56 protein-coding genes (1 of these 56 only partly in view) are annotated in these 56,730 nt (G+C 67.6%); 36 read left to right on the forward strand and 20 right to left on the reverse strand.

Features of this window, described 5'->3' with window-relative positions; genetic code table 11:
- Window positions 1-224 precede the first annotated feature (224 nt).
- Window positions 225-716, forward strand: coding sequence for a transglycosylase family protein (locus BST42_RS21290; RefSeq protein ID WP_083121318.1), 492 nt, complete (start codon window positions 225-227; stop codon window positions 714-716).
- Between the two features lie 26 nt (window positions 717-742).
- On the opposite strand, the gene BST42_RS21295 is transcribed toward BST42_RS21290, so the two are convergent.
- A complete protein-coding gene (locus tag BST42_RS21295; protein ID WP_083121319.1) occupies window positions 743-1,909 on the reverse strand; it encodes an FAD-dependent oxidoreductase in 1,167 nt (388 codons plus the stop codon).
- A gap of 36 nt (window positions 1,910-1,945) precedes the next feature.
- Between BST42_RS21295 and BST42_RS21300 the strand changes: the two genes are divergently transcribed.
- From BST42_RS21300 to proB, 12 genes are all read left to right on the forward strand, one after another.
- Window positions 1,946-3,928 (forward strand): S9 family peptidase, encoded by a 1,983-nt coding sequence (locus tag BST42_RS21300; protein WP_083121455.1) that lies wholly within the window; start codon window positions 1,946-1,948, stop codon window positions 3,926-3,928.
- Between the two features lie 24 nt (window positions 3,929-3,952).
- The gene (locus tag BST42_RS21305) at window positions 3,953-5,212 is read left to right on the forward strand and encodes a saccharopine dehydrogenase family protein (protein ID WP_083121320.1); all 1,260 of its coding nucleotides are present in this window, start codon (window positions 3,953-3,955) and stop codon (window positions 5,210-5,212) included.
- Between the two features lie 44 nt (window positions 5,213-5,256).
- Window positions 5,257-5,850, forward strand: coding sequence for a DUF937 domain-containing protein (locus BST42_RS21310; protein WP_083121456.1), 594 nt, complete (start codon window positions 5,257-5,259; stop codon window positions 5,848-5,850).
- Window positions 5,851-5,914: 64 nt separating this feature from the next.
- Window positions 5,915-8,566 carry a valine--tRNA ligase gene (locus tag BST42_RS21315; RefSeq protein ID WP_083121321.1) on the forward strand — a complete coding sequence of 884 codons (2,652 nt, stop codon included), beginning with the start codon at window positions 5,915-5,917 and terminating at the stop codon, window positions 8,564-8,566.
- Window positions 8,563-9,993, forward strand: a complete 1,431-nt coding sequence (gene folC / locus BST42_RS21320) for a bifunctional tetrahydrofolate synthase/dihydrofolate synthase (RefSeq protein ID WP_083121322.1) — start codon at window positions 8,563-8,565, stop codon at window positions 9,991-9,993. The genes BST42_RS21315 and folC overlap by 4 nt, the downstream gene beginning before the upstream one ends.
- Window positions 9,990-10,382: a DUF4233 domain-containing protein gene (locus BST42_RS21325; protein WP_083121323.1), complete on the forward strand. Its 393-nt coding sequence runs from the start codon at window positions 9,990-9,992 to the stop codon at window positions 10,380-10,382. Before folC ends, BST42_RS21325 begins: the two co-directional genes overlap by 4 nt.
- 17 nt (window positions 10,383-10,399) lie before the next feature.
- The gene (ndk, locus tag BST42_RS21330; protein ID WP_083121457.1) at window positions 10,400-10,810 is read left to right on the forward strand and encodes a nucleoside-diphosphate kinase; all 411 of its coding nucleotides are present in this window, start codon (window positions 10,400-10,402) and stop codon (window positions 10,808-10,810) included.
- 285 nt (window positions 10,811-11,095) lie between these two features.
- A complete protein-coding gene (rne, locus tag BST42_RS21335; RefSeq protein ID WP_083121324.1) occupies window positions 11,096-13,987 on the forward strand; it encodes a ribonuclease E in 2,892 nt (963 codons plus the stop codon).
- A gap of 158 nt (window positions 13,988-14,145) precedes the next feature.
- Window positions 14,146-14,457 carry a 50S ribosomal protein L21 gene (gene rplU / locus BST42_RS21340; RefSeq protein ID WP_083121325.1) on the forward strand — a complete coding sequence of 104 codons (312 nt, stop codon included), beginning with the start codon at window positions 14,146-14,148 and terminating at the stop codon, window positions 14,455-14,457.
- A gap of 9 nt (window positions 14,458-14,466) precedes the next feature.
- Entirely contained in the window at window positions 14,467-14,730 is a 264-nt protein-coding gene (gene rpmA / locus BST42_RS21345) for a 50S ribosomal protein L27 (protein WP_036344398.1), read from the forward strand.
- An 86-nt stretch (window positions 14,731-14,816) separates the two neighbouring features.
- Entirely contained in the window at window positions 14,817-16,265 is a 1,449-nt protein-coding gene (obgE, locus tag BST42_RS21350; protein WP_083121326.1) for a GTPase ObgE, read from the forward strand.
- Window positions 16,262-17,362: a glutamate 5-kinase gene (proB, locus tag BST42_RS21355; RefSeq protein WP_083121327.1), complete on the forward strand. Its 1,101-nt coding sequence runs from the start codon at window positions 16,262-16,264 to the stop codon at window positions 17,360-17,362. Before obgE ends, proB begins: the two co-directional genes overlap by 4 nt.
- On the opposite strand, the gene BST42_RS21360 is transcribed toward proB, so the two are convergent.
- The 4 genes from BST42_RS21360 to BST42_RS21375 form a co-directional block, all read right to left on the reverse strand.
- Window positions 17,359-18,195: an NAD-dependent protein deacetylase gene (locus tag BST42_RS21360; RefSeq protein ID WP_083121328.1), complete on the reverse strand. Its 837-nt coding sequence runs from the start codon at window positions 18,193-18,195 to the stop codon at window positions 17,359-17,361. The genes proB and BST42_RS21360 overlap by 4 nt on opposite strands.
- A 19-nt stretch (window positions 18,196-18,214) precedes the next feature.
- Entirely contained in the window at window positions 18,215-18,790 is a 576-nt protein-coding gene (locus BST42_RS21365) for a YdcF family protein (protein ID WP_083121329.1), read from the reverse strand.
- Window positions 18,791-18,866: 76 nt separating this feature from the next.
- Window positions 18,867-19,106 (reverse strand): hypothetical protein, encoded by a 240-nt coding sequence (locus BST42_RS21370; protein WP_083121330.1) that lies wholly within the window; start codon window positions 19,104-19,106, stop codon window positions 18,867-18,869.
- Window positions 19,107-19,244: 138 nt separating this feature from the next.
- Window positions 19,245-19,784, reverse strand: a complete 540-nt coding sequence (locus BST42_RS21375; protein ID WP_083121331.1) for a cysteine hydrolase family protein — start codon at window positions 19,782-19,784, stop codon at window positions 19,245-19,247.
- Window positions 19,785-19,882: 98 nt separating this feature from the next.
- Between BST42_RS21375 and BST42_RS21380 the strand changes: the two genes are divergently transcribed.
- Window positions 19,883-21,925: an NAD(+) synthase gene (locus tag BST42_RS21380; protein ID WP_083121332.1), complete on the forward strand. Its 2,043-nt coding sequence runs from the start codon at window positions 19,883-19,885 to the stop codon at window positions 21,923-21,925.
- Here BST42_RS21380 and BST42_RS21385 read toward each other — a convergent pair whose 3' ends face one another.
- From BST42_RS21385 to BST42_RS21405, 5 genes are all read right to left on the reverse strand, one after another.
- The gene (locus BST42_RS21385) at window positions 21,926-22,111 is read right to left on the reverse strand and encodes a hypothetical protein (RefSeq protein ID WP_083121333.1); all 186 of its coding nucleotides are present in this window, start codon (window positions 22,109-22,111) and stop codon (window positions 21,926-21,928) included. It abuts the gene before it with no gap.
- Window positions 22,112-22,314: 203 nt separating this feature from the next.
- Window positions 22,315-22,986 carry a cation efflux transmembrane domain-containing protein gene (locus tag BST42_RS21390; RefSeq protein WP_083121334.1) on the reverse strand — a complete coding sequence of 224 codons (672 nt, stop codon included), beginning with the start codon at window positions 22,984-22,986 and terminating at the stop codon, window positions 22,315-22,317.
- Window positions 22,986-23,315: an ArsR/SmtB family transcription factor gene (locus BST42_RS21395; RefSeq protein WP_083121335.1), complete on the reverse strand. Its 330-nt coding sequence runs from the start codon at window positions 23,313-23,315 to the stop codon at window positions 22,986-22,988. Before BST42_RS21395 ends, BST42_RS21390 begins: the two co-directional genes overlap by 1 nt.
- 42 nt (window positions 23,316-23,357) lie before the next feature.
- Window positions 23,358-24,179 (reverse strand): enoyl-CoA hydratase/isomerase family protein, encoded by an 822-nt coding sequence (locus tag BST42_RS21400; protein WP_083121336.1) that lies wholly within the window; start codon window positions 24,177-24,179, stop codon window positions 23,358-23,360.
- A 33-nt stretch (window positions 24,180-24,212) separates the two neighbouring features.
- Complete coding sequence (locus BST42_RS21405; RefSeq protein WP_083121337.1) at window positions 24,213-25,064, reverse strand: ribokinase; 852 nt, start codon at window positions 25,062-25,064, stop codon at window positions 24,213-24,215.
- A 55-nt stretch (window positions 25,065-25,119) separates the two neighbouring features.
- Here BST42_RS21405 and BST42_RS21410 point away from each other — a divergent pair, with 55 nt between their 5' ends.
- The 3 genes from BST42_RS21410 to BST42_RS21420 are packed head-to-tail and all read left to right on the forward strand — an operon-like array spanning window position 25,120 to window position 28,718.
- Window positions 25,120-26,370 (forward strand): glutamate-5-semialdehyde dehydrogenase, encoded by a 1,251-nt coding sequence (locus tag BST42_RS21410; RefSeq protein WP_083121338.1) that lies wholly within the window; start codon window positions 25,120-25,122, stop codon window positions 26,368-26,370.
- A gap of 19 nt (window positions 26,371-26,389) precedes the next feature.
- Window positions 26,390-27,268, forward strand: coding sequence for an AAA family ATPase (locus BST42_RS21415; protein WP_083121339.1), 879 nt, complete (start codon window positions 26,390-26,392; stop codon window positions 27,266-27,268).
- Between the two features lie 4 nt (window positions 27,269-27,272).
- Window positions 27,273-28,718 (forward strand): vWA domain-containing protein, encoded by a 1,446-nt coding sequence (locus BST42_RS21420; RefSeq protein WP_083121340.1) that lies wholly within the window; start codon window positions 27,273-27,275, stop codon window positions 28,716-28,718.
- Here BST42_RS21420 and BST42_RS21425 read toward each other — a convergent pair.
- Window positions 28,715-29,899 (reverse strand): PE-PPE domain-containing protein, encoded by a 1,185-nt coding sequence (locus BST42_RS21425; RefSeq protein ID WP_435406054.1) that lies wholly within the window; start codon window positions 29,897-29,899, stop codon window positions 28,715-28,717. The genes BST42_RS21420 and BST42_RS21425 overlap by 4 nt on opposite strands.
- Before the next feature lie 174 nt (window positions 29,900-30,073).
- Here BST42_RS21425 and nadD point away from each other — a divergent pair, with 174 nt between their 5' ends.
- The 5 genes from nadD to BST42_RS21450 are packed head-to-tail and all read left to right on the forward strand — an operon-like array spanning window position 30,074 to window position 33,384.
- Window positions 30,074-30,739, forward strand: coding sequence for a nicotinate-nucleotide adenylyltransferase (nadD, locus tag BST42_RS21430; RefSeq protein WP_264047883.1), 666 nt, complete (start codon window positions 30,074-30,076; stop codon window positions 30,737-30,739).
- Window positions 30,736-31,119: a ribosome silencing factor gene (gene rsfS, locus BST42_RS21435; protein ID WP_083121343.1), complete on the forward strand. Its 384-nt coding sequence runs from the start codon at window positions 30,736-30,738 to the stop codon at window positions 31,117-31,119. Before nadD ends, rsfS begins: the two co-directional genes overlap by 4 nt.
- The gene (gpgP, locus tag BST42_RS21440; RefSeq protein ID WP_083121344.1) at window positions 31,116-31,784 is read left to right on the forward strand and encodes a glucosyl-3-phosphoglycerate phosphatase; all 669 of its coding nucleotides are present in this window, start codon (window positions 31,116-31,118) and stop codon (window positions 31,782-31,784) included. Before rsfS ends, gpgP begins: the two co-directional genes overlap by 4 nt.
- Window positions 31,774-32,517 (forward strand): diglucosylglycerate octanoyltransferase, encoded by a 744-nt coding sequence (octT, locus tag BST42_RS21445; RefSeq protein WP_083121345.1) that lies wholly within the window; start codon window positions 31,774-31,776, stop codon window positions 32,515-32,517. Before gpgP ends, octT begins: the two co-directional genes overlap by 11 nt.
- Before the next feature lie 3 nt (window positions 32,518-32,520).
- Window positions 32,521-33,384, forward strand: coding sequence for a DegV family protein (locus BST42_RS21450; RefSeq protein ID WP_083121346.1), 864 nt, complete (start codon window positions 32,521-32,523; stop codon window positions 33,382-33,384).
- On the opposite strand, the gene BST42_RS21455 is transcribed toward BST42_RS21450, so the two are convergent.
- Both BST42_RS21455 and BST42_RS21460 read right to left on the reverse strand, forming a co-directional pair.
- The gene (locus BST42_RS21455) at window positions 33,371-33,919 is read right to left on the reverse strand and encodes a YceI family protein (RefSeq protein ID WP_083121347.1); all 549 of its coding nucleotides are present in this window, start codon (window positions 33,917-33,919) and stop codon (window positions 33,371-33,373) included. The two genes, BST42_RS21450 and BST42_RS21455, sit on opposite strands and share 14 nt — an antisense overlap.
- A 90-nt stretch (window positions 33,920-34,009) precedes the next feature.
- On the reverse strand, window positions 34,010-35,068 hold the full coding sequence (locus BST42_RS21460; protein ID WP_083121348.1) for an NAD(P)H-dependent amine dehydrogenase family protein: 1,059 nt from the start codon (window positions 35,066-35,068) through the stop codon (window positions 34,010-34,012).
- A gap of 120 nt (window positions 35,069-35,188) precedes the next feature.
- On the opposite strand from BST42_RS21460, the gene BST42_RS21465 reads away from it, so the two are divergent.
- The 3 genes from BST42_RS21465 to holA are packed head-to-tail and all read left to right on the forward strand — an operon-like array spanning window position 35,189 to window position 38,455.
- Window positions 35,189-35,992 carry a ComEA family DNA-binding protein gene (locus tag BST42_RS21465; RefSeq protein WP_083121349.1) on the forward strand — a complete coding sequence of 268 codons (804 nt, stop codon included), beginning with the start codon at window positions 35,189-35,191 and terminating at the stop codon, window positions 35,990-35,992.
- Window positions 35,989-37,521 carry a ComEC/Rec2 family competence protein gene (locus BST42_RS21470; RefSeq protein WP_083121350.1) on the forward strand — a complete coding sequence of 511 codons (1,533 nt, stop codon included), beginning with the start codon at window positions 35,989-35,991 and terminating at the stop codon, window positions 37,519-37,521. Before BST42_RS21465 ends, BST42_RS21470 begins: the two co-directional genes overlap by 4 nt.
- Window positions 37,481-38,455 (forward strand): DNA polymerase III subunit delta, encoded by a 975-nt coding sequence (holA, locus tag BST42_RS21475; RefSeq protein WP_083121351.1) that lies wholly within the window; start codon window positions 37,481-37,483, stop codon window positions 38,453-38,455. Before BST42_RS21470 ends, holA begins: the two co-directional genes overlap by 41 nt.
- 1 nt (window position 38,456) lies before the next feature.
- On the opposite strand, the gene rpsT is transcribed toward holA, so the two are convergent.
- On the reverse strand, window positions 38,457-38,717 hold the full coding sequence (gene rpsT / locus BST42_RS21480) for a 30S ribosomal protein S20 (protein WP_036344424.1): 261 nt from the start codon (window positions 38,715-38,717) through the stop codon (window positions 38,457-38,459).
- A 149-nt stretch (window positions 38,718-38,866) separates the two neighbouring features.
- On the opposite strand from rpsT, the gene BST42_RS21485 reads away from it, so the two are divergent.
- From BST42_RS21485 to BST42_RS21495, 3 genes are read left to right on the forward strand one after another with little or no spacing between them, the layout of a single operon-like run.
- On the forward strand, window positions 38,867-40,567 hold the full coding sequence (locus BST42_RS21485) for a circularly permuted type 2 ATP-grasp protein (RefSeq protein ID WP_207569549.1): 1,701 nt from the start codon (window positions 38,867-38,869) through the stop codon (window positions 40,565-40,567).
- On the forward strand, window positions 40,567-41,544 hold the full coding sequence (locus tag BST42_RS21490) for an alpha-E domain-containing protein (RefSeq protein WP_083121352.1): 978 nt from the start codon (window positions 40,567-40,569) through the stop codon (window positions 41,542-41,544). Before BST42_RS21485 ends, BST42_RS21490 begins: the two co-directional genes overlap by 1 nt.
- Window positions 41,544-42,383 (forward strand): transglutaminase family protein, encoded by an 840-nt coding sequence (locus BST42_RS21495; RefSeq protein ID WP_083121353.1) that lies wholly within the window; start codon window positions 41,544-41,546, stop codon window positions 42,381-42,383. Before BST42_RS21490 ends, BST42_RS21495 begins: the two co-directional genes overlap by 1 nt.
- Here the strand turns inward: BST42_RS21495 and BST42_RS21500 are convergent.
- Window positions 42,323-43,876, reverse strand: a complete 1,554-nt coding sequence (locus tag BST42_RS21500; RefSeq protein WP_083121354.1) for a PepSY-associated TM helix domain-containing protein — start codon at window positions 43,874-43,876, stop codon at window positions 42,323-42,325. The genes BST42_RS21495 and BST42_RS21500 overlap by 61 nt on opposite strands.
- A 41-nt stretch (window positions 43,877-43,917) precedes the next feature.
- On the reverse strand, window positions 43,918-44,748 hold the full coding sequence (locus BST42_RS21505; protein WP_083121355.1) for a ribonuclease Z: 831 nt from the start codon (window positions 44,746-44,748) through the stop codon (window positions 43,918-43,920).
- 239 nt (window positions 44,749-44,987) lie between these two features.
- Between BST42_RS21505 and glnT the strand changes: the two genes are divergently transcribed.
- From glnT to BST42_RS21520, 3 genes are read left to right on the forward strand one after another with little or no spacing between them, the layout of a single operon-like run.
- Window positions 44,988-46,355, forward strand: coding sequence for a type III glutamate--ammonia ligase (glnT, locus tag BST42_RS21510; protein ID WP_083121356.1), 1,368 nt, complete (start codon window positions 44,988-44,990; stop codon window positions 46,353-46,355).
- Complete coding sequence (locus BST42_RS21515; RefSeq protein ID WP_083121357.1) at window positions 46,355-47,098, forward strand: creatininase family protein; 744 nt, start codon at window positions 46,355-46,357, stop codon at window positions 47,096-47,098. Before glnT ends, BST42_RS21515 begins: the two co-directional genes overlap by 1 nt.
- Window positions 47,095-47,766 carry a TetR/AcrR family transcriptional regulator gene (locus BST42_RS21520; protein ID WP_083121358.1) on the forward strand — a complete coding sequence of 224 codons (672 nt, stop codon included), beginning with the start codon at window positions 47,095-47,097 and terminating at the stop codon, window positions 47,764-47,766. The genes BST42_RS21515 and BST42_RS21520 overlap by 4 nt, the downstream gene beginning before the upstream one ends.
- Window positions 47,767-47,769: 3 nt before the next feature.
- Here BST42_RS21520 and BST42_RS21525 read toward each other — a convergent pair whose 3' ends face one another.
- Complete coding sequence (locus BST42_RS21525) at window positions 47,770-48,774, reverse strand: aldo/keto reductase (RefSeq protein ID WP_083121359.1); 1,005 nt, start codon at window positions 48,772-48,774, stop codon at window positions 47,770-47,772.
- 119 nt (window positions 48,775-48,893) lie between these two features.
- On the opposite strand from BST42_RS21525, the gene BST42_RS21530 reads away from it, so the two are divergent.
- Window positions 48,894-49,328 (forward strand): CBS domain-containing protein, encoded by a 435-nt coding sequence (locus BST42_RS21530; RefSeq protein WP_083121459.1) that lies wholly within the window; start codon window positions 48,894-48,896, stop codon window positions 49,326-49,328.
- Here BST42_RS21530 and BST42_RS21535 read toward each other — a convergent pair.
- Window positions 49,325-49,921, reverse strand: coding sequence for a type II toxin-antitoxin system PemK/MazF family toxin (locus BST42_RS21535; RefSeq protein ID WP_110918716.1), 597 nt, complete (start codon window positions 49,919-49,921; stop codon window positions 49,325-49,327). The two genes, BST42_RS21530 and BST42_RS21535, sit on opposite strands and share 4 nt — an antisense overlap.
- A gap of 67 nt (window positions 49,922-49,988) precedes the next feature.
- Here BST42_RS21535 and lepA point away from each other — a divergent pair, with 67 nt between their 5' ends.
- The 3 genes from lepA (at window position 49,989) to BST42_RS21550 (ending at window position 53,414) form a co-directional block, all read left to right on the forward strand.
- Entirely contained in the window at window positions 49,989-51,899 is a 1,911-nt protein-coding gene (gene lepA / locus BST42_RS21540; protein ID WP_083121460.1) for a translation elongation factor 4, read from the forward strand.
- Window positions 51,900-52,039: 140 nt separating this feature from the next.
- Entirely contained in the window at window positions 52,040-52,663 is a 624-nt protein-coding gene (locus tag BST42_RS21545) for a sensor domain-containing protein (protein ID WP_165760895.1), read from the forward strand.
- Between the two features lie 40 nt (window positions 52,664-52,703).
- The gene (locus BST42_RS21550) at window positions 52,704-53,414 is read left to right on the forward strand and encodes a sensor domain-containing protein (RefSeq protein ID WP_083121362.1); all 711 of its coding nucleotides are present in this window, start codon (window positions 52,704-52,706) and stop codon (window positions 53,412-53,414) included.
- A 49-nt stretch (window positions 53,415-53,463) separates the two neighbouring features.
- Here BST42_RS21550 and BST42_RS21555 read toward each other — a convergent pair whose 3' ends face one another.
- On the reverse strand, window positions 53,464-54,675 hold the full coding sequence (locus BST42_RS21555) for a multidrug effflux MFS transporter (protein ID WP_083121363.1): 1,212 nt from the start codon (window positions 54,673-54,675) through the stop codon (window positions 53,464-53,466).
- A gap of 69 nt (window positions 54,676-54,744) precedes the next feature.
- Here BST42_RS21555 and BST42_RS21560 point away from each other — a divergent pair, with 69 nt between their 5' ends.
- Window positions 54,745-55,191, forward strand: a complete 447-nt coding sequence (locus tag BST42_RS21560) for a MarR family winged helix-turn-helix transcriptional regulator (protein ID WP_083121364.1) — start codon at window positions 54,745-54,747, stop codon at window positions 55,189-55,191.
- A 7-nt stretch (window positions 55,192-55,198) separates the two neighbouring features.
- Here the strand turns inward: BST42_RS21560 and BST42_RS21565 are convergent, their stop codons facing one another.
- Window positions 55,199-56,730 carry the 3' portion of a glycoside hydrolase family 15 protein gene (locus tag BST42_RS21565; RefSeq protein WP_083121365.1) on the reverse strand. Its footprint extends 481 nt past the window's final position, so the window shows 1,532 of its 2,013 coding nt (coding positions 482-2,013); the start codon falls outside the window, past its right edge; the stop codon is at window positions 55,199-55,201.

Here is a 56,730-nt window from a genome sequence, read left to right on the forward strand (position 1 = left end):
CGGGGGCGGCGGGGCGGGGGGGGGGGGGGGCGGGGGTGTTTAACTCCGGATCGCTGTGGGGGGGCGGGGGTGTCTCCCCCGCCGCCACCCTTATTTCTCCGGCCACTTCCTTATCAAAATTCTCAGAAAAATCAATCGACACGCCCGTAACAACTGCATCACGCGCTGCGATTCACATCACAGCGGCACACCAGTGCCCCCTTTGTCGGGAAGGGACAACACCAATGAGCACTCTGCGCAGGATCATCACCCTCTCAGTCATCTCCGCCGCCCTGGCACTCGCCGGGTTCGTTCTGAGCATCGGAAATGCCAGCGCAGACAGTGGCGTGAACTGGGACGCGGTCGCGCAGTGCGAATCGGGTGGCAACTGGGGCGCCAACACGGGCAACGGCTTCTCCGGCGGTCTGCAGTTCAGCGATGCCACCTGGAAGGCCAACGGTGGCATCGGCAGCGCGGCCCACGCCTCCCGCGAGGAGCAGATCCGGGTCGCCGAGAACGTCGCCCGCAAGCAGGGCATGGGCGCCTGGCCCACATGCGGCCAGGCCGCCGGGACGCCGGCCTTCGCCACCCCGGTCTCCAGCGGCACCGCCCCGGCTCAGGGTGGAGCCTGCGCCAACGTGATGAGCGGTCCGTTCAAGTCCATCGACTTCAACAAGATGTGCCAGGCCTTCCACGATCCGGGCCGCGCGATCGCCAACGCCCTCGGCCTCCGCTGATTCATCGCTGACGACGCCCTGCCGGCTCAGGCCGACTGGGCGTCGTCGCGTGTGGGGAGCCGGAAAGCGGACCGCGCGGCGATCGACGCGAGGTGGCGGGTCACCAGCACCTCCGGCATCACCACCGTGGACCAGCTGGCGAGTGCGCTCAGCGCCGGGGGTCGCAGGTTCACCACCCGACCGATCAGCCGCGATTCGGCGGCAATGCCGCGCACCCGGCGGCGGCGGAACGATTCGAACGCGGCGAACGCCTTCGGCAGGTCGGGGGACAGGTCGACGAATGCACCCAGCACGGCGGCATCCTCCAGCGCCTGGCACCCGCCCTGACCCAGATGGGGTCGCATGGGGTGCGCGGCGTCGCCGACCAGCACCACCGGCCCCGCCACCCAACGACGAGCGATGCTGCGGTCATAGAGGTCGTTGCGCAGCAGCTCGGCGGGATCGGTGGCCGCCAACATGGCCGGGATCGGCGCGGCCCACGATGCGAACCGCTCGCGCAGATACCCGAGCTCGCCCTGTGGCGCCGACGCGCCCTCGGCCGCGCGCTCGGTGGCGAACCAGTACGTCCGGCCGCCGCCCATCGGCACATGGCCCACCTCAGCCCCCGCGCCCATCGTCTCGCCGGCCAGTTCGGGGTCGATCGACATCGAGGCGACGCCGCGCCAGGCCGTGTATCCGGCGTAGCGATGACGCAGAGGACCGTTGAGATGGCGCGCCACCACCGAGCCCGTGCCGTCGGCGCCGACCACCGCGTCGACGTCGCGGGTCGAGGCATCCGTCAGGTGAAGCCGCATCCCGGCGCCGGTCGAACTCAGCCCGCGTACCCCCACGCCGTCGACGACGGTGCCCGGCGACAGTGCGCCCGCGAGTACGTCGCGCAACGCCGCGCGCTGCAGCACCACCAGCGGCTCACCCAGCGCAGTGACGATCCGCTCACCAGCCGGGCGCCGCAACCATCGGCCGTCCTTCCAGCGGATCGCGCCCGCAGCGATCCGGCCGCCCGCCGCTCGCACCTGATCGCCGAGACCGAGATGGTCGAGGGCAGCCAGGGCGTTGGGCCAGATGCTGATCCCTGCCCCGGAACCGGTGTCGGTGCGCTCCTCGATCACGGTGACGGCATGCCCGCGCCGGGCCAGCGCCGCGGCGGTGGCGAGTCCGGCGATGCCGGCCCCGACGACTGCGATCTCGGCCATGCCCTGAACCTAACCGGCATGTGCTACCAACGGGACATGACCTCGGGCCCATTCAACGATCTCGACGACTACATCGCACTGCCCCGGGTTTCCGGGCTGGCGGTGTCGGCCGACGGGTCGCGTGTCGTCACATGCGTCGCCGAACTCAACGCCGCCAAGACCGAATATGTCACCGCCCTGTGGGAACTGGATCCGGGCGGTGCCGCCCCGGCCCGCCGACTGACGCGCGGCGCCAAAGGCGAAGCCGCACCGGCGTTCACCGCCGACGGCGATCTGTTGTTCACCTCGGTGCGACCGAACGCGGACGACGACAAGCCGCCGGCCGCGCTGTGGCTGCTGCCCGTCGCAGGCGGGGAGTCCGTTCAGCTGGCCGAGCTGCCTGCCGGGATCAGTGCCGTCCGGACCGCGCGCAATGCAGCCGCGGTCGTCATCGGTGCGCCGCTGTTGCCGTCGGCCGGCACCGTCGACGACGAGCGCCGGCTACGAAAACTGCGTAAGGACAACAAGATCAGCGCGATCCTGCACACCGGCTACCCGGTGCGGCACTGGGACTCCGACCTCGGCCCGGACGAGACGCATCTGTTCGGCGTCGCAGCCGACGGTGCGCTCACCGACCTGACGCGGGAGCCGGGGCCTGCGCTCGGCGAGGCGGATTTCGCCGTCAGCCCGGACGGTACCTTCGCGGTGGCGACCTGGCGGGTGTCCGCTCCGCGCGCCGCCCTGCGATCGATATTGGTACGCATCGACCTGGCGACCGGTGAGCGCTCGGTGATCGCCGAGGATCCCGCCGCGGACCTGGAACACCCGGCCATCTCCCCGGACGGTACGGCCGTGGTGTTCACCCGTGAGACCGTCTCGACACCGCACGAGGCGCCACGAATCACATTGTGCTACTTGAATCTACGATCGGGGGAGTGGACGCAGCTGGCGGCCGGCTGGGACCGGTGGCCGGCGTCGGCGACGTGGAAACAGGACGGCTCCGGTGTTCTGGTCACCGCCGACGACAACGGTCGCTGCCCGATCTTCGCGGTCGGCGTGGACGGCGACGTCCGCCAGATCACCGACGACGACTTCAGCTACTCGAACGTCACCGCCGCACCCGACGGGGTCGTCTACGCGCTGCGAAGCTCCTATGCGGCCCCGCCGCACCCGGTGCGCGTCGACCCGTCCGGAGCGGTCACCGTACTGCCGTGCGTAAAATTGCCCGAACTCCCGGGCGAATTGACCGAGACCGTGGCGACCGCCGGCGACGGAACGAGGGTGCGGTCCTGGCTGGTGCTGCCATCCGGCCAAGAACCCGCACCGTTGCTGCTGTGGATTCACGGCGGACCGCTGGGCAGCTGGAATGTGTGGTCGTGGCGGTGGAATCCGTGGTTGATGGCGGCCCGCGGTTACGCGGTGCTGCTACCCGATCCGGCGCTGTCCACCGGCTACGGGCAGGACTTCATCCAGCGCGGGTGGGGTGCCTGGGGTGGGCCACCGTACGAGGATCTGATGGCCGCCGTCGACGCCGCGGTGGCGCACCCGCGCATCGACCCGGGGCGCACGGCGGCGATGGGTGGATCGTTCGGCGGCTACATGGCCAACTGGGTGGCCGGCCACACAGACCGATTCGCCGCGATCGTCACCCACGCCAGCCTGTGGGCGCTCGACCAGTTCGGCCCGACCACGGACGGCGCCTACTACTGGGCGCGCGAGATGACACCGGCCATGGCGCAAGACAATTCGCCACACCGCTTCGTCGAGCACATCACCACCCCGATGCTGGTGATTCACGGCGACAAGGACTATCGCGTGCCGATCGGCGAGGCGCTGCGGCTGTGGTACGAGCTGCTGACCGACTCCGGCTTGCCCGCAGCCGACGACGGCACCTCGCCGCACCGGTTCCTGTACTTCCCGTCCGAGAACCACTGGGTGCTCTCGCCGCAGCACGCGAAGATCTGGTACCAGGTGGTCACCGCGTTCCTGGCCGAACATGTCCTGGGGCAGACCGCGCAGTTCCCCGAAACGCTGGGCTGACCCACCCCCGGTAAGTTGGCCACCATGACCTCAGCGGAGCGGGAATTCGACATCGTCGTATACGGGGCCACCGGATTCGTCGGCAAGCTCACCGCCGAATATCTGGCCCGTTCCGGCGGTGACGTGCGGGTGGCCCTGGCCGGCCGGTCACCCGACAAGCTGCTGAAGGTGCGCGAAACGCTCGGCGGATCGGCCCAGAACTGGCCGTTACTGACCGCCGACGCTGCCTCCCCGTCGTCGCTGGCCGACATGGCCGCGCGCACCCGGGTCGTCATCACGACCGTCGGCCCCTATAGCCGCTACGGCCTGCCTCTGGTCGCGGCGTGCGCCGCGGCAGGCACCGACTACGCCGACCTCACCGGTGAGGCCATGTTCGTGCGGCAGAGCATCGACGACTACCACAAGCAGGCCGTCGACACCGGCGCCCGCATCGTGCACGCGTGCGGATTCGATTCCATCCCATCGGATATGAGCGTTTTCGCGCTGTACCGGCGAGCGCAGACGGACGGCACGGGCGAACTCGGAGACACCGACTTCGTGTTGCGCGGATTCTCCGGCGGAGTGTCGGGTGGCACGGTCGCCTCCATGATCGAGGTCTTCCGTGCGTCGTCGAACGATCCGAACACCCGGCGCATGCTGGAGGATCCGTACACCCTCACCCAGGACCGGGCCGCGGAGCCCGAACTGGGTCCACAGCCGGACCTGCCGTGGCGGCGCGGGCGCGAGATCGCGCCCGAACTGGCCGGAGTGTGGACCACCGGGTTCGCGATGGCGATGTACAACACGCGAATCGTGCGGCGCAGCAACGCGCTTCTGGAGTACGCCTACGGACGCCGGTTGCGTTATGCCGAGTACATGAGCGTCGGCTCGTCGGTCGCCGCGCCCGTGGTGTCGGCGGTGGCCAGTGCGGCGAACAACGGTGCCGTCGCGCTGGGCAGCCGGTTCTTCCGGCTCCTGCCGCGCCGCCTGGTCGAGCGGATCGCCCCCAAGCCCGGCACCGGACCCAGCGAGGCGGCCCGAGACCGCGGCTACTACCGCGCCGAGACCTACACCACCACCACGACCGGCGCACGCTACTGCGCCACGATCGCCCAGCAGGGCGATCCGGGGTACAAGGCCACCTCGGTGATGCTCGGCGAATGCGGCCTTGCGCTGGCACTCGACCGGGACAAGTTGTCGGATCTGCGGGGTGTGCTGACGCCCGCCGCCGCCATGGGTGACGCCCTGCTGGACCGGTTCCCTGCCGCCGGGATTTCGCTGCAGACGGTCCGCCTCAGCGACTAGTCTCAGCTGGGCGTGCCGCACATCCAGCACTGAAGGTGGACCTCATGGCCGGTCTCGACGATCTCTACAGCCAGATTCCCGTCGCGGATATCGCCAGCAGGATCGGCGCCCCGGAGGGTGACGTGAAGCAGGCGATCCAGACCCTGGTACCCACCCTGGTCGGCAGCATCCAGCACAACGTCGTCTCCGACGACATCGACTCAAGCACGCTCGAATCGGCGATCGCGTCGCAGGCCGGCAGCGGCCTGCTCGACGGCGGGGTGAATGTCGACCAGGTCGACACCGGGGCCGGGGAGCAGTTCGTCGCGCGGATCTTCGGCGGCAACGACACCAACCAGGTGGCCTCGGCGCTGGCCGGATCCGGTGCCGGTGGCGGGGACCTGTTCAAGAAATTGCTGCCGATCCTCATCCCCATCGTGCTGGCCTACCTGGGCAAGCAGGCCGGTGGCGGCTCGACCCAGGCCGGGGCGTCCGGCGGCGGGCTCGGTGACGTGCTCGGCAGCATCCTCGGCGGCGCCACCGGCGGAGCCGGGGGCGGGGACAACCCGCTCGGCAGCATTCTGGGCAACGTGCTGGGCGGTAAACAGGGCGGTGCCATCGGCGACATCCTCGGTGGCCTGCTGGGCGGGAAAAAGTAGCGCGGATAACCGCCGCACTGCGGGCGGTACGAAGGAGCCCGGGGCGCGTTCCTAGAATTGTCGGGTGACCACCACTGACGACTCTCGCGCCGACGCCCTCCCCAAGTCGTGGGATCCGGGGGCGGTAGAGACGCAGATGTATCAGGGCTGGGTCGACGCCGGCTACTTCACGGCCGACGCCACGAGCGGTAAGCCCGCGTATTCGATCGTGCTCCCGCCGCCGAACGTCACGGGCAGCCTGCACATGGGGCACGCACTGGACCACACGCTGATGGACGCGCTGACCCGCCGTAAGCGCATGCAGGGCTACGAGGTGCTGTGGCTGCCCGGGATGGATCACGCCGGCATCGCCACCCAGAGCGTCGTGGAAAAGCAACTCGCCGTCGACGGCAAGACCAAAGAGGACTTCGGCCGTGAGCTGTTCGTCGAGAAGGTGTGGGACTGGAAGCGCGAGTCCGGTGGCACCATCGGCGCCCAGATGCGCCGCCTCGGCGACGGCGTCGATTGGAGCCGCGACCGATTCACCATGGATGAGGGCCTGTCCAGGGCGGTGCGCACGATCTTCAAGCGGCTCTACGACGCCGGCCTGATCTACCAGGCCGAGCGCCTCGTCAACTGGTCGCCGGTGCTGGAAACGGCGATCTCGGATCTCGAGGTCAAGTACTCCGACGTCGAGGGCGAGCTGGTGTCCTTCCGCTACGGGTCGATGAACGACGACGAGCCGCACCTGGTGGTGGCCACCACCCGGATCGAGACGATGCTCGGCGACACCGCGATCGCGGTGCACCCCGATGACGAGCGCTACCGGCACCTGGTCGGCCAGACCCTGCCGCATCCGTTCGTGGATCGGCAGATCATCATCGTCGCCGACGCACACGTCGACCCCGAATTCGCCACCGGCGCAGTCAAGGTCACCCCGGCACACGACCCGAACGACTTCGAGATCGGCATGCGGCACAACTTGGCGATGCCGTCGATCATGGATACGAAGGGCCGGATCGCCGACACCGGAACGCAATTCGACGGCCTGGACCGCTTCGAAGCCCGGGTGAAGGTGCGTGAGGCGCTTGCCGAAGAGGGCCGCATCGTCGCCGAGAAGCGGCCGTACCTGCACAGCGTCGGGCATTCCGAGCGCAGCGGTGAGCCCATCGAACCGCGGTTGAGTCTGCAGTGGTGGGTGAAGGTCGAGTCGATGGCGAAGGCGGCCGGTGACGCGGTGCGCCACGGCGACATCGTCATTCACCCGAAGAGCCTGGAGCCGCGCTGGTTCGGCTGGGTCGACGACATGCACGACTGGTGCATCTCGCGACAGCTGTGGTGGGGCCACCGGATCCCGATCTGGCACGGCCCCGACGGTCAGAAGGTCTGCGTCGGTCCAGACGAGACCCCGCCGGAGGGCTGGGAGCAAGATCCCGACGTCCTGGACACCTGGTTCTCCTCGGCATTGTGGCCGTTCTCCACGATGGGCTGGCCTGAGCGCACCCCCGAGATCGAGAAGTTCTACCCGACAAGCGTTCTGGTCACCGGATACGACATCTTGTTCTTCTGGGTGGCACGCATGGTCATGTTCGGCACGTTCGTCTCGGGCGACGAGGTGATCACCGGAGACGGTGCGCGGGGTCCGCAGGTGCCGTTCGAGAACGTCTTCCTGCACGGGCTGATCCGCGACGAACACGGCCGCAAGATGAGCAAGTCCCGCGGCAACGGCATCGACCCGCTGGACTGGGTGGAACTGTTCGGCGCCGACGCGTTGCGATTCACCTTGGCCCGCGGGGCCAGCCCGGGCGGCGACCTGTCGATCGGCGAGGACGCGGCCCGCGCCTCCCGCAACTTCGCCACCAAGCTGTTCAACGCCACCCGGTTCGCGCTGATGAACGGTGCCGCCCCCGCGCAGCTGCCCGACGTCGCCGAGCTCACCGACGCTGACCGCTGGATCCTCGGCCGACTGGAAGAAGTTCGCGCGGAAGTGGATTCGGCTCTCGACGGCTACGAATTCAGCCGGGCGTGCGAATCGCTCTACCACTTCGCCTGGGACGAGTTCTGCGACTGGTACCTGGAACTGGCGAAGGTCCAGCTGGCCGACGGTTTTTCCGATACCACTGCTGTGCTGGCGGCTGTGCTGGACACCCTGCTGAAACTGCTGCACCCGGTGATGCCGTTCGTCACCGAGGCGTTGTGGAAGGCACTCACGGGTAACGAGTCGCTGGTGATCGCCGAGTGGCCGACAGCGTCCGGGATCGCCCTGGATCAGGTTGCCGCGCAACGGATCGCCGATGTGCAGAAGCTGGTGACCGAGATCCGGCGGTTCCGCAGCGACCAGGGCCTCGCCGACCGGCAGAAGGTTCCTGCCCGGCTGACGGGTCTCGACACGACCGGCCTGGGCGCCCAGCTCGCCCCAGTCGCGGCGTTGGCGTGGCTGACCGACGCGGGCGCGGACTTCACCGCCAGCGCGCACATCGAGGTACGGCTGTCGGGTGGCACCGTCAACGTCGAGGTCGACACCTCGGGCACCGTCGATGTGGCCGCCGAACGCCGGCGGCTGGAAAAGGACCTGGCTGCGGCAAACAAGGAATTGGCAGGAACCACAGCCAAACTCGACAACGAGGCGTTCCTGGCCAAGGCGCCCGACGAGGTCGTCGCCAAGATCCGCGGTCGCCAGCAGCTGGCCACCGAGGAAGTCGAGCGGATCACCGCCCGGCTGGCTGCGCTGGCATGACCGAGCCACTGGACGGGTCCTATGAAACTCAGGCCCCAACCCCCGACGAGATCGCCGCATTGCTACAGGTGGAGCACCTGCTCGACCAGCGTTGGCCGGAAACCAAATTGGAGCCCAGCACCGCACGCATCGAGGCGCTGATGGAGATGCTCGGCTCGCCGCAGCTGAGCTACCCGTGCATCCATATCGCCGGGACCAACGGCAAGACGTCGGTGGCCCGCATCGTCGACGCGTTGTTGACTGCGTTCAGCCGCCGGACCGGGCGCACCACCAGCCCACACCTGCAGTCGGCGGTCGAGCGCATCGCGATCGACAACGAGCCCATCAGTCCGGCCCGCTACGTCGAGGTCTACCGCGAGATCGAGCCGTTCGTGCAGCTTGTCGACGCTCAGTCTCAACAAGACGGTGGCCCCGCGATGAGCAAGTTCGAGGTGCTGACCGCGATGGCCTTCGCCGCCTTCGCCGATGCGCCCGTCGACGTCGCCGTCGTCGAGGTGGGAATGGGCGGACGCTGGGACGCCACCAATGTCGTCGACGCACCCGTCGCCGTGATCACCCCGATCGGCATCGACCACGCCGAGTACCTCGGTGACACCATCGGCGAGATCGCGGCCGAGAAGGCCGGCATCATCGGGGCGCCGCGGGGTGATCTGGTGCAGACCGACACCGTCGCGGTGATCGGTCGCCAGGCCCCCGAGGCGATGGAAGTGCTTCTGGCCCAGGCGGTCAAGTCCGACGCGGCCGTCGCGCGGGAGGACTCCGAGTTCGCGGTCCTGGGCCGCCAGGTCGCGGTCGGGGGACAGGTGCTGCAGCTGCAGGGCCTGGGCGGGGTGTACTCCGACATCTTCCTGCCGCTGCACGGCGAGCATCAGGCCCACAACGCCGTGGTCGCGCTGGCGGCGGTCGAGGCGTTGTTCGGCGCCGGGGCCGACCGCCAGCTCGACGTCGACACGGTGCGAGCGGGGTTCGCCGCGGCGGCCAGCCCGGGCCGTCTCGAGCGGATGCGCAGTGCGCCCACGGTGTTCCTCGACGCGGCCCACAATCCGGCCGGCGCCGCCGCACTGGCCGACGCGCTGACGTCCGAATTCGATTTCCGGTTCCTGGTCGGGGTGCTGTCGCTGATGGGTGACAAGGACGTCACCGGCATCCTCACCGCGCTGGAGCCGGCCTTCGACCAGGTCGTGGTCACCCACAACGGGTCGCCCCGCGCCCTCGAGGTGGACGCGCTGGCGCTGCGGGCCGAGGAGATCTTCGGCCCGGACCGGGTGGCGCGGGCCGACACGCTGCCCGACGCCATCGAAATCGCCACCGCGATGGTCGAGGATTCCGCGACCGACGAGGGGCTGTCCGGGGCAGGCATCGTCATCACCGGGTCGGTGGTGACCGCAGGCGCGGCCCGCACCCTGTTCGGGAAGGACCCGCAATGAGCGAAACCCCCGCAGCTCCGCCGGATCCCTGGAAGAGCTTCCGGGGCGTCATGGCCGGCACCCTCATCCTCGAGGCGATCGTCGTCCTGCTGGCGCTGCCGGTGGTCAGCATGGTCGGCGGCGGCCTGAGCGCATGGTCGACGGCCTACCTCGTGGGGTTCGCGGTCTTCCTGGTGCTGCTGGCCGGCGTGCAGGGCAGGCCGTATGCCATCTGGCTGAACCTGGGCGTGCAACTCATCCTGGTCGCGGGATTCTTTGTCTATCCGGCGGTCGGAATGGTCGGATTGTTGTTCGTGGTGGTGTGGGTGATCCTCGCCTACCTGCGCGCCGAGGTGCTGCGCAGGCAGCGCCGCGGCCTGCTGCCCGGCCAGCAGCAACCCCCGGAATGACGGGTACGCTGTCCGCCGTGAGCGAGCGAACCCTGGTCCTGATCAAGCCCGACGGCGTGCAGCGGCAGGTGGTCGGGGAGATCATCAGCCGAATCGAGCGCAAGGGCCTCACCCTGGCTGCCCTGGAGCTCAAGCAGGTCAGCGACGAGTTGGCCCGCGCGCACTACGCCGAACACGACGGCAAGCCGTTCTTCGACTCGCTGCTGGAGTTCATCACCTCCGGCAAGGTGGTGGCGGCAGTCCTGGAAGGCCCGCGCGCGATCGCGGCGTTCCGGCAGCTCGCCGGCGGTACCGACCCCGTCGAGAAGGCCACGCCCGGCACCATCCGGGGCGATTTCGGCCTGGAAACCCAGTTCAACCTCGTGCACGGCTCTGACTCCCCGGAGTCGGCCGAACGCGAGATCAGCCTCTGGTTTCCCGACTTCTAACCCGACTTCCCGGCCCACTGTCGTCCGAAGAGCCGCGGCGGTGTGGGATACTGGCTGCGGATGAGCCCCCAAGGCCCATCCGGATGAAGACTTACGACGTGCGCGACCACCACCTGGTGAGGCGCCGACCGTCACAGCCGTCATTCAGCCAGGCACCGAATTCGTTCGTCATGAGCCGTTCGGAGCGAGACCAATAAACAAGCCCGGGGAAAGTTACCGGGCACATAGCGGAAGCCCTCGCGTGGCCGCGTCGAATTGACGCGCCCGGGGGCTTGAGGAGAATACGTGGCCAACGATGACCTCTATCAGGATCTACCCGAAAACCCCACTCCGTCACAGTGGGAACCCCCGGCGCCGGCCGCCGGTGAAGAGCTGCCCGAGCGCTTGAGGGTGCACTCGTTGGCACGAGTGCTCGGCACCACCAGCCGGCGCGTGCTCGACGCCCTCAGCCAACTCGACGGCCGCACCCGCAGCCCGCACTCCAGCGTCGATCGCACCGACGCGGTTCGCGTGCGCGACGTCCTGGCGGCAGCTGCTCCCGAGGCCACCGCGGTCGAGGCCGCTGAGCCCGTCGAGGCCGCTGCAGTCGTCGCGGAGGAGACCGCCCCCGAGGCGGAAACGCCCCAGGTCCCCGAGACACCCGACACGGCCGAGGAGCCGGAGTCGCGGCTGATCCTGGAGACCACGACGGTCGAGACCGTCGAGCAGGCGGCCTACATGCCGCTGTTCGTCGCCCCGCAGCCGGTCGAGGTCGAACGCAAGCCCAGGGTTGTTGTCGACGAGGACGATGACGAGGACGACGAGGACGACGAGGACGACACGGACGAGTCCGGCGGCGAAACCGACAGTGACCAGTCCGAACGTCCCGCCAACCGCCGCCGCCGTCGCGGGCGGCGCGGTCGCGGCCGTGGCCGCGGCGAGCAGGGCGGCGCCGATGGCGAGAACGCCGACGACTCCGAGACGGCCGACGAGAACGCCGAGTCCGGCGACGAGTCCGAAAGCGACGACGACGACAGCGACGACGAGACGAACACCGGTGAGGGCGCGACCCGCCGGCGTCGTCGGCGGCGACGCCGCAAGACCGGCGGCGGCGACGATTCCGACAACGGATCGTCCGACGACCCGCCGAACACCGTCGTGCACGAACGTGCGCCGCGCGCCAAGGCCGAACGCGACCCGGACGCAATCCAAGGCATCAGCGGCTCCACCCGCCTGGAGGCCAAGCGTCAGCGTCGCCGCGACGGCCGTGACGCCGGTCGCCGGCGCCCACCGATCCTGTCCGAGGCAGAATTCCTGGCCCGCCGGGAGGCTGTCGAACGGGTGATGGTGGTGCGCGACAAGATCCGCACCGAACCGCCGCACGAGGGCGCCCGCTACACCCAGATCGCGGTGATGGAAGACGGCGTCGTCGTCGAGCACTTCGTGACCTCGGCCGCTTCGGCGTCCCTGGTCGGCAACATCTATCTCGGCATCGTGCAGAACGTGCTGCCCTCGATGGAGGCGGCGTTCGTCGACATCGGCCGCGGCCGCAATGGGGTGCTCTACGCCGGTGAGGTGAACTGGGAGGCCGCCGGTCTCGGCGGTGCGCAGCGCAAGATCGAACAGGCCCTCAAGCCCGGCGATTACGTCGTCGTCCAGGTCAGCAAGGACCCGGTCGGCCACAAGGGTGCGCGACTGACCACGCAGGTGTCACTGGCCGGGCGTTACCTCGTCTACGTACCGGGTGCCTCGTCGACCGGGATCAGCCGCAAGCTGCCCGACACCGAACGTCAGCGGCTCAAGGAAATCCTGCGCGACGTGGTACCCGACGACGCCGGTGTGATCATCCGGACCGCCTCGGAAGGCGTCAAGGAAGAAGACATCCGCGGCGACGTCACCCGGCTGCAGGAACGCTGGACCACGATCGCGGCGGAAGCCGAGCGGGTCAAGGGAAACAAGGCCGGCGCTGCGGTCGCTCTCTACGAAGAGCCCGACGTGCTGGTCAAGGTCATCCGCGACCTGTTCAACGAAGACTTCTCCGGGCTTATCGTCTCCGGTGACGACGCCTGGCAGACCATCAATGACTACGTCAGTTCCGTTGCGCCCGACCTTGTTTCGAAGCTGACCAAATACGAGCCCGCCGGTGGGCCGGACGGTCCGGATGTCTTCGCCGTGCACCGCATCGACGAGCAGCTGGCCAAGGCGCTGGACCGCAAGGTGTGGCTGCCTTCCGGCGGCACGCTGGTGATCGACCGCACCGAGGCGATGACCGTCGTCGACGTCAACACCGGCAAGTTCACCGGTGCGGGCGGCAACCTCGAGCAGACCGTCACCAAGAACAACCTCGAGGCGGCCGAGGAGATCGTCCGCCAGCTGCGGCTGCGCGATATCGGCGGCATCGTGGTCATCGACTTCATCGACATGGTGCTGGAGTCCAACCGCGACCTCGTATTGCGGCGACTCACCGAAGCGCTGGGCCGCGACCGCACCCGCCATCAGGTGTCGGAGGTGACCTCGCTGGGGCTGGTCCAGCTGACCCGCAAGCGGTTGGGCACTGGACTGGTCGAGGCGTTCTCCACCACCTGTACGCACTGCAGCGGCCGCGGCATCGTCCTGCATGCCGATCCTGTCGACACCACCCAGGCGGCCGGGCGTAAGTCTGAGTCCGGCAATGGCGGCGGTGGCGGTGGCCGGCGCGGCAAGCGGGGCAAGCGTGGTCGCGCCGAAGAGGCGCCGGTGGCGAAGGTGCCCCAGCACAGCACTGAGCATCCGATGTTCAAGGCGATGGCAGCCGCCAACGGCAAGCACGAGGATGACGAGGCCGAAGAGGAACTGGCCGACGAGATCGAGCGGGAGACCGAGGCCGAGGAATCGGACGATACCGCCGAGCAGGTCGCCCAGGAGGTCGCCGATGAGGATCTCGACGATGACGACGAGTCCGATGACGACGACGAGTCCGATGACGACGAGGACGACGACGATGACGACGATGACGACGACGAGATCGATGTCGACCTGGACGAAGACGACGAGGACCTCGACGAGGTCAGCCTCGATGTCGACGACGACTCCGAGGATGACGACGATTCCGACGACTACGAGGACGAGCAACCGGTCGTGACCTCGGCACCTGCGGCGGCTGCGCGCCGGCCGCGGCGCCGGTCAGCGGCCCGACCAGCGGGACCGCCGACGTCGTAGGGTGGCGGTTTGACCCTCCCGGTGCTGGTCACGTACCCTTGACCAGTTGTCGCCAGGCGTCCGTCGCCGGTGGCAGCGGGCTCAAGATCCCGCACCCCAAGACCCGCGCACGCAGCCTCGGTTAGCGCGCGCCCGCACAGAGCAGAGCGAAGGACACGATGGCGACGTACGCAATCGTCAAGACCGGCGGCAAGCAGTACAAGGTCGCCGTTGGAGACATAGTCAAGGTCGAGAAGCTCGAGGCCGAGGCCGGCGCCTCGGTGTCGCTGCCGGTCGCCCTCGTCGTCGACGGCGCCACGGTGACCACCGACGCGAAGGCTCTGGAGAAGGTCGCGGTCACCGGCGAGATCCTCGAGCACACCAAGGGCCCGAAGATCCGCATCCACAAGTTCAAGAACAAGACCGGCTACCACAAGCGGCAGGGTCATCGTCAGCCGCTGACGGTCCTCAAGGTCACCGGAATCAAGTAGGGAGCTGACATGGCACACAAAAAGGGCGCTTCCAGCTCACGCAACGGTCGCGATTCCAACGCCCAGCGCCTCGGCGTCAAGCGCTTCGGCGGCCAGCTCGTCAAGGCCGGCGAGATCCTCGTCCGCCAGCGTGGCACCCACTTCCACCCGGGCGTGAACGTCGGTCGCGGCGGTGACGACACCCTGTTCGCCACCGCTCCCGGCCTCGTGGAGTTCGGCGTCAAGCGCGGTCGCAAGACCGTCAACATCGTTCGCGCCGCGCGACCGGAGTAGGTCTGCATCGCGAGTGTGAATCCACTGCGAGGTCCAGACCCATAACTCGCACCAGGTTCACACTCGACGATTGAAAGGACGCTCCGATGCCTCGTTTCGTGGACCGCGTCGTCATCCATGCCCGCGCGGGCAGCGGTGGAAACGGCTGCGCCTCGGTACATCGGGAGAAATTCAAGCCACTCGGTGGGCCCGACGGCGGTAACGGCGGACGCGGCGGCAGCGTCGTGCTCGTGGTGGACCCGCAGGTGCACACCCTGCTCGACTTCCACTTCCACCCGCATGTCGCGGCGCCGTCCGGCACGCAGGGGATGGGCAGCAACCGTGAGGGAGCCAACGGCTCCGATCTCGAGGTCAAGGTGCCCGACGGCACCGTCGTACTCGATGAAAGCGGCCGTCTGCTGGCTGATCTGGTCGGCGCGGGAACCCGTTTCGTCGCCGCCGAGGGCGGCAGAGGCGGTCTGGGCAACGCCGCATTGGCGTCGCGGGCCCGCAAGGCCCCGGGGTTCGCGCTGCTCGGCGAGAAGGGTGAGGAACGCGAACTCACCCTGGAACTCAAGACGGTCGCCGACGTCGGTCTGATCGGGTTTCCGTCGGCAGGCAAATCCTCACTGGTGTCGGTGATTTCGGCGGCGAAACCCAAGATCGCGGACTACCCGTTCACCACGCTCGTGCCCAATCTCGGTGTCGTGTCGGCGGGCGACCACACGTTCACGGTCGCCGACGTCCCCGGTTTGATCCCCGGCGCCTCCGAAGGTCGCGGTCTGGGCCTGGACTTTCTTCGTCACATCGAACGTTGCGCCCTGCTGGTGCACGTGGTCGACTGCGCCACCCTGGAGCCGGGCCGCGACCCGATCTCCGACATCGACGCGCTGGAAGCCGAACTGGCCGCGTATCGTCCGACGCTGCAAGGCGATACGACGCTGGGCGACTTGGCCGACCGGCCGCGGGCGGTGGTGCTCAACAAGATCGACGTGCCCGAGGCCAGGGAGCTGGCCGACTTCGTGCGCCCCGACATCGAGGCGCGCGGCTGGCCGGTCTTCGAGGTGTCGACCGTGAGCCGGGAAGGCTTGCGCGAGTTGACCTTCGCGCTGTGGGACATGGTGGCGGCGTACCAGGCGGCCCAGCCCGAAGTGGTGCCGCGCCGCCCGGTGATCCGGCCGGTCCCGGTCGATCAGACCGGGTTCACCGTCGAGGCCGACCCGCACAACCCGGGCGGTTTCGTGGTGCGCGGCGTGCGGCCCGAACGGTGGATCGCTCAAACGAACTTCGACAACGACGAAGCCGTCGGCTATCTCGGCGACCGGCTGGCCCGTCTCGGGGTGGAGGACCAACTCCTCAAGCTCGGTGCCAAGCCGGGCTGCGCGGTCACGATCGGCGACATGACTTTCGACTGGGAGCCGCAGACCCCGGCCGGTGTCGATGTCACGCCGACAGGGCGCGGCACCGACGCCCGGCTGGAGCAGAACGACCGGATCGGGGCGGCCGAGCGCAAGGAGGCCCGCCGTCACCGCCGGGAGCACGAGGACGAGGCGTGAGTCAGTACCGCGAGGCGGTGCGTACGGCGCGCAGCGTCGTCGTCAAGATCGGCACCACCGCATTGACCACGAAATCGGGGTTGTTCGACGCCGGCCGGCTGGCCAAGCTGGTCGAGGCGATCGAGGCGCGGATGAAGTCAGGCTCCGACGTGGTGATCGTGTCCTCGGGCGCGATCGCAGCCGGCATCGAGCCGCTCGGATTGAACCGGCGTCCAACGGATTTGGCGACCAAGCAGGCCGCCGCCAGTGTCGGGCAGGTGGCCTTGGTCAACGCGTGGAGTGCGGCGTTCGCCCGCTACGACCGCACGGTCGGCCAGGTGCTGCTGACCGCGCACGACATCTCGATGCGGGTGCAGCACACCAACGCCCAGCGCACGCTGAACCGGCTGCGGTCGCTGCATGCGGTAGCGATCGTCAACGAGAACGACACCGTGGCCACCAACGAGATTCGCTTCGGTGACAACGACCGGCTCTCGGCGCTGGTGGCGCACCTCGTCGGCGCCGACGCGCTGATCCTGCTCTCCGACATCGACGGGTTGTACGACGCCGATCCGCGCAAGGCCGACGCCCGGTTCATCCCCGAGGTGGCCGGACCCGACGATCTCGACGGAGTGGTGGCCGGTGAAGGTAGCCGGCTGGGCACCGGCGGGATGCGCTCCAAGCTGTCCTCGGCGTTACTGGCCGCCGACGCCGGGGTGCCGGTGCTGCTGGCCGCGTCGGTCGACGCCGCCGCCGCTCTGACCGACGCGTCGGTCGGCACAGTGTTCGCGCCGCGGCCCGACCGGATGTCGGCGCGGCGATTCTGGGTTCGGTATGCCGCCGAAGCGTCGGGTGCGCTGACGCTGGACGCCGGCGCGGTGCGCGCGGTGGTCAAGCAGCGGCGCTCACTGCTGGCGGCAGGCATCACCGGGGTGTCGGGCCGATTCTTCGGCGGCGATGTCGTCGAGTTGCGTGACACCGACGGCGAGATGGTCGCCCGCGGGGTGGTGGCCTACGACGCAGCCGAGCTGACGACCATGATCGGCCGCTCGACCTCGGACCTGCCCGCCGAAATGCGCCGTCCCGCAGTGCACGCCGACGATCTGGTGGCCGTCTAGCTCGCGGAGACCCACCCGGACAGCTCGTCGACCAGCAGTGCCAGCATCGGCGAACACCCGCTGTCCACTTTCACGGTAGCGAGGTCGTCACCCCGGGTCGGCCCGCGGTTGATGATGGCGATGGGCATCCCCAGCGCGGCGGCGTGCCGCACGAACCTATACCCGGAGAACACCGTCAATGACGATCCGGCCACCAGCAGCGCATCGGATGAGTCGACCAGTGAATATGCCTGGGCCACAATTTCTTTGCGCACACTCTCGCCGAAGTACACGATGTCGGGTTTGAGCATCCCTGCGCACGACGGGCAGTCGATGAAGCGGAACGACTCCGTGTCGGTGACCATGGCATCCGCGTCGGGCGCTACCGCGATACCGCCGAGCCGCTCGGCCCGTTCGGCGAACCCCGGGTTGGCCGCCTCGAGTTCGTCGGCCAGTGCCGCGCGCGACATCGTGTGCCCGCAGTTCAAACACACCACCTGCGCGTAGGTGCCGTGCAAATTGATGACATTGCGGCTGCCGGCCTTGGTGTGCAGCAGGTCCACATTCTGGGTGATGATGCCGTTGACGACACCCGCGCGCTCCAGGTGGGCCAGCGCCCGGTGCCCGGCGTTGGGCATGGTCTGTGCCATGTGCCGCCAGCCCAGATGGTTGCGCGCCCAGTACCGCTGCCGGAACTCACGGCTGGAGGTGAACTGCCGGATCGTCATCGGATTGGCCGGCGGCGAGTCGGGGCCGCGGTAATCCGGAATGCCTGAGTCGGTGGAGATCCCCGCGCCGGTGAGCACGGCGACGCGCCGGCCCGCCAACAACGCGACGAGTTCGGGGCTTTCCACGCCTTCCAGAGTAGGTGGGCTAGCCGAAGTTGGTGACGGGGCTCAGTACGTCGTGAGCGAACTGCGTGATGTTGAGCGTTGGATTGCCGTCCGGGTAGCTCACGGTGGCCAGCAGGTTGGCGCCGGCGTCGACGAAATCGCCGTCGGCGCGGCCCTGGTGCGTCGACGAGGTCACCAGGATGATCCCCGAGGTGTTGGCCTTCTTGGCCAGCGGCACCGAGAACTGGGCGTTCTGCACGGTGCTGTTGGCTTTGTCCTCGACGATGATCCGGCTGTCGGGGAAGTTCAGCATCAGCAGCATGCGGCGCATCTGCGCGGCCTCGGTCACCCCGTTCTGCGGGTTACCGCCGGTGACGATGATCGGGGAGTGCGGGTACATCTGAGCGACGGCGAGTCCGGTCAGCACCCGGCGTCGCAGGATCATCCGCATCGAGCCGTCCGGCAGCAGGCCGTAACCCAGAACGACGATCGCCGGGTTGGAGAAGTCCTTGGCCGCGGCCACCGGCTCGGCGTGCGCCGCAGGCACGAGCTCGCCGATCAGCGTGGCGACGACCAGGAGCACGGCGCCGCAGGCGGCCTTCCATCGACGACGCACGCTTCCTCCGACCCGTTCGACAGTGCTGATTGGCTAATCGCCCAGGTCATCACAGCTGTTACTCGCGTCTCAACTCTCACAGGTGCTCCATAGCCCGCGCCATCGCGGAATGCTCCAGGAAGTCGTAGTGCGCGACGAGTCGCCGATGGCTGACAGAGGACTCGCGAGCCGCCCGGTGCGCCGCGATCCAGCGCGAGACCATGCCCGCCTTCGCGTGTGGCGAGATGGTGGCAGCCGTCAGCATCGTGACTTCGTGTTCGGTGATCAGCACGGTCGGCCGGGTGTCGACGACTCGAGGCTTCGGTCGGGCAGGCATGTGGATAGACATTTCGATCCCCCGATCTGATGGGCCGGCACCTCCGGCCGTACTTCAGAACCTACGACCGGGCCTGCCCGAACGAGCGCGTAGAGCGCTACTCGAAACGGCTCCTGCTCAACCCATTTGGCGCACCCTTCAGGGCAGGCACTTCTCCGCCGCGACGATCTCGGCGCTCATGTTGCGCTCCATCATCGCCAGGGCGGCCGCGCCTAGTTCGGCGTCGATGTGGGCCACCGCGTCCTTGGGCACCATCACCGAGTAATGGCGGACGTAGGCGTCCAGGGCGCTGTAGAGGATGCACTGTTCGGTGACCTGCCCGGTGAGAATCACCTTCTCGACTTCCAGCCGGGTCAACAGGTATTCCAACGGGGTGGCGTAGAAGGCACTGTGCCGCACCTTGGTCATGATCCGGGCGCCCTCGTGCGGGGCGATGGGGCGAACCAGTTCCGGCCGGGCCCCGTCCAGGGCGCTTCGTACGAGGTCACTGGGCTCTGCGGTGAAATCGCCATAGTTGTCATTGACGTAGATCAGTTCGACGTCGTCACGGCTCCTGGCCTCGTTGATCAGGTCAGCCAAGGGCTCGACGATGTCGGTGACGTTGTCGGCCAGCATGTCGGCGTCGGGATGTCGGTAGGCGTTGAGCATGTCGACTACCAAGAGCGCGGTATTGGACATGTCCCGCCGACTACCCGTTCAGGGCCGGACGACACGTCGGAGACGTCCGAAGGGTGGTTACCGTTTCCGCCACGGGAGTGACGGGCAACAATGGGGCCATGGATTTCTACTCCGCCTACCGGCACGGGTTCGTGCGGGTCGCTGCGTGCACGCACCACACGGTGCTGGCAGACCCCGCCGCCAACGCCGAGTCGGTGCTGCGGATGGCGCGGGCCAACCACGAGGACAGCGTTGCAGTGACGGTGTTCCCCGAGCTCACCTTGTCGGGCTACTCGATCGAGGACATCCTGCTGCAGGACTCGCTGCTGGATGCCGTTGAGGACGCGCTGCTCGACATCGTTGCGGCGTCGTCCGATCTGTTCGGCGTGCTGGTGGTCGGTGCGCCGCTGCGGTATCTGCATCGCATCTACAACACCGCGGTGGTCATCCATCGCGGTGCGGTGCTCGGGGTGGTGCCGAAGTCCTATCTACCGAACTACCGCGAGTTCTACGAACGCCGTCAGGTGGCGGCCGGTGACGACATGCACAGCACGATCCGCATCTGTGGTGCCGATGTGCCTTTCGGACCTGACCTCCTGTTCGCCGCCGACGACGTGTCCGGTCTGGTGTTGCACGTCGAGATCTGCGAGGACATGTTCGTCCCGATTCCGCCGAGCGCCGAGGCGGCCTTGGCGGGTGCGACGGTGTTGGCGAACCTATCCGGTAGCCCGATCACGATCGGCCGGGCCGAGGACCGCAAGCTACTGGCCCGTTCGGCGTCGGGGCGCTGCCTGGCTGCCTACATCTACGCCGCGGCCGGCGAGGGCGAGTCCAGCACCGACCTGGCCTGGGACGGCCAGACGATGATTTACGAAAACGGCCGTCTGCTGGCCGAATCCGAGCGATTCCCGAAAGGTGAGCGACGCTCGGTCGCCGACGTCGACCTGGATCTGTTGCGCTCTGAGCGGCTCCGGATGGGCACCTTCGACGACAATCGCCGCCACCATCAGGATCGGTTGACGTCGTTCCGCCGCATCGGTTTTCAACTCGACCCTCCGAGCGGGGACATCGGATTGATGCGCGAGGTGGAGCGGTTCCCGTTCGTGCCGAGCGATCCGCTTCGCTTGGAGCAGGATTGCTACGAGGGCTACAACATCCAGGTCGCCGGCCTCGAGCAGCGGCTACGTGCGCTGAACTATCCGAAGGTCGTGATCGGGGTGTCCGGCGGCCTGGACTCGACGCACGCTCTCATCGTCGCCGCGCGGGCGATGGACCGGGAAGGCCGGCCGCGCAGCGACATCCTGGCGTTCACCCTGCCCGGGTTCGCGACCGGTGACCGCACCAAGAGTAATGCGATCAAGCTCTCGCAGGCGTTGGGAGTCACGTTCTCGGAGTTGGACATTCGGGACACGGCCACGCTGATGCTGAAGGAGATCGGTCACCCGTTCTCTCGCGGCGAGAAGGTGTACGACGTTACCTTCGAGAACGTGCAGGCCGGTCTGCGCACGGATTATCTGTTCCGGATCGCCAATCAGCGCGGCGGGATCGTCCTGGGTACCGGTGACCTCTCCGAACTCGGCCTGGGTTGGTCGACGTATGGGGTCGGCGATCAGATGTCGCACTACAACGTCAATGGCGGAGTGCCGAAAACCCTTATCCAGCATCTGATCCGGTGGGTGATCTCGTCCGGAGAGTTCTCCGACGAAGTCGGCGAGATCCTGCAGTCGGTCCTCGACACCGAGATCACCCCCGAACTGGTGCCGACCGGTGAGGACGAGGAGATCCAGAGCAGCGAAGCCAAGGTCGGCCCGTACTCGCTGCAGGACTTCTCGCTGTTCCAGGTGTTGCGGTACGGCTTCCGGCCGTCCAAGATCGCGTTCCTGGCCTGGCACGCCTGGAGCGATCCCGCCGGCGGAGCCTGGCCGCCGGGCTTCCCCGAAGGTAAGCGTCCGGCCTACTCGCTCAAGGAGATTCGGCATTGGCTGAGTGTCTTCGTGCAGCGCTACTACTCGTTCAGCCAGTTCAAGCGGTCGGCGCTGCCGAACGGACCCAAGGTGTCGCACGGCGGATCGCTCTCGCCGCGCGGTGATTGGCGTGCCCCGTCGGACATGTCGGCGCGAATCTGGCTTGCCGAGATCGAGCAGGAGATTCCGGAGGAGTGATCAGCGGCGCGACTTCCGGTGTATCAGTTCGACAATTCCGCCGACAGCCGCGCCGGCCAGCACACCGACGGTCGACCACCACCAATGTTCGGTAGCGGTGGCCAGGGTCACGCCCAGAATCAGACCGATGATCAACGGGACGTAGAGCCGGCTGGTCCTGGAGTGAGTGCTCTGCTCGCGTGCCATTGAGACCAGCTTAGCCAACGTGAGGAACGACCCGGCCGGCCGCTGCGACGTAGTCCCGGTAGGCCTGGCCTTGCAACCGCAGCAGAGACGGCTCCTCGACTACACGGACCTGAACCTCGATAGACGCGGCCAGCACGGCAAAGGCGATGAGCGTCAACATGTTCGGCGCGACGAGTACCACCGGGCAATCCGCTGATCGCACGTCAATGTGACGGCGGGGGCGATGCCTCCCCCGGGCAACATTCGTCGTCGTCCATGGGTGGAGCGCAACAGGCGTCCCCGCGCCACGCCTGTATACCCTCGCGCGTCGCCACGCCGGCGATGACCAGCGCGGCGATCGGGTCCGCCCACCACCAGCCGGCGAGTGCATTGAGCAGCAGCCCGGCGAGCAGCACCGCGGACAGGTAGGTGCACAGCAGGGTCTGCTTAGAGTCGGCCACCGCCGACAAAGAGCCGAGCTCGCGCCCGGCGCGGCGCTGCGCCAAGGACAACATGGGCATGATGGCCAGGCTGAGCGCGGCTAGTCCGATACCGATCGGGGAGTGGCGCGGTTCCTCAAGACCGATCAGCGATGACACCGCGTCGACGCTGACGTAAATGGCCAGTGCAAAGAACGAGCACGCGACGATCCGCAGCGCGGTCTTCTCCCGTGTCTCAGGGTCTTTCGCGGAGAACTGCCAGGCGATCGCGGCCGCCGAGGTCACCTCGATGATTGAATCCAAGCCGAAGCCAATCAAGGCGCCCGATGACACTCGTGCGCCCTCGGTGAGGGCGACGGCGGACTCGACGACGTTGTAGGAGATCGTGGCCGCCACCAGCAGGCGGATCCGTCGCTTGAGTTGCGCTCGCCGGGCATGGGTGCTGAGCGTGACCATCAGCAGCAGTCCTCAGTGTCGGCGACCGAGCAGCAGGCCGGATCGACTGTGAGTACCAACCCGAGCAGATCGTCGAGAGCTTTGGCGATCCGGGCGTCGGCCAACTCGTAGCGGCTGCGCCGCCCTTCGGGTTCGGCCACCACCAGCCCGCAACCGCGCAGGCAGGCCAGGTGGTTGGACAGGATCTGGCGCGAGACCCCGATGGTCTCGGCCAGATCAGATGGGTAGCCGGGGCCGTCCCGCAGCAGAAGGAGGATTTCGGCCCGGGTGGGATCGGACAATGCGGAACCGAACCGGGCGAGGGCATCGCTGTGAGTGACGCTCTGCATTTATCGACAGTACAGCGTCAGCTGTATTCAAGATAGGCTGAACTACAGCCTGCCGTCGATGCGCAGGTCCGGGTGCACCCACTCCGGCGAGCGGCGTTCCTTGAACGCCATGAAGCCCTCGATGGACTCTGGTGATCCGAGACTGCGCTGCATCCCGATCCGGTCATAGAGCCCCAAATAGTTGTCGATGCTGGACTTCACCACCGAGCGGGCGACAGGAGCGGTGCGACAACACTGGGCGAGAACGTCGCGCGCCGTGTCGGCCAGGTCGTCGTGCGGGACCACCCTGGCGACCATGCCCCACTTCAGCGCCTCCTCGGCGCTCAGCGTGCGACCGGTGAACATCAGGTCGCGCGTGCGAACCGGCCCGATCAGCCGGGCGAGCATCTGGCTGTAGTAGGTGTCGGCGATTCCGCGGTAGAGCTCGGGGACGCGGAACGTCGCGCGGTCACTGACCACCGCCATATCGGCGCACAGCGCGATCTGCAGCCCGCCGCCCTGACACAGTCCGTTGACGGCAGCTACGACCGGTTTGGCGGACTGTCGCAGCGTGTCGAACGGCAACGCGTCCATGCCCAACGCCGCCCCGAACGTCAGCCAGTTGTCGACTCCGCCGCCGCCCATGTCGCCGCCGGGGGCGAACACGTCGCCGGTGCCGGTGATGAGCAGGCCGGCAAGATCGGGGTCAGCCCCCACGTGGTTGACCGCGTACTTGATGCCGAAGTACATCGCCGGTGTCATGGCGTTGCGCGCCTCGGGACGGTCCAGGGTGCACACCCCGAACGCGCCTTCCCGGGTGAATTTCAAGAACGGAGTGCCGAGCCAGTCACCCTCGGGCGGTCGCGGACTGTCGGTGTGTGTCATCGGGTGCACACTATCGCCCCAACCGTAAAGAATTCAGTACTGGGTGAGGACGTCGTCGATCGCCTCACTGCGCGGTGCGCAATCGCCCGCGCCCTCGACCAGTGTCGCCAGCGCGCCTGCGGCGCAGGCCCGCCGTAGTGCGCGGTCGTGGCCGCCGGCCCAGCTGGACGCGAGCACGCCGGCGAAGACATCGCCTGCGCCGGTGGTGTCGATCGCCTCGACCTCGGGACTGGGGACATCAACAGCACCGTGCGGGCCGCGGTAGGTCGCACCGCGTGATCCGCGGGTGACCACGAGATGCTCTGTGGGCCAACGCCAGTGCGGTTCCTCGGCCTCGTTGACGATGACGACGTCGGTGACGTCAGCGAGCTCGGCCAGTCCCGGGTCGGTGCTCACCGGGGAGGCGTTGACCATCACCGTCGCCCCGACAGAGCGCGCCTCCCGGGCGGCAGCCACGGCCGTCGCGACCGGCACCTCCAACTGGACGAGCAGCACCTCGCATTCGGATATGACGGCGCGGGCGGCCGCGTTGAGGGTCAGATGCCCGTTGGCTCCCGGTGCCACCACGATCATGTTCTCGCCGTGCTGGTCGACCAGGATGACCGCTCGGCCACTGGCAACCGACAACGCCTCCACACCGTCGAGCCGGACACCATTGGTATGCAGATGGGCCCGCAACTCATCGGCCTCGCGGTCGGTGCCGACCGCTCCGACGAACTGCACATCGGCGCCGGCCCGGGCCGCGGCCACCGCCTGGTTGCCGCCTTTACCGCCCGGGCCGGTCACCACCGACGAGCCCAGAACCGTCTCGCCGGCCCGGGGCAACGCAGTCACCCGGAAGAACTGATCGACGTTCACGCTGCCCACCACGCACACTCTGGTCACGCCCGTACGTTAGCCCCCACCTGCCGGTTGGTAGGGAGACCGATATCCTGGGCGGATGAGTGTCGAAGCGCCTTCCACTCGATCAGAGCTGCGCGACCAGGTTCACGACGCCGCCCGCCGGGCGCGGATCGCCTCGCGCACCCTTGGAACGCTGACCACGACCATCAAAGACCGCGCCCTGCACTCTGCCGCGGACGCCGTGCTCGCACACGCCCACGCGATCCTGGCCGCCAACGCCGCCGACCTCGACGCCGCACGAAATGTGGGCACCGCGGAGGCGATGCTGGATCGGCTGGCGCTCAACCCGCAGCGCATCGACGGCATCGCCGCCGGTCTGCGTCAGGTCGCGGGACTGCCGGATCCGATCGGCGAAGTGCTGCGCGGCCGCACCCTGCCCAATGGATTGCAACTGCGCCAGCAGCGGGTGCCGCTCGGCGTTGTCGGAATCGTCTACGAAGGCCGGCCCAATGTGACCGTCGACGCCTTCGGACTCACCCTCAAGTCCGGCAACGCCGTCCTGCTGCGCGGCAGCTCCTCGGCCGCCAATTCCAACGCCGCGCTCGTGGCCGCGCTGCGTGGCGCCCTGGCCGCCGAAGGCCTGCCCGAAGACGCGGTTCAGCTGCTGCCCAGTGCCGACCGCTCCAGCGTCACCCACCTCATCCAGGCCCGCGGGCTGGTGGACGTGGTGATCCCGCGCGGCGGCGCCGGCCTGATCGACGCTGTCGTGCGCGATGCCACGGTGCCGACCATCGAAACCGGCGTCGGCAACTGCCATGTCTACGTTCACTCCGCCGCCGACGTCGACGTCGCAGAGCGAATCATCCTCAACGCCAAGACCCGTCGGCCCAGTGTCTGCAATGCGGCCGAGACCCTGTTGGTCGACCAGGCGCTGGCCGACACCGCATTACCTCGCCTGGTTGGCGCCCTGAGCCAGGCCGGCGTCACCGTCCACGACAACCCGACCGAGGACGACCTGCGGGCGGAGTTCCTGTCGATGGACATCGCCGTGGCCACTGTGGCCGGTCTCGACGCCGCAATCGAGCACATCAACACCTACGGCACCGGGCACACCGAGGCGATCGTCACCACCGATCTCAAAGCGGCGCAACGCTTTACCGAACGTGTGGACGCCGCAGCGGTGATGGTCAACGCCTCCACGGCATTCACCGACGGCGAGCAGTTCGGCTTCGGAGCCGAGATCGGCATCTCCACCCAGAAGCTGCATGCCCGTGGCCCGATGGGTTTGCCCGAATTGACCTCAACCAAGTGGATCGTCTGGGGAGACGGCCATACCCGACCTGCCTGAGACGACAACAGGAGAATCCGTGACTGAAACCCCGGCCCGCCCGGCGCCGCTGTTCGCCGACATCGACGATGTCGCCAAGCGGCTGGCCCAGACCGGCTACCTGCCCGACACCGCCACCGCCACCGCGGTGTTCCTCGCCGACCGGCTCGGCAAGCCCCTGCTGGTCGAAGGGCCTGCCGGTGTCGGCAAGACCGAACTCGCCCGCGCGGTCGCCCAGACCACCGGGTCGGGCCTGGTGCGCCTGCAGTGCTACGAGGGTGTCGACGAGGCCCGCGCGCTCTACGAGTGGAACCACGCCAAGCAGATCCTGCGGATGCAGTCCGGCTCGAACGACTGGGACCAGGCCAAGTCCGACATCTTCAGCGAGGAATTCCTGCTGTCCCGCCCGCTGCTGACCGCGATCCGCCGCACCGAGCCCACCGTGCTGCTGATCGACGAAACCGATAAGGCCGATATCGAGATCGAGGGCCTGCTGCTCGAGGTGCTCAGCGACTTCGCGGTCACCGTCCCGGAACTCGGCACCATCACCGCCGCGCGCACTCCGTTCGTGGTGCTGACCTCCAACGCCACCCGCGAGCTATCCGAGGCGCTCAAGCGCCGCTGCCTGTTCCTGCACATCGACTTTCCCGACCCCGACCTCGAGCGGCGCATCCTGTTGTCGCGGGTGCCGGAGCTGCCGGAGTCGCTGGCCGCCGAACTGGTCCGGATCATCGGGGTGCTGCGGGGCATGCAGCTCAAGAAGGTGCCGTCGGTCGCCGAAACCATCGACTGGGGCCGCACCATTCTGGCCCTGGGGATGGACACCATCGACGACGCCACCATCGCCGCGACGCTCGGAGTGGTGCTCAAACACCAGTCCGATCAGCAGCGAGCCACCAGCGAACTTCGGCTGAACTAGTCCGATGGCCGTCCGCAGGGTGCGTCCCGCACAGCCACTGGCCCCGCACGGGTTGCCCGGCCATCTGGTTGGCTTCGTCGAAGCGCTGCGCGCCCAAGGCATTTCGGTGGGACCCTCGGAGACAGTCGACGCGGGCCGGGTGCTGACGGTGCTGGGGCTGGGGGAGCGTGAGGCGCTGCGCGAGGGATTGGCCTGCGCGGTGCTCAGGCGCGCCGACCACCGGCAGACCTACGACGCGTTGTTCGACCTGTGGTGGCCCGCGGCGCTGGGCGGGCGCACCGTGCTGGTCGACGAGGATGCCGACGACGAGCCTCAGCAGGGTCTGCCGCCCGAGGACATCGAGGCCATGCGGGAAATGCTGCTGGACCTACTGGCCGACAATCCCGACATCGGCGACATGGACGAGCGGCTGGTCGCCATGATCGCCCAGATCGTCGAAGCCTACGGCCGCTACACCTCCAGCCGCGGCCCGTCGTACTCGTCGTATCAGGCGCTCAAGGCGATGGGACTCGACGAGCTGGAAGGCCGGCTGCTGGCCGGCCTGCTCGCACCGCACGACGACGACCCGACGCCGACGCAGGAGCAGATCGCCAAAGCGCTTGCCGCGCAGAAGATCGCGCAGCTTCGCCGGATGGTGGAAAGCGAGACCAAGCGGCGCACCGCCGAACAGCTGGGCCGTGATCATGTCCAGATGTACGGCATCCCGCAGCTGGCCGAGAACGTGGAGTTCCTGCGGGCGTCCGGCGATCAGCTGCGCGAAATGCGCAAGGTCGTCGGCCCCTTGGCCCGGATGCTGGCCACCCGCTTGGCGGCTCGTCGCCGGCGATCCCGTTCGGGGGCCATCGACCTGCGCAAGACGCTGCGTAAGTCGATGTCGACCGGGGGCGTGCCGATCGACGTGGTGCTGCGCAAGCCGCGCCCGGCCCGGCCGGAACTCGTTGTGCTGTGCGATGTCTCGGGTTCGGTGGCGGGCTTCAGTCACTTCACGCTGCTGCTCGTCAACGCGCTGCGTCAGCAGTTCTCCCGGGTTCGGGTGTTCGCCTTCATCGACACCACCGACGAGGTGACGCACCTGTTCGGTCCGGAAGCCGACCTGGCGGTCGCGATCCAGCGCATCACCCGCGAGGCGGGGGTGTACACCCGCGACGGGCACTCCGACTACGGCAACGCGTTCGTCTCGTTCACCGAGAACTTCCACAATGTGTTGTCGCCGCGCAGTTCGCTTCTGGTGCTCGGCGACGGGCGCACCAACTACCGCAATCCTGCCGTCGACATCCTGGCCCACATGGTCACCTCGAGCCGGCATGCGCACTGGCTCAACCCCGAGCCGCGGCACCTCTGGGGCAGCGGTGATTCGGCGGTGCCGCGCTACGAGGACGTCATCACCATGCACGAATGCCGATCGGCCAAGCAGCTTGCCGCGGTGATCGACCAGCTGCTCCCGGTCTAGCTCGCCTTCTTCGCCGACGGCCGGGCACTGCCGCCGGTGGACTTCTTCTTCGGCGCATCGCTGCCCGACGAGTCACTCGACGCGGCGCTCTTCTTGGCGCCGGTCGTCTTCTTGGCGGGACTGCCGGCCTTCGGCGTCGACTCCGCCGGCTTGCTCACCTCGGGCGTGCTCACCTCGGGCGTGGTCACCTCAGGCGTGCTCACCTCGGGTTCGGCGGCAGCCGGCGCAACGGCCTTCGGCGCGCTCGCAGCTGCGGGCCGGCTGGGGAAGGCGGGCAGGCTGATCCCCGGCAGCAGCTGGGCCCTCGTCGGTGCGCTGTAATCGGCGCGGTTGTAACCCATTTCGATGAACTTGCGCAGGACCGGATCGATGGCGCCCAGAATCGGGTCGGGCACGATTCCCTTGAGCGGCATCAGCAACGGGACCAGCGGGGTCCGGATGAGGTAGTACGTGGTGTCGCCATGCTGTTGGTAATACGCATTGCCGCCGGCTTTCGCGGCCTCGATGTCGGCGGCGGTGAGCTCGGTCTGGGTCTGACCGTGGACATAGATCATGCCCATGATCGCGTTGACCGTTGCCAGCAGATTCAAGGGGTAGGTGGGGAAGTCGGCCCAGCCGTCGTACTGGCGGGCGACGTCGACCGTGGTGTCGCCGTTGTCGGGGGTCGCCCCGCTCACGCTGATGTCGAGGACCGGAATATACAGTCCGGCAAACCTTTCCAGTATTCCGCCGTTGGGCCGGCTCGGGTTCTCAACGAGGACGAAGGTGTTTCCGGTGCCCTCGGGGTGGGCGGCCTTGTAGCGGGACAGCACCACCGCACCCTGCGACAGTCCGAAGATGACGTCGCCCTGGGGGTCGCGCGCCTCGACGTTCTTCACACCCTGCGCAACGGACTGGTTCCACGTCTTGTCGAAGATGTAGTTGTTCGACACCGGCCAGAAACCGGCGTTGTAGGCGATGTTGCCTGCCGAGGTGGGCGTGGCGGCCGGTGTGTCGGTGCCGTCGAGCACGCGGGAGATGAAATCGCGGTACTGCTGATCGGTGGGAGTCCAGCCGATATTCGTGCCGCGCAGATAATCTACCGCGGCCGCGGTCAGCATCGGTGCCGACGACACCGTCGGCGTCAGTCCCACCGCAACTGCCGCAGCCACAGCCACCACACTGGTCACAGGCACAGACATCCGTCGGCTACCGAGCTTCTTCATCACAGGCCCCCTGATCGGCATAACTCGACTCGGACAAAAGGCTACCTGAACATCTGTGATATCCCTCACGCGCCTTTGCCAGAGCACAGAGTCCGCGACCGATCGCGAGCGTGAGGAAACCCACCTGCGCCTCCCGTAAGCTGGTCAATCGTGGTTTCCTCGGCGCGGCGCAGGCTCGGCGTGATGGGTGGGACGTTCGATCCCATCCACAACGGCCACCTGGTCGCGGCAAGTGAGGTCGCCGACCTCTTCGAGCTGGACGAGGTGGTGTTCGTGCCCACCGGCCAGCCGTGGCAGAAGTCTCGGGAGGTGACTCCGGCCGAGGATCGCTACCTGATGACGGTCATCGCGACCGCCGCCAACCCCCGGTTCTCGGTGAGCCGCGTCGACATCGACCGCGGCGGAGCCACCTACACCAGCGACACCCTGCGCGATCTGCGGGCGCTGAATCCCGACGCCGACCTGTACTTCATCACCGGAGCCGACGCACTGGCATCGATCCTGTCCTGGCAGAACTGGGAGGAACTATTCGCGCTGGCGAAATTCGTCGGTGTCAGCCGACCCGGTTACGAGCTCAACGGCCAACACATCGTCGCCGCGTTCGACCAACTGCCCGAGGAGGCGCTGAGCCTGGTCTCGGTGCCCGCCCTGGCCATCTCGTCCACCGATTGCCGGCTACGCGCGGCCAAGAACCGGCCCATCTGGTATCTGGTGCCCGACGGCGTCGTGCAGTACGTATCCAAGCGCCGCCTCTACCGCGACCTGGGCCAGGTGGACCGCATGTCCGTCACCACAATCGAGGAGACCACCACGTGACCGCGTCCGACGAAGCCGTCCAGATGGCAACCGTGGCCGCACGGGCCGCCGCCGCCAAGCTCGCGCAGGACGTGGTCGTGATCGACGTCTCCGGCCAGTTGGTGATCACCGACTGCTTTGTGATCGCCTCGGCGTCCAACGAGCGACAGGTCAACGCGATCGTCGACGAGGTGGAGGAGAAGATGCGGCTGGCCGGATACAAGCCGGCCCGCCGGGAAGGTACCCGCGAAGGCCGCTGGGTGCTCTTGGACTACGTCGACATCGTGGTGCACATCCAGCACCAGGAGGAGCGCAACTTCTACGCCCTGGACCGACTGTGGCGGGACTGCCCCTTCCTGACCGTGAATCTGGATGACGTTGAGGTAGAGGACACTCCATGAGGGTGCGCAGGCTGGTGATGCTGCGCCACGGACAGACGGAATACAACGCCGGAAGTCGCATGCAGGGTCAGCTCGACAGCGAGCTCACCGACCTGGGCCGGGCCCAGGCTGTCGCCGCCGCCGAGGTGCTGGCCAAGCGTCAGCCGGTGCGCATCGTGTCCTCCGATCTGCACCGCGCCTACGACACCGCGGTGGCGCTGGGGGAGCGCACCGGGCTGCGGGTGGAGGTCGACACCCGGCTGCGCGAAACCCACCTCGGTGACTGGCAGGGTTTGACGCACCATGAGGTGGACGCGGTGTCGCCAGGCGCGCGGCTGGCGTGGCGCGACGACGCGACGTGGGCTCCGCACGGCGGCGAGAGTCGGGTCGATGTCGCCAACCGCAGCATCCCGCTTGTCGCTGAATTGGTTGCCGCAGAGCGTGAATGGGGCGTCGACGAGCCCGACCGCCCGCTGGTGCTGGTGGCCCACGGTGGGCTGATCGCCGCGCTGTGCGCCGGGCTGCTCGGGCTTCCGGTCGAAAGCTGGCCGGTGCTGGGTGGCATGGGCAACGCGAGCTGGGCGCAGCTGTCCGGACACGCTGCAGACGACGCCGCCTTCGAGGACATCCGGTGGCGTCTCGACGTGTGGAACGCCTCGGCGCAGGTGGCCAACGATGTCCTCTGACGGCAGCCACGCCCGTACGTTACTTGTCTTCTGTGATTCCCTGTCCTACTACGGGCCGCAAGGCGGCCTACCCTCCGACGATCCGCGGATCTGGCCCAATATTGTTGCCCGTCAACTGGGTTGGGACATCGAACTGATCGGTCGCATTGGGTGGACCAGCCGCGACGTGTGGTGGGCGGCCACTCAGGACCCGCGGGCGTGGGCCGCGCTACCCCGGGCCGGTGCGGTGATCTTCGCGACCAGCGGGATGGATTCGCTGCCCTCGCCGCTACCCACCGCCTTGCGGGAATTGATCCGCTACGTCCGCCCATCCTGGCTGCGCCGCTGGGTGCGCGACGGCTACGGCTGGGTTCAGCCGAGGCTCTCGCCGATGGCGCGCCCGGCACTTCCTCCTCACCTGACAGTCGAGTATCTCGAAATGACCCGTGGTGCAATCGACTTCAACCGACCCGGCATCCCGATGGTCGCATCGGTGCCGTCGGTGCACATCGCGCCCACCTATGGCATGTCCCATCGCGGCAGGCCCGGCACCGTCGCCGCGATCAACGAGTGGGCGGCACAGCACGGTATTCCGGTGGTCGATCTGAAAGCCGCGGTGGCCGAAGAGGTTCTGGCCGGTCGCGGCAACCCGGACGGTATCCACTGGAACTTCGAAGCGCATTCCGGCGTCGCCGACCTGATGCTCAAGGCCCTCGCCGAAGCAGGGGTCCCACTCGACAACTCGCGCAACTGATCGATGGCCGTCATCGTGGTCACCGATTCGTCGGCTCGGCTGCGGACCGATGATGTCCGCGCCTGCGGTATCCGCGTTGTGCCGCTGCACATCCTGGTCGACGGCCGCGACCTGCGCGACGGTGTCGACGCGATCCCGGCCGATCTGTATCAACGGGGTCATGTGACGACCGCCGGGGCGACCCCGAGTGAACTGTCCGCTGCCTACCGGGAGGCATTGCACGCCAGCAACGGTGACGGAGTGGTTGCCGTGCACATCTCCGGTGAGCTCTCCAGCACCCTGGGGGCTGCCGAATACGCGGCCCGCGAGTTCGGCGGTGCAGTGCGGGTGGTGGATTCGAAGTCGACGGCGATGGGCACCGGGTTCGTCGCACTGACCGCGGCGCGTGCCGCGCTCGGCGGATCTGACCTGGAAACCGTTGCCGCCGAAGCGGAATCGGCGGTGTCTCGAGTGCGGGCCTATATCGTGGTGCAGCGGCTGGACAACCTGCGCCGCAGCGGCCGGATCGGTACCGCCGCATCCTGGTTGGGCACCGCGCTCGCGCTCAAACCGCTGTTACGCATCGATGAAGAGGGCCGGCTGGTGCTGGCTCAACGGGTGCGCACCGCATCCAAGGCGCAGGCCGCGATGATCGAGCAGGTTCTCGAGGTGGTAGGTGAGCGGCACGCCGCGCTCGCGGTCCACCACATCGACAATCCCGACGCTGCAGGAGAATTGGCCGCCACACTGGCCTCGGCGCTGCCCGGTTGCGGCGATGTGGTCGTCACCGACCTGGGCCCGGTGCTCGGCGTACATGTCGGCGCCGGCGCGGTGGGAATCGCCGTCGCACTCGATCCCACCCCGCCGGATCGCCTCACGCCTGCTTGAGGGCTTCGATCTCCAGGGTGATGGTGACCTTGTCGCCCACAACCGCGCCGCCGGTCTCCAACGGCATGTCGATATCGATGCCGAAGTCCTTGCGGTTCAGCACCACTGATGCCTCGAACCCGGCGACCGCCCCGTGCCCCATGCCGGGGTTCACCCCGTTGAACTGTACGGGCAGGCTGATCCGGCGGGTCACGCCCTTGAGGGTGAAGTCGCCCTCGAGCCGGTAGGCGTCCCCGTCGGGGACCACCGACGTCGATGCGAATGTGGCGGTGGGGTAGTTCTCGACGTCGAAGAAATCGGGCGCCTGCAGGTGCGCGTCGCGCTGCTCGTTGCCGGTATGGACCGAGGCGACGTCGATCTCGGCGGTCACCGACGGCGTGCCGTCGGCCGCGACGGTGATGGCGCCGCTGAACGCGCCGAAGGTCCCGCGGACCTTGCTGACGACGAGGTGGCGTACTGAGAAGCTGATCGACGAATGGACGGGGTCGATCGCCCAGGTGCCGGTGAGGTCGGTGGCCTGAACAGCTGCGGTCATCGTGGGTCTCCTTGATCGGCGGCGCCGGGCCCGGTGCTCGACGCCTCCCACCAAGTAACCGGACTGTGGTCCGGTTTAATTCCCCCGAGGTCAGTTGGCGGCGAATCTGCCTGTGATCGGGGGCAGGTCGGCCAGCGTGGCGATGCCCGGCTTGGCGGCGACCACCGCGGGCACCGCGTTGGTGACGGGCAACGCGGTGTAGATCATGCCCAGCCCCATGAAGCCCGCCTCCGGCCAGTTCTTCGGCGGAAGGCAGTGCAGCACCGTGCGCATGTTCGGCACCCCGTAGACCTGGATGACGTGACTGTGCTCGAGTGGCTTGGGCGGGACGACGTGACTGCCCATGATCCAGTTGAACCCGACACTGACGACATTGCGGTCACCGACCCAGCCGCGGTGGTAGCCGTACACGCCGCCGACGGTGCCCTCCGGGATCGTCATGAAGCCGAGGTCGCTGTCACCGGTGGCGGTGGTGAACGTGACGTCGAAGGTCATCCGGTCCAGCTTCGCGCCGATCGCGTCGGCCATCATCGCCGCGGACTCGGCGAACACTTCGCTCTCTACCCGCACACTCTCGGCCAGACCCTCGGTGTCGGGATCGCAGCCGAAGCCCATCGCGGACTGGGTGCCCGCCGACTCATAGGTCGAACAGTCCACCGACTCGGTGATCCGAATTTCGTCGACGCGTTCGCAGGCGCCGGAGAGCACCATGCCGACCATGTTCGTCATCCCGGGATGCGCGCCGCTCCCGAAGATCGTGGAATTGCCTTGCTCGCAGGCTTTTCGGATCCGGGCCAGATCTTCTGGTGACTGCTTGCCGCCGGTGATCCACGCCGCCGACGAACACACGTTGACGCCGGCCTCCAACAGCCTCACCAACTCGTCCACGCTGGGCCACAACGGGTTGTAGCAACAGGCGTCCGGCTTGGCCGCCAGCAGCGCATCGATGTCGTTGGTCGCGGTGACACCGGTGGGCTCGGGCCAGCCGGACAACTCGGCTGCGTCGACACCGAGCTTGTCGGCGCCGTGCGCGTACACCCCGACCAGTTCCAGGTCCGGCCGGCCGATGATCGCGTGCAGCGACCGGCGGCCGATGTTGCCGGTGGTCCACTGGATCACCCGGATGGGGCGGTCGGTGATGGCGGTCATGGGGTGCTCCCTGGGTGGCGCGGTTCGGACGTGTACACAGTTCCGGATTCATCCACAGGTTCGCACCGCGCAGTCCCGCACAGCGGATCTCCAGTCGCCGTCGCGCCTTAGCGTCGCGGCATGCGAACCGATCAGCCGCTGGCCGGCCTGCAACGCCGGCTCCGAGGTGACCCGGCGGGTGAACCGACCGATGAGGACGACGATGACGAGATCCCGGTACCCAGCTGGATTCCGGACGGGCGCGCCGAGCGCGGCGCGAACTGGCTCGCCGCGATCCGGGCGGATCCCGGCCGTTCGGGCGGCATCGCCCTGGCGGTGATCGCCGCTGTCGCGGTGCTCATCACGGTGTTCGCCCTGATGCGTGACGACCCGCCACCCGTGGTGTCGGCCAAGCTGCCGCCGGTGGAGATGGTGTCTTCGGTCGCCGCGCGGCCCGGTCCGGATCCCAACCAGCCTGTGGTGGTCAGCGTGGTCGGGCTCGTCACGAAGCCCGGGCTGGTGACCCTCGCCCCGGACGCCCGCATCGCCGATGCGGTCTCGGCCGCGGGTGGCGCGCTGAACGGAGCCGACACGCTCGGGCTCAACCTGGCGCGCCATCTCACCGACGGCGAACAGATCGTCGTCGGCATCGCCACCCCGGCCGGCCAGCCGACCGCTCTCGGCAGCTCGGTCGGCGGGGCACCGCCCGCCGCGTCCGACCCGCCGGCGGCGCCGGGAAAGGGCGCTCCGGCGGAGCCGGTCAACCTCAACACGGCCACGGTCGAACAACTCGATGCGCTGCCGGGGCTGGGGCCGGTGACGGCCGCCGCGATCGTCGCGTGGCGGGACGCCAACGGCAAGTTCGCCAGCGTCGACCAGCTCGGTGAGGTAGACGGCATCGGTCCGGCGCGGCTGGAAAAACTACGGGCGCTGGTCCGGGTGTGACAGACGCCAGCGGCCGGCTCGATCTGCGGCTGGTACCCGCGGCGCTGACGGCCTGGACGGTCACGGCGGTGGCGATCACGTGGGCGGTGGGGCCGCTGCTGGCCGCGGCCTGCGCGGGCGTGGGCGTCGGCTGGGCGTCGCTGGCCCGATGGCGAGGCGAGCGGGTGCCCGTTTTCCGCACGGCGGGTGTCGCGGTGGTGGGCGCGGCGGTCGTCGGCGCGGGTTTCGCGTTGGCCGCGGCGATGCGCAGCGACGCGGCTCGCGAACATCCGATCGCCCACCGATTCGGCGCGGTCGCAACCGTGACGGTGACGCCGAGGGAGGAGCCTCGCCAGCTCGGCAGTGGACGACTGATGTTCCATGCCGCGCTCTCTCAGTTCGACGGTGCCGAGATGACCGGCAGTGTGGTGGTTTTCGCCCAGGTACAGGGTTTCGGCGAGTTGATGGCCGGCCAGCCGGTCCGCTTCAAAGCCCGCACCAGCCGGCCGGCCCGGCGCGACTTGACGGTGGCCGTGCTCAACGCGACCGGCCGGCCCACGGTGGGGCGGGCGTCGCCGCTGCAGCGGGCGGCCCGGGCGGTCCGCGACCATTTCGCCCGCTCGGCTCGCGTCGCGCTGCCCGCCGATCAGGCAGCCATCCTGCCCGGACTGGTACTGGGTGACACCTCAGCTGTATCAGCGACCACCGCAACGCAATTCAAAACCGCCGGCCTGACCCACCTCACCGCGGTCTCCGGCGCGAACGTCACGATCGTCTGCGGTGCCGTGCTGCTGTCCGCCGGCTTGGTGGGACCGCGTGTGGCGGTCGGGCTGGCGGCAGTCGCACTGATGGCGTTCGTCATCGTCGTCCAGCCCACGGCCAGTGTGTTGCGCGCGGCCGTGATGGGCGCCATCGCGTTGGTGGCGATCGCGAGTGCCCGCAGACGGCAGGCGGTCCCGGTGCTGGCGGCCACCGTACTTGGATTGCTCATCGCGGCACCGCAATTAGCCGTCGACGCGGGCTTCGCACTGTCGGTCTCGGCGACCGCCGCGCTCATCGTGCTGGCTCCCGGCTGGTCGGCTTGGCTGATCGCCCGTGGCTGGCCCAAGCCCCTGGCCGAGGCGGTGTGTATCGCGCTGGCCGCCCAGTTGGTCACCGCACCATTGGTCGCCGCGATATCGGGCAAGCTGAGCGTGATCGGTGTGCTCGCCAATCTGGCTGTCGCCGTGGTGATCCCGCCGATCACCGTGCTGGGTACCGCGGCCGCTGCATTGTGCTGGCTGCTGCCGGCGGCCGCCGGGCTGCTCATCCGCTTCACCGGTCCGGAGCTCTGGTGGCTGCTGCGCGTCGCGTCCACCGCTGCCGACGTTCCCGGCGCCGCGGTGAGCGTGCCGTCCGGGCTCGGCGGCGTGCTTGCCGTCGCGGGGACGTCACTCGCCGCGCTGCTGGTCTGGCGATGGGTGAAGGTCGGTGTCCGCCGCTGTCGGCCGCCCGTGAAACGATCATCGGGTGAGCGCGACGGTAGACGGTCTGCATCTGATCCTGGGTGACGAGGAGTTACTGGTCGACCGCGCCATCTCCGAGGTGTTGCGGCTGGCCCGTGATGCTTCCGGCGGCGCCGACGTACCGGTGGACCGGCTGCGCGCGGGCGACGTGTCGGTCAACGAGCTCGCCGAACTGCTCAGCCCGTCGCTGTTCGCCGACGAGCGGGTGGTGGTGCTCGAGTCGGCCGCCGAGGCCGGCAAGGAGGCCGTCGAGCTGATCGCGACGGCGGCCGCCGACCTGCCGCCCGGCACCGTGCTGGCGGTCGCGCACTCCGGTGGTGGGCGCGCCAAAGCGCTGGCCGACCAGCTGAAGAAACTCGGCGCGCAGGTGCATCCGTGCGCCAAGATCACCAAGGCCGCCGAGCGGGTCGACTTCGTGCGCGCCGAGTTCCGAAGGCAGAAGGTCAAGGTCGACGACGACACCGTCACCGCGCTGCTCGATGCCGTCGGCTCCGACATCCGGGACCTTGCGTCGGCGTGCTCGCAGCTGGTCGCCGACACCGCCGGTCAGGTCGACGCGATCGCGGTCCGGCGATATCACAGCGGCAAGGCGGAGGTCTCCGGCTTCGATATCGCCGACAAGGCGGTGGTGGGTGATGTCCCCGGCTCGGCTGAGGCGCTGCGGTGGGCGATGCTGCGCGGCGTCCCGCACGTCGTGCTGGCCGATGCGCTTGCCGAGGCGGTGCACACGATCGCGCGGGTGGGCCCGGTCTCGGGCGACCCGTACCGGTTGGCCTCAGAGCTGGGAATGCCGCCGTGGAAGATCCAGAAGGCGCAAAAGCAGTCGCGGCGCTGGTCACGCGACAAGGTGGCGACGGCGATGCGGTTGGTCGCGGCGTTGAACGCCGACGTCAAGGGTGCTGCAGCAGACGCGGACTACGTGCTGGAGGATGCGGTGCGCAAGGTGGCGCAATTGGCCGCCGGAAGCGGCCGGGACTGAATCAGATCTTGTTGAAGGCCTGAGCCAGCGCGGACTTCTTGTTGGCCGCCTGGTTCTTGTGGATCACGCCCTTGCTGGCGGCCTTGTCCAGCTTGCGGCTGGTCGACACGAGCAGCTCGGCGGCCTTGTCCTTGTCGCCCTCAGCAGCGGCCGTCCGGAACCCGCGGATCGCGGTGTGCAGCGCACTCTTCACCGACTTGTTGCGCACCCGGCGCCGCTCGTTGGTGCGGATGCGCTTTTCCTGCGACTTGATGTTGGCCACGCGTTAGTTCCTCGTCTTCAAGCTTGGGGTTCGTCAGTCTTGCCGGGGCCGTCAGGCCCTCGGGCAGCGACTGCTCAGAGTACCAGTGGTGGCCCTGAACTCACAAAATGGAGGTCACTGGCCTGCCGAAACGGTGAACGTGCGGCAGCATGGGACACGTGAGCCTTCGCACCCTGCCTTCGGAAACAAATCGGTCGTCGCGCAATGGGTCGCGACAACCTCGGCGTCACGACCATATCTTCGGCGGCTACAACAACCTCGGCTCCTACGCCAAGGCCTTTGACGAGATGTTCGACAACCAAGGCAACGTCCGTGGGCCGTACAAGGGAATCTTCGCTGAACTCGCACCGTCCGACGCCGAAGAACTCGAAGCCAGGGCCGAGGCGCTGGGCCGGGCATTCATCGATCAGGGCATCACGTTCTCGCTGTCCGGTCAGGAGCGGCCCTTCCCGCTCGACCTGGTGCCCCGGGTGATCTCCGCCGCTGAGTGGTCCCGGCTCGAACGCGGCATCACCCAACGGGTCAAGGCGCTGGAGATGTACCTCGACGACATCTACGGCGACCAGGAAATCCTGCGTGACGGGGTCATCCCGCGCCGGCTGGTCACCTCCTGCGAGCACTTTCACCGGCAGGCTGCCGGCATCAGCCCACCCAACGGCGTGCGCATTCACGTCGCGGGCATCGACCTGGTTCGCGACGCCCAGGGCACCTTCCGGGTGCTCGAAGACAACCTGCGATCCCCGTCCGGCGTGTCCTACGTCATGGAGAACCGGCGCACCATGGCCCGGGTCTTCCCCAACCTGTTCGCCACCCACCGGGTGCGCGCGGTCGGCGACTACTCCTCGCATCTGCTGCGGGCGCTGCGTAACGCCGCGGCCACCAATGAGGCCGATCCGACGGTCGTCGTGCTCACCCCGGGGCCGTTCAACTCGGCCTACTTCGAGCACTCCCTGCTGGCCCGGCAGATGGGCGTGGAACTGGTCGAGGGGCGCGACCTGTTCTGTCGCGACAACGTCGTCTACATGCGCACCACCGAAGGGGAGCGCCAGGTCGATGTCATCTATCGCCGTATCGACGACGACTTCCTCGACCCCATGCAGTTCCGTCCCGACTCGGTGCTCGGCGTTGCCGGTCTGCTGAATGCCGCGCGGGCCGGCAACGTCGTGATCTCCAGCGCCGTCGGAAACGGCGTCGGTGACGACAAATTGGTGTACACCTACGTGCCGACGATCATCGAGTACTACCTCGGCGAGAAGCCGCTGCTGGCCAACGTCGACACGTTCCGCTGCTGGCTCGACGAGGAACGTGAAGAAGTGCTCGACCGGCTCGACGAACTGGTGATCAAACCCGTCGAGGGTTCGGGCGGGTATGGCATCGTGTTCGGCCCGGACGCATCCGAGAAGGAATTGGCGACCATCCGCAAAAAGGTCATCGCCGATCCGCGCGGCTGGATCGCGCAGCCGGTCGTTCAGCTGTCGACAGTGCCCACCAAGGTGGGTGACGCGCTGGCCCCGCGCCACGTCGATCTGCGGCCGTTCGCCGTCAACGACGGCGAGGACGTGTGGGTGCTGCCCGGCGGCCTCACCCGTACGGCGCTGATCGAGGGTTCGCTGGTGGTCAACTCCAGCCAGGGCGGGGGATCCAAGGACACCTGGGTGCTGGCCTCCAAGACGTCGGTCGCTGCCCGCGAACTCGGCGACGCCGAGGTGGTGCGCAAGATCCCGAAACCCGGCAAGGCGGCGGTCGCCGAGAAGGGTCCCGACTCCTCCGGCCAGCAGCAACAAGGCCAACAGCAGCAGAGCCAACAACAGCAGCAACAACAGCAGCAACAGCAGCAGGTGATGCGCTGATGTTGGCCCGCAACGCCGAGGCGCTCTACTGGATCGGGCGTTACGTCGAGCGCGCCGACGACATCGCCCGCATCCTTGATGTGACTGTGCACCAGCTGCTCGAGGACTCGAGCGTGGACCCCGATCAGACCTCGCGAATTCTGCTGCAGGTGCTGGGCATCGAGCCGCCCAAACATCAGCTCGACCTGTGGTCGCTGACCGATCTGGTGGCGTTCAGCCGCGACACCGCAGGCGGCTGCTCGATCGTCCAGGCGATCTCCGCTGCCCGTGAAAATGCCCGCTCGGCACGGGAAGTCACATCCAGTGACATGTGGGAGTGTCTGAACACCACCTACAACGCGCTCGCCGAACGGGAGCGGGCGGCGCGGCGGCTCGGCCCGCACGAGTTCTTCAGCTTCATCGAGGGCCGGGCGGCGATGTTCGCGGGGCTGGCCGATTCGACGCTGTCCCGCGACGACGGGTACCGCTTCCTGGTCCTCGGGCGCGCCATCGAGCGGGTCGACATGACGGTGCGACTGCTGCTGTCCCGGGTGGGGGACAGCGCCTCGTCACCGGCCTGGGTGACGGTGTTGCGCTCGGCGGGTGCGCACGACACGTATCTGCGTACCTACCGCGGTGTGCTCGACGCCAGCCGGGTCGTCGAATTCATGTTGCTGGACCGGCTTTTCCCGCGGTCGATCTACTACTCGCTCAAACTGGCCGAGCACAGCCTCGACGAACTCATGCACCGTCCGCACAACCGGCTGGGGTCCACCGCAGAGGCTCAGCGTCTCCTCGGCCGTGCCCGCAGCGAGTTGGAGTTCATCCGTCCGGGTGTGCTCCTCGAGTCGCTGGAGGAACGGCTGGCCGGTCTGCAGGCAACCTGTCGCGACGTCGGAGAAGCGGTGGCGCTGCAGTACTTCCACTCCGCGCCGTGGGTCGCGTGGTCCGACGCCGGCCAGCGTGGTGCGCTGGTCATCGAGGAAGGGGAGATCTGATGTGGCGGATGCGGGTCGTACACGCGACGGGGTACGCCTACAAGTCACCGGTCACCGCGTCGTACAACGAGGCTCGGCTGACGCCGCGCTCGGATTCTCGGCAGAACGTCATCCTCAACCGCGTGGAGACCATCCCGGCGACTCGCAATTACCGCTATGTCGACTATTGGGGCACGGCGGTAACGGCTTTCGACCTGCACGCACCGCACACGGAGTTGGAGGTGACAGCGTCATCGGTGGTCGAGACCGACAAGCCGGAAGCTCCCAGCGATGACGTGACGTGGGACGAACTGGCGTCCGAGGCGGTCCGGGACCGTTTCGACGAGGTGCTGACCCCGACGCACTACACGCCGGCCAGCCGGCGACTCCAGCGGGTCGGCAGACGCATCGTCAAGGAGAACGATCCGATGCAGGCCGTGATCGCCGCCGCTCAGTGGGCGCACAGTGAGCTCAATTACGTTCCCGGCACCACCGGCGTGCACTCGTCGGGTCTCGACGCACTGCGTGAAGGCAAGGGAGTGTGTCAGGACTTCGCCCATTTGACGCTGATCCTGTTGCACGGCATGGGAATTCCGGCCCGATACGTGTCGGGTTATCTACACCCCAATCGCGATGCGGTGATCGGAGACACCATCGACGGGCAGAGTCACGCGTGGATCCAGGCCTGGACAGGCGGCTGGTGGAACTACGACCCGACCAACGATTCGGAGATCAACGAGCAGTACATCAGCGTCGGCGTCGGCCGGGACTACGCCGACGTCACCCCACTGAAGGGCATCTACTCCGGTGAGGGCTCGACGGATCTCGATGTGGTCGTGGAGGTCACCAGACTGGCGTGATCGGGCGGTGTCCGCCGAGCGCTGATGATCGCTTCGGCCACCAGCACCACCAGCAGCGAAATGCCGAAGGCCGGGAACAGGATTCCGAGAACGACCGCGATCACGGTCACGGTGATCATCGCTTTCTTCGGGGTGTTCGCACGGGTGGATTCGCTCGCCGGGCCTGGCAGCCCGCTGCGGCCGGTCGGGCGGCGTTTCCACCACATCAGCAATCCGGTCACCGCACTGAGGAGAACCCCGAGACAGGCGACGGTGGCCGAAATGCGGGTGAGCCAACCCATCTGGTTGCCCATGTGCATGGCGATGCCGAAGCTCGTCAACCGGGACAGCGCCCCGTCCTGGGCGGCGGTCGCGTTGGTGATGGTGGCGCCGGTGAACTGGTTCAGATACAACGTCCGCTGTTCCGACACACGTTGCGGCCACCGGTTGACCACCGTGTAGCTGCCGTACACAACCGCGCCGTCCTGCGTCGTATCAGTCGGCGGGAAGATGGAATAGCCGGGCACCATGTGCTCGTCCTTGGCGATCCGGTCGACGTCGGTGTAGGACAGCCGGGCCGCGCCCGCGGCGGGCTGCGAGGCGTAGATCGGGTCGTCGGTGGCGGCCCAGGCGATGCGACGGCCCAGACGGTCGTAGTCGCCGAGCTTCGCCGGCGTTGAGGGAGCATCGATTTCGCTGGACGGCGTGACCGTTGCGGTCACCGCCCGCCAGTTCTCACCCCAATACCGCGTCCAGGTCATCCCGGACAGGACATAGCAGATCAGGATGACCGCGACGACGACTCCGGTCAGCGCATGCACATCGCGCCACCGCACCCGGCCGCCGGCACGCCACCGGACCCGCAGCAGCGGTTTGGCGGCTTCGATGGCACGCGGCCACCACAGATAGATCCCGCTGCCGAGGAGCACGAGGATCCAGGTCGCGGTCAGCTCCATCCAGAGGTTGCCGATCCCGACCGGGATGGTGGACTCCGGGTATGCGGAGGGATTGATGAGGTGTCCCAATGACGGCAGCTGGACGTGCGGGCCGTCGTTGCCGAACATCCGGTGCAGCTGATTGGCCCAGCCCACCAGTCCGGACAGCTGATCGCGCTGCCCCAGATAGGCGCCCGTGTAGGGGTCGACGAACACCTGGATGACGTTGGCTTCGGCCTGCGGGTAGCCCTTGGCGTCGGCGGCGGAGAAGTCCACCCGGGTCGAGGCATTCGGGCTGTCCGGTGGCGTGACCGCCTCCAGTGTGCTTCCGGCGCCGGCGTGCTGGACGGCAGTGGCCACCTGCGCATCGAGGGGGACCGCCTGCGGTCCCTGCTCGACCACGAGCAGGTGCCGGTTGAGCAGCGCGTCCAGCGGCTGGCTGTAGAGGATCACCAGGCCGCTGCAGGCCAACACCACCAGCACCGGCGCGGCGAACAGCCCAACCCAGAAGTGCAGCCGCCAGATCCGGCGCAGCACAGCCGCATCACCGCGGCGCGTCGAAGTCTCGGTCGTCGTCATCGCCCATAAGTCGGGCGACGGGGCTACTTAGTTCCCGACGGCTAGTTCCCGACGGAAACCTGAAGAAGGTCGTTGCCGATCTCCACCGGGCCGCTGAACTCGGTCGCCGCCTTGGCGCGCCACTGGTCCTCCTGGCCGGGCACGAGAGGAGGTACATAGTGGGTGAGCACCAGTGTGCCGACCCCGGCGCGGGCCGCCGTCGCGGCGGCCTGCTCGACCGACGAGTGATAGTCGAGGATGTCCCGGATCCGCTGAACCGGCATCTGCTCGACGAGATCCGCACGGATCACGGTGTGCACCAGGGCGTTCGCCCCCTTGGCGAGATCGTCGAGCCCGGCGCAGGGCACGGTGTCACCGGCCAGCACCACCGCGACCCCGTCATGTTCGATGCGGAAACCGAGCGTCGGCTCGACCGGACGGTGGTCGGTGGGCGCCGCGGTGATCCGGACTCCGCCGTCGTCCCACACCTGACCCGAGGCGTACTCGTGCACCTGAATCGACGGAGGTTCGGTGATGTCGGGGTGGTGGCCGATACGGTAGGAGATGTCGGGTGCCAACGCCGCCAGCGTCGCGTCGACGACGGCCTTGGTGCCGGGCGGGCCGATGATCGGCAGCGGGGTGGGCACGAAGGTGGTGACCCAGCGGGTGGTGATCACATCGGACAGGTCGGTGATGTGGTCGCTGTGGAGATGGGTGAGGAGCAGCGCGGTGATGTTGGCGGCGCCGACGCCCGCCGCGGCGGCCCGCATCAGCACCCCGCGCCCGCAGTCCACCAGGAACAGCGAGTCACCGGCTTTGACCAGCGTTGACGGCCCGGCGCGATTGGGGTCGACCATCGGGCTTCCGGTGCCGAGCAGCGTGACGTCGATCATGGGCTTAATTACTACCCTGCCGGGCGGCGGCTCGGGGGCAATTGGCCCCCGGCATGGCGGGTTTCGCCGCCCAGCCTCCTTTCAATGACCTATTGACAGTCCTCGGTTGGGAATTCGTACCAACTGCTCAGTTCACGGCCATTGCGGGCGGTGGACTTTCAATAGGTCATTCACTGGTTCGAAACAGTGCGGTTACAGAGCGTGGCTACGGTGGCGTCGACCAGTGAGAAAGGGAACAGATGACAAGCACGCTCAACGGGCAGGCGCACACCGACGTCCGTGAGGTCGCCGAGAAGCTGACCGCCGCGGGAGTCCGCTATGCGGCGATCAGCTTCGTCGACATGCACGGCAAGCCGAAGGCGAAAATGGTGCCGTTGGGCCATTTGGAGCAGGCCGCGAACGGGTCGGAGATGTTCACCGGGGCCGCCCTGGACGGGGTGCCGCAGGACGTCAACGACGACGAGGTCGCGCCGCACCCCGACCTCGACGCGGCGATCGTCATGCCGTTCAATCGCGAGATCGCTTGGTTCCCCGGCGATCTCTGGGTCGGTGACACCCCGTTCGAGTCGTGTAGCCGTCAGATCCTCAAGCGGGTCACCGCCGAGGCGGCAACGTTGGGCTACACCTTCAACCTCGGGATCGAGACGGAGTTCTTCCTCCTGTCCGACCGCAACGGGGCGCCGGAGCCGGCCAGCCCGGACGACAACCTGGACAAACCCTGCTACGACCTGCGCGGCATGCTGCACAACTTCGGCGTTGTCGACGAGATCGTCGCGGCGATGAACGAACTGGGTTGGGACGTCTACTCTTTCGACCACGAGGACGGAAACGGACAATTCGAGACCGACTTCACCTACACCGACGCGGTGTCGATGGCCGACCGGTTCGTCTTCTTCCGGATGATGGTCGGCGAGATCGCCCGCAAGCACGGACTGTTCGCCTCCTGGATGCCGAAACCCTTCGCCGATCGGACGGGCAGCGGAGCGCACTACAACATGTCACTGGCCGACGCAGACGGGACCAACCTCTTCGAATCCACCGACGATCCGCACGGCTGCGGGCTTTCCCGGCTCGGCTACCAGTTCATCGCCGGCGTGTTGCGCCACGCACCGGCGATCTGCGCGGTCATCGCGCCGACGGTCAACAGTTACAAGCGACTGGTCAAGCAGGGCAGCATGTCCGGGCTGACGTGGGCACCGATCTTCGCCTGCTACGGCGACAACAACCGCACCAACATGCTGCGGATCCCTCGGGGCGGCGGCCGCGTCGAATGCCGCGCCGCCGACAGCGCCAACAACCCTTATCTGGGTGCGGCGCTGATGCTGGCCGCCGGGCTGGAAGGGATCCGGGAGGGACTCGACCCCGGTGCGCCCAACCGCGACAACCTCTACCGGCTTTCGGAGCCCGACCTGGTCGAGCGCGGTATCACCTGGCTGCCCCGCTCACTCGGTGAGGCGATCGATGCGATCGAGGCAGACCCACTGGTGCGCAGCGTGTTCGGTTCGGCAATGTACGACTCGTTCGTCTCCGAGAAGAAGCTCGAGTGGGATTCCTACAACGCACACGTCTCGTCGTGGGAATCCGAGCGCTACCTACGGTTCTTCTGATGAGCAATCGCTGGGAAGACCTCAACTCGGTGCAGATCGCCCAACGGCTGTCCGCCGACCCGGACACCGTGGCGCTGATTCCCGTCGGCGCCACCGAACAGCATGGGCCGCATCTGCCGGTGGGCACCGACACGATCATGGCGACCGCTGTCGCCGAGGCAGCCGCCGGCGACCACGCTGTGGTGTTGCCTGCGATCGCGTTCGGCGCCAGCTTCTTTCACGGGACCGCACTGCCCGGCACGGTGGCGTTCGACGGAGACCAGACCGCGACGACGGCAGTGCGGGTCGCCGAGGCGTGTGCGGACTCCGGCGTGCGCCGCGTCCTGTTCGTCAATGGTCACGTCGGCAACAGCGCGCCATTGTGGTTGGCCTGCGACCGATTCCGCAGACACCATCCCGACCGCCGCATCGGCGTCATGCAGTGGTGGGACCTGACACCTGACATCGCGCGGCGAGCCACCGAGGACGCGCTCGACTGGCACGCCAATGCCGCAGAAACCTCGCTGATGCTGGCGGTTCGGCCGGAACTGGTCGACGTCGACGCGATGCGCGATGCCGACGACCCCGACCGCACCGCCGGCACGGTGTTCCGCTATCCCGTCCAGCAGGTCTCCACCAACGGAGTGACCGGGTACCCGTCGCGGGCGTCGAAGAGCTACGGCCTGCAGTTGTGGGCCGACGTCGTGGCCGCGGCCCGCGACGTTGTGATGCGCGCGCACAGTGAGGTCCCACCGCTGGAATGACGAAGACCTCGCCGCGCGCCGGAATCATCAACGCCGCGACCCGGCTGTTCTCCGAAAAGGGTTACGCGCAAACCACGATGAGCGATATCGCGCGGGCCGTCGGCCTGCAGCAGTCGTCGCTGTACTACTGGTTCCGCAACAAGGAGCAGCTGCTGGGGGAGACGCTGCTGGTGAACCGTGCGCCGCTGAAGTTCATCGCCGAAGTCGGTGCCGGTTCGGGATCACCGGCAGTCAAGCTCTACCGGCTGTTGCGCTTCGACACCATCCAGTTGGCGCTCTCGCCGATCGACTTCAACGAAATCCAGCGCATCGCCCATGACCAGCGCGCCGACTTCCACCAGTTCTGGACCGACTACGAGCGGCTCAAAGACTGGGTGTCCGACCTGATCGGTGCGGCGATCGCGGAGGGCAAGTTCATCGACTGCGACCGGGAGGAAACGGCCGGGCTGCTGCTGAACTTCGACGAGGGCGCGCAGAAGCGGACCCGCTTGCACACCGACGAGAGCGACAGGGTGACCGAGGCGGTCAGAGTCGCCGAACAGGTCGCCATCATCTCGGTTCGAGGACTGCTCAAGCGGCCCAGCGAGATCGGCCGGATCAGTGCTCAGGCCGCTAACTTCGACGACGCCGCGCTGGTGCTGAAAGTCGTTCATTCCCAAGCGGACTGACCGTCACTCTCGTGCCGATGACACCCAATCGGGATCGATGGACCGGTGGCCCGACACGCTTGCGCCCGCAGCCTCCAGTGCCACCACCTGGTCGGGATTGAGCGTGACCGACAGCGATGCCGCGTTCTCGTCGACCCGCGCAGCCCGCCGCGTGCCCGGGATCGGCACCGACGCCACGCCGAGGACCTCGGCGCGCTGCCGCAGCCAGGCGAGCGCCACCTGCGCCGGCGTCGCGCCCACTTCCTCGGCGATGGAAGTAACCACCTGCACCACGGCAAGATTGGCGTCGAGTACGTCTTCGGCGAAGCGCGGGATGCGGCTACGGAAGTCCCCGGCTGACGACAGGTCGGCCGCCGACCGGATCGTCCCGGTGAGGAATCCGCGTCCCAGTGGCGAATACGGCACGAAGCCGACGCCGAGTTCGGCAGCCGCCGGCACCACATTGCGTTCGACGTCGCGGCTCCAGATCGACCATTCGCTCTGGACGGCGGCGATCGGGTGTACGGCGACCGCCGCGCGCAACTCGTCAGCGGTCACCTCCGACAGGCCAAGGTGGCGCACCTTGCCCGCGGCGACCAGCTCGGCCATGGCGCCGACGGTCTCCTCGATCGGCAGCGACACGTCGCGACGATGCATGTAATAGAGGTCGATCACGTCGGTGCCGAGGCGTCCCAGGCTCTCGTCGACGCAGCGCCGCACGTACTCCGCGTCGCCGCGGGCCTTGAGCTTGCCGGTCGTCGGATCGCCGTCGATCCCGAACTTCGTCGCCAGCGTGACTTCGTCGCGGCGGCCGGCCAGCACCTGGCCGATCAGTCGCTCGTTGGCGCCCCCGCCGTAGACGTTGGCGGTGTCGATGAAGGTCATCCCGACGTCCAGGCAGTGGTTCAGCGTCGCCAACGATTCGGTGTCGTCAACGGCTCCGTAGACCGGCGTCAGCGCCATGCCGCCGAATCCGATCGCGCTCACCGTCAAGCCGTCGCCCAACTCGGTCTTCGGCAAGGTGCTCATGCAGATCTCCTGTTTTCTCGTCGTCGGCCTGTTTTGTCTCAACGCAACCACTGCGGTTTACTTCCCCGGCGCCCTCACAACCCTTAGCCTGGTGTGACATCCATCACAAGGGGGTGGCGATGCGTATCGCCGACATCCTTCGAAGCAAGGGAACGACGGTGGCCACGGTCACCGAGACCACCACAGTCACCGGCCTGCTGGCCGAGCTGGTCATCCATAACATCGGCGCGATGGTCGTCGTCGGCCCCGACGGCGGCGTGGTGGGCATCGTCTCGGAGCGCGACGTCGTGCGCACGCTGCACGATCACGGCCCGGACCTGCTCCGCAGCGCGGTCGCCGACATCATGAGCAAAGTCCTGGTGACGTGCTCACCCGACGACCAGATCGACGACCTGAGCGCGCTGATGACCAACAACCGGGTGCGGCACGTGCCGGTGATGCAGGGCGGGCGGCTGGTCGGAATCGTCAGCATCGGGGACGTGGTGAAGAACCGGATGGAGCAGCTGCAGGCCGAGCAGCAGCATCTGCAGGCCTACATCACCCAGGGCGGCTAGCTCCAGGAGTATTCGGCACGCAGCCGCGCCGCGACCAGCTCGAAGGTGGACTCATCGAGAATCGCGCCCTCGCGGCGGATGCCCTCCTCGGGGACGTCGAGCACCCGGTCCAGCCGCACCCAGCTGGGGCGGCCGTCGTAGTCCCACCCGCCCGAGCCGATCGCGATCCAGTTGCGGTCCTCGGCGTGATGGGCCTGGCTGGAGAGCATCAGACCCAGCAGGGTCCGGCGGTCCCGGCCGACGACCAGCACCGGGCGGTCCTTGCCCTTGGTCGGGTCGTCCTCGTAGACCACCCAGGTCCACACCACCTCGCCGGGGTCAGCCCGACCGTCGAGATCGGGCGCATAGACCAGCCTGCGGGCCCGATGCGCGGTCGGGACACTGTTGTCCGTGACCGGGCGGCCCGCAGTGATCGCGGCGGGCTGGTCGATCGGGGTCGTGCTGGCCACCAGAACTTCGAGGCCCAGCTTGAGGCCCTGCTGGATGGTCCGCGGCACGGCCTGCGCGATCGGCAACTGCCGAATGAACCTGGGCGCCTCGTTGAAGACGAGGTGCTCCGCGAGTCTCTGAAACGTCCTCCACTGCGACGCCATTCTGACGAGCATAGGCGGATCACGAGCGCGCTGCGGCGCGCGATTGTGTCCGCCCGGGAGGAACTCGATACGCTGGACAGACCCGAGGGCCCCCTCGAATCACCACCCGAGCAGGAGATTTCCCATCAGTAGCTTCGCCGACAAGACGTTCACTGCGCCGGCGCAGATTCGGAACTTCTGCATCATCGCTCACATCGATCATGGCAAGTCCACGCTGGCCGACCGGATGCTCGGCATCACCGGTGTGGTCGCCGACCGCGACATGCGTGCCCAGTACCTCGACCGGATGGATATCGAGCGCGAACGCGGCATCACGATCAAGGCGCAGAACGTGCGGCTGCCCTGGAAAGTCGGGGACACCGATTACGTGCTGCACCTCATCGACACGCCTGGCCATGTCGACTTCACCTACGAGGTGTCTCGTGCGCTGGAGGCCTGCGAGGGCGCGGTGCTGCTGGTCGACGCCGCCCAGGGCATCGAGGCCCAGACCCTGGCGAACCTCTACCTCGCGCTGGATCGCGACCTGACGATCATTCCGGTGCTGAACAAGATCGATCTGCCCGCCGCCGACCCCGATCGGTACGCCGCCGAGATCGCCCACATCATCGGCTGCGAGCCCGATGACGTGCTGCGGGTGTCCGGGAAGACCGGTGAGGGTGTGCCCGAGCTGCTCGACGAAGTGGTCCGGCTGATCCCCGCACCGGTCGGGGACGCCGACGCTCCGGCGCGAGCAATGATCTTCGACTCGGTCTACGACATCTACCGCGGCGTTGTGACCTACGTCCGAGTGGTCGACGGCAAGCTCAACCCGCGCGAGCGGATCAAGATGATGTCCACCGGCGCCACTCACGAGCTGCTCGAAGTCGGCATCGTCTCACCCGAACCGAAACCCAGTGACGGCCTCGGCGTCGGCGAGGTCGGCTACCTCATCACCGGGGTGAAGGATGTTCGGCAGTCCAAGGTCGGTGACACGGTGACCACCGCGCGGCACGGCGCCACCGAAGCGCTGACCGGGTACCGCGAGCCCAAGCCGATGGTCTATTCGGGGCTGTATCCGGTCGACGGCTCGGACTATCCGAATCTGCGTGAGGCACTGGACAAGCTGCAACTCAACGACGCGGCGTTGACCTACGAGCCGGAGACGTCGGTGGCGTTGGGGTTCGGCTTCCGGTGCGGCTTCCTCGGCTTGCTGCACATGGAGATCACCCGGGAACGGCTCGAGCGCGAGTTCGACCTGGACCTGATCTCCACCTCGCCCAACGTGGTTTACCGGGTGATCAAGGACGACGGCACCGAGCTGATCGTGACCAATCCGTCGGACTGGCCCGAGGGCAAGGTTCGCGAGGTCTACGAGCCGGTGGTGAAATGCACGCTCATCGCGCCCAGTGAGTTCATCGGCACCATCATGGAGCTGTGCCAGTCGCGGCGCGGCGAACTCGGTGGCATGGACTATCTTTCGCCCGAACGCGTCGAGCTCCGCTACACGATGCCGTTGGGCGAGATCATCTTCGACTTCTTCGACGCGTTGAAATCGCGCACCCGTGGGTACGCCAGCCTGGACTACGAAGAGTCCGGTGAGCAGGAGGCGGCGCTGGTGAAGGTGGACATCCTGCTGCAGGGTGAGGCCGTTGACGCGTTCAGCGCGATCGTGCACAAAGATTCGGCGCAGGCCTACGGCAACAAGATGACCACCAAGCTCAAGGAGTTGATCCCGCGCCAGCAGTTCGAGGTGCCGGTGCAGGCGGCGATCGGCTCCAAAATCATTGCCCGCGAGAATATTCGAGCGATCCGCAAGGACGTTCTTGCCAAGTGCTACGGCGGTGACATCACCCGTAAGCGCAAGCTGCTGGAGAAGCAGAAAGAGGGCAAGAAGCGGATGAAGACGATCGGTCGGGTGGACGTTCCCCAGGAGGCGTTCGTCGCCGCGCTGTCCACTGACTCCGCCGGGGACAAGTCCGGGGACAAGGCCAAGAAGTAGGGGGCGAGGGCTCAATCACACGCGACCAAGCTGTCGTTCGGGGGCGATCGATTGTTGGTGCCGTGGTCGGCATCGCCGTGCTGGCGGGTTGTACGAGCACGGTAGACGGGTCTGGGGCGCGCCAAGACCAGGGTGTTGTGTTGCGCGATCTGGCTGAGGTGTTGCCCACTGGAGCAGAGGTCAGCCGGGCCGCGGGAAACCCGTTGTCCGACAGCGAGCCTCCAACCGTCGGCGGAATCGATGTTCTGCCCAACGGAATTCGCGACAATGCGGCCGCCGACCCGATCGAATGTCTGGGACCTGCCACGCCCTTCATGCGCGTGGTGTACGAGGTGGGTGACGTCCGTCGGGCGGCCTGGCAGGAATTCTCGAACTTCGGCGGCGGACAGACCGTTTCCAGCGTGGATGCCGGTGTCGTCCAATTCGCGTCCAATGCCGAGGCGCAACGGATGTTCGGTGCGTTCGTCACCCAGTGGAAGGCGTGCGAAGGCAAGACGGTGCGCTCCGCCCTGCCCGACCCGCCCGGCGCCGAGATGCGCCAGAAGGTCACCAACGTGAAAGTCGACGGCCCGACGCTGTCGGCAACGGTGATCAACTCCGACAACCAGGGGGATGCGTCGTTCCCCACCGAGCGCGCTATTGGGCTGGCGGCCGATTGTGTGGTCGACGTGGACGCCGCGGTCACCGGTGGTCAGCGGCGGCCCGCGGAGCGGGCCGTGAGCCTGGCGAGGACGATGCTGGACAAGGTCGACCACGGACGATGATCCCGTCGTTGAGCCACCGGAATGGGCCGCCCGGGGGACAATGTCGTGCGTGAGCCGGGTGCCCGTATCTTGTGCCGCCGTCCTGGTCAGCGCGCTGTTGTCCGGATGCGTGTCCACCGTCGGGGGTACGGCACTGCGCGACCAGAGTGCCGCCCCCGATTCCCTTGACGTCCCCACCCTCACCGAGTCCGATCTCGACCGCGTGTTGCTCACCGCTGGCGAGGTGAACGGCATCATGGGTGCCACCGGCATCCGGGTGACCGGGTCCTCGCAGAACATGAGCGACAACTCCGACGGTGTGTCCGACGTCGACTGCCTCGCGGCGATCTACGGCGCGGAACAGCTTGTCTACCAAGGCAGCGACTGGTCCGCCCTCCGCGACCAAGTCCTCCAGGAGCCGACCGCCGACAATGAACACTGGGTCGAACAGATCGTGGTGCTCTTCCCGTCGGCCGCGAAAGCCGCGGCGTTCGTCGAGAAATCTCGCACCACGTGGCAGAAATGCGGCGGCACATCCATCGACATCGACAACTCGGACGTGCATTCGACCTGGAAGATCGACACCGCCGACGTGAGCGGCGAGATCCTGACCCAGGTCTCCACTCAGCGCAACGCCGGCGGATGGGGCTGCCAGCACGCACTGACCTCGGCGTCCAACGTGGTCGTCGAGGCGTGGGCGTGTAGCAATTCCATCACCGACGAAGCCAGGACCATCGCGGCGGACATGATCAAGAACGCGGTCAAGAAATGACCTTGTCCACTTACGGCCTTGCCCTGCAACGGATTTCAGGCTGTTAGAGTCACCTGACCCGGCGGCCGACGAGGAAGGCTGCCAGTGCCAGCGCCGCCAGGGTCACCATCACCACCGCCAGCGGCAACGCGGTGTGCTCCCCGCCCAGGCTGACCAACGGTGAGACGGCTGCGCCGAGACCGAATTGCAGCGCGCCGAGGCCGGCCGACCCGGTACCGGCCGCACGGGGGACGGCGGCCAGGGCGAGCGCGGTGGCATTGCCGAGAATCAGGCCCTGGGATGCGACGGCCACGAAAATCGGGATGGGCATCAACCATGCGGGTGCCCCGGTGAGGACCAGAGCGAGCAGGACCAGCGTGGCGGCCATGGTCAGGCCCAGGCCCACACCCAACAGCGTCGCGGTGGGGATGCGCCGGTTGAGCCGCGCCGAGAGCGAGCTGACGCTGACGATGCCCAGTGCGTTGATGCCGAACGCGACGCCGTACTGCGTCGGAGTCAGCCCCACCATCACCTGGTAGACGAACGGTGAGGCCGAGATGTAGGCCATCATCACCGCGAAGCCGAACGCGAACGCCAGGGTGTTGGCGATGTAGGCCCTTGACCGAAGGGCTGACCACGGTGAGGTTCCCTGAGCGGCATCGGCTTTCAATTCAGCCCGGCGATGAGCGGGGTGTGACTCACGCACCACGGCGATGGTCGCGGCCAGCATGGCCACCGTGAGCCCGCAGACCACCCAGAGGATGCCGCGCCAGCCGACAGGGCCGACCAGCAATCCGCCGGCGAACGGGGCGACCACCGGCGCCACGCCGCCGACGATCATCATCAGGCTGAACGCGCGCCCCGCGCTCTTACCGACGGCGAGGTCGGAGATCACCGCGCGACCGATCACCATGCCCGCGGCGCCGGTGAAGCCCTGGGCGAACCGCGCCGCGATGAGGATGGCGATGTTGGGGGCCGTTGCCGCGACGACGCTGGCCACAACACACAGCAGCGCCCCGACGATCAGCGGGTTGCGCCGGCCGAGCCGGTCGGACAAGGGGCCGAACAACAACTGGCCGAAGGTCAGTCCGAGCAGGAACGCCGTCAGCGTCAGCTGCACGGCCGTGGCGCTGGCCTGCAATTCGGCGGTCATCTCGGGGAAGGCGGGCAGGTAGAGGTCGGTAGCTACCGGTGCGACCGCGTTGAGCAGCGCGAGTACCACCAGCAGCCACGGCGAGATGGCGGTCTCGTGGCGCTGGGCGTCCCGGGTGGCGGTCATCATGCGAGAACCCCTCAAGGTAGTTATGAGGAAATAACTATCAGACAATAACTAATGCGCTAGGATTTGTCCATGGATGGTGAATTGGCCGATCTCGCCGAGGCGATCATCGGAGTGGCGCGAGAGCTGCGACTGCGCCTCGACACCGCAGCCGCGTCCGATGCCGACATCGTCGAGCTGACGGCGTCGGAAGCCCACGTGATGCGGCACATCGACCACCACCCGGGCGTCACGCCCAGTGACCTCGCTCGGGCGACCGGCCTGCAGCGCAGCAATATGTCCACCGCGCTGCGAAGCCTGGAGAATCGCGGTTTCGTCGAACGCCGTGCCGATCCGCATGACGCGCGCGGCGTGAATCTGTACCCGACCGATAGGGCTGCCGAGAACCTCAAGCGCCTGCGGCGGCAGTGGGCTCAGCTGCTGGAGACCGGCCTGCGGGGGGAACGCCACGGTGCCGCGGCCGCGAAGGCGCTGCTCGAACGGGTCGAGGCGGCGTTGATGGATGACCGGCTGGGCTGACCTCTGATTACATCGGGGCGTTGGCCGGCTGGAACACGCCCGTGCTGTCGGCCTCTTCTTCCGCGCGGATCACGTGCACCACGGCGTTGATCAAGGCCAGGTGGGTGAACGCCTGCGGGAAGTTGCCCAGATGCCGGCCGGTGCGCGGTTCGATCTCCTCGGCGTACAGATGCAGCGGGCTGGCGAAGGACAGCAGCCGTTCGCACAGATGTCGGGCGCGGCTGACCTCGCCGATCTCGACCAGCGCAGACACCAGCCAGAACGAGCAGATCGTGAACGACCCCTCCTCACCGGACAAGCCGTCGTCGGTCTCCTCGACGCGGTAGCGCAGCACCAGCCCGTCCTCGGTGAGCTCGTCGGCGATCGCCAGGACGGTGGCCCGCACCCGCGGGTCGTCCGACGGCAGGAACCGCACCAACGGCACCAGCAACAGTGACGCGTCCAGAGCGTCGTCGCCGTAGCGCTGGGTGAGCACGCCGCGGTCGTCGACGCCGTGCGTCAGGATGTCGGCCTTGATCTCCTCGGCGATCGCCCGCCACTGCTGTGCGTAGCTCTTCTCGCCGACCAATTCGGCCAGCTTCGAGCCACGATCGAGCGCCACCCAGCACATCACCTTCGAGGAAGTGAAGTGCTGCGGTTCGCCGCGCACCTCCCAGATGCCCCGGTCGGGTTCCCTCCAGTGCTTGATCGCCTCTTCGACCTGCTCCTTGAGCACCGGCCACAACTGATCGGAGATCTGTTCACGCGACTTGGCGTGCAGGTACACCGAGTCCAGCATGGTGCCCCAGATGTCGTGCTGCATCTGGTTGTATGCGCCGTTACCGATGCGCACCGGGCGGGCGTTGTCGTAGCCGGACAGGTGGTGCAGCTCCTCCTCGACCAACTCCCGTTCGCCGCCGACGGCGTACATCACCTGCAGGGGGTGCCGCTCGCCGTTGTTGGCGCCGGAGACGTCGGCGATGAAGGCGAAGAAGTCGTCGGCCTCACGGTCCAGGCCGAGTGTGTAGAGGCCCCACAACGCGAACGTCGAATCCCGCACCCATGCGTAGCGGTAGTCCCAGTTGCGTTCGCCCTGAGGCGTTTCCGGCAGCGACGTGGTGGACGCGGCCAGTAGTGCGCCGGTCGGGGAGTACGTCAGACCTTTGAGGGTGAGCGCGCTGCGCTGTAGATACGATCGCCACGGATGGTCGGGGAAGTCGCCGATGTTGATCCACTGACGCCACGCCTCACTGGTCTGCCACATCTTGTCGGCAGCTTCTTCGTACGTCTGCGGCGCCGGATGCTTCGACCAGGACAGTGCGACGAAGACGTTGTCGCCTTCCTTGAGACGGGTGCGCGCGCGTGCTTCGCGGCCTTCGAGGCCGATGCGCAGATTGGTGGTCAGCCTCAGCGTGGGATTCGCGTCTGGATCCTTTCTGGCCCGTGCGATCGCCTCGCCGTAGGCGTTGGCCGAGTACTCCCAGGCGGCATTGACCCGGCCGTAGTCGAAGGACGGTTCACAGTTCATGACCACCTCGACCGTGCCGCTCACACAGCGCA

Source organism: Mycolicibacterium rhodesiae, assembly GCF_002086695.1.
GTDB lineage: Bacteria > Actinomycetota > Actinomycetes > Mycobacteriales > Mycobacteriaceae > Mycobacterium > Mycobacterium rhodesiae.

Bases quoted from the DNA above. Each gene is read 5' to 3' on its own strand.
- BST42_RS21290 (WP_083121318.1), top strand. From the start codon at position 225: ATGAGCACTCTGCGCAGGATCATCACCCTCTCAGTCATCTCCGCCGCC.
- BST42_RS21295 (WP_083121319.1), bottom strand. From the start codon at position 1,909: ATGGCCGAGATCGCAGTCGTCGGGGCCGGCATCGCCGGACTCGCCACC.
- BST42_RS21300 (WP_083121455.1), top strand. From the start codon at position 1,946: ATGACCTCGGGCCCATTCAACGATCTCGACGACTACATCGCACTGCCC.
- BST42_RS21305 (WP_083121320.1), top strand. From the start codon at position 3,953: ATGACCTCAGCGGAGCGGGAATTCGACATCGTCGTATACGGGGCCACC.
- BST42_RS21310 (WP_083121456.1), top strand. From the start codon at position 5,257: ATGGCCGGTCTCGACGATCTCTACAGCCAGATTCCCGTCGCGGATATC.
- folC (WP_083121322.1), top strand. From the start codon at position 8,563: ATGACCGAGCCACTGGACGGGTCCTATGAAACTCAGGCCCCAACCCCC.
- BST42_RS21325 (WP_083121323.1), top strand. From the start codon at position 9,990: ATGAGCGAAACCCCCGCAGCTCCGCCGGATCCCTGGAAGAGCTTCCGG.
- rplU (WP_083121325.1), top strand. From the start codon at position 14,146: ATGGCGACGTACGCAATCGTCAAGACCGGCGGCAAGCAGTACAAGGTC.
- rpmA (WP_036344398.1), top strand. From the start codon at position 14,467: ATGGCACACAAAAAGGGCGCTTCCAGCTCACGCAACGGTCGCGATTCC.
- obgE (WP_083121326.1), top strand. From the start codon at position 14,817: ATGCCTCGTTTCGTGGACCGCGTCGTCATCCATGCCCGCGCGGGCAGC.
- BST42_RS21370 (WP_083121330.1), bottom strand. From the start codon at position 19,106: ATGCCTGCCCGACCGAAGCCTCGAGTCGTCGACACCCGGCCGACCGTG.
- BST42_RS21375 (WP_083121331.1), bottom strand. From the start codon at position 19,784: ATGTCCAATACCGCGCTCTTGGTAGTCGACATGCTCAACGCCTACCGA.
- BST42_RS21380 (WP_083121332.1), top strand. From the start codon at position 19,883: ATGGATTTCTACTCCGCCTACCGGCACGGGTTCGTGCGGGTCGCTGCG.
- BST42_RS21385 (WP_083121333.1), bottom strand. From the start codon at position 22,111: ATGGCACGCGAGCAGAGCACTCACTCCAGGACCAGCCGGCTCTACGTC.
- BST42_RS21390 (WP_083121334.1), bottom strand. From the start codon at position 22,986: ATGGTCACGCTCAGCACCCATGCCCGGCGAGCGCAACTCAAGCGACGG.
- BST42_RS21395 (WP_083121335.1), bottom strand. From the start codon at position 23,315: ATGCAGAGCGTCACTCACAGCGATGCCCTCGCCCGGTTCGGTTCCGCA.
- BST42_RS21400 (WP_083121336.1), bottom strand. From the start codon at position 24,179: ATGACACACACCGACAGTCCGCGACCGCCCGAGGGTGACTGGCTCGGC.
- BST42_RS21410 (WP_083121338.1), top strand. From the start codon at position 25,120: ATGAGTGTCGAAGCGCCTTCCACTCGATCAGAGCTGCGCGACCAGGTT.
- BST42_RS21420 (WP_083121340.1), top strand. From the start codon at position 27,273: ATGGCCGTCCGCAGGGTGCGTCCCGCACAGCCACTGGCCCCGCACGGG.
- BST42_RS21425 (WP_435406054.1), bottom strand. From the start codon at position 29,899: ATGTCTGTGCCTGTGACCAGTGTGGTGGCTGTGGCTGCGGCAGTTGCG.
- gpgP (WP_083121344.1), top strand. From the start codon at position 31,116: ATGAGGGTGCGCAGGCTGGTGATGCTGCGCCACGGACAGACGGAATAC.
- octT (WP_083121345.1), top strand. From the start codon at position 31,774: ATGTCCTCTGACGGCAGCCACGCCCGTACGTTACTTGTCTTCTGTGAT.
- BST42_RS21450 (WP_083121346.1), top strand. From the start codon at position 32,521: ATGGCCGTCATCGTGGTCACCGATTCGTCGGCTCGGCTGCGGACCGAT.
- BST42_RS21455 (WP_083121347.1), bottom strand. From the start codon at position 33,919: ATGACCGCAGCTGTTCAGGCCACCGACCTCACCGGCACCTGGGCGATC.
- BST42_RS21460 (WP_083121348.1), bottom strand. From the start codon at position 35,068: ATGACCGCCATCACCGACCGCCCCATCCGGGTGATCCAGTGGACCACC.
- BST42_RS21465 (WP_083121349.1), top strand. From the start codon at position 35,189: ATGCGAACCGATCAGCCGCTGGCCGGCCTGCAACGCCGGCTCCGAGGT.
- BST42_RS21485 (WP_207569549.1), top strand. From the start codon at position 38,867: ATGGGACACGTGAGCCTTCGCACCCTGCCTTCGGAAACAAATCGGTCG.
- BST42_RS21490 (WP_083121352.1), top strand. From the start codon at position 40,567: ATGTTGGCCCGCAACGCCGAGGCGCTCTACTGGATCGGGCGTTACGTC.
- BST42_RS21495 (WP_083121353.1), top strand. From the start codon at position 41,544: ATGTGGCGGATGCGGGTCGTACACGCGACGGGGTACGCCTACAAGTCA.
- BST42_RS21500 (WP_083121354.1), bottom strand. From the start codon at position 43,876: ATGACGACGACCGAGACTTCGACGCGCCGCGGTGATGCGGCTGTGCTG.
- BST42_RS21505 (WP_083121355.1), bottom strand. From the start codon at position 44,748: ATGATCGACGTCACGCTGCTCGGCACCGGAAGCCCGATGGTCGACCCC.
- glnT (WP_083121356.1), top strand. From the start codon at position 44,988: ATGACAAGCACGCTCAACGGGCAGGCGCACACCGACGTCCGTGAGGTC.
- BST42_RS21515 (WP_083121357.1), top strand. From the start codon at position 46,355: ATGAGCAATCGCTGGGAAGACCTCAACTCGGTGCAGATCGCCCAACGG.
- BST42_RS21520 (WP_083121358.1), top strand. From the start codon at position 47,095: ATGACGAAGACCTCGCCGCGCGCCGGAATCATCAACGCCGCGACCCGG.
- BST42_RS21525 (WP_083121359.1), bottom strand. From the start codon at position 48,774: ATGAGCACCTTGCCGAAGACCGAGTTGGGCGACGGCTTGACGGTGAGC.
- BST42_RS21530 (WP_083121459.1), top strand. From the start codon at position 48,894: ATGCGTATCGCCGACATCCTTCGAAGCAAGGGAACGACGGTGGCCACG.
- BST42_RS21535 (WP_110918716.1), bottom strand. From the start codon at position 49,921: ATGGCGTCGCAGTGGAGGACGTTTCAGAGACTCGCGGAGCACCTCGTC.
- BST42_RS21550 (WP_083121362.1), top strand. From the start codon at position 52,704: ATGTCGTGCGTGAGCCGGGTGCCCGTATCTTGTGCCGCCGTCCTGGTC.
- BST42_RS21555 (WP_083121363.1), bottom strand. From the start codon at position 54,675: ATGATGACCGCCACCCGGGACGCCCAGCGCCACGAGACCGCCATCTCG.
- BST42_RS21560 (WP_083121364.1), top strand. From the start codon at position 54,745: ATGGATGGTGAATTGGCCGATCTCGCCGAGGCGATCATCGGAGTGGCG.